The organism is Streptomyces sp. NPDC039430 (assembly GCF_055639435.1).
Genome location: NZ_JBVKAK010000003.1, coordinates 79405 through 137075, shown reverse-complemented (window position 1 = coordinate 137075; position 57671 = coordinate 79405). Strand labels below are relative to the sequence as shown.

47 protein-coding genes and 3 pseudogenes (2 of these 50 only partly in view) are annotated in these 57671 nt (G+C 70.4%); 14 read left to right on the top strand and 36 right to left on the bottom strand.

Annotated features, from left to right (window positions below):
• On the bottom strand, positions 1-157 hold the beginning of the coding sequence (acnA, locus tag ACZ7LS_RS09835) for an aconitate hydratase AcnA (protein ID WP_382526392.1). The gene continues 2558 nt to the left of window position 1, outside the view; only the first 157 of its 2715 coding nucleotides appear in the window; the start codon lies at positions 155-157; the stop codon falls past the left edge of the window.
• A 420-nt stretch (positions 158-577) separates the two neighbouring features.
• Here acnA and ACZ7LS_RS09830 point away from each other — a divergent pair, with 420 nt between their 5' ends.
• The gene (locus ACZ7LS_RS09830) at positions 578-1648 is read left to right on the top strand and encodes a hypothetical protein (RefSeq protein WP_385134263.1); all 1071 of its coding nucleotides are present in this window, start codon (positions 578-580) and stop codon (positions 1646-1648) included.
• Between the two features lie 149 nt (positions 1649-1797).
• Here ACZ7LS_RS09830 and ACZ7LS_RS09825 read toward each other — a convergent pair whose 3' ends face one another.
• From ACZ7LS_RS09825 to ACZ7LS_RS09785, 9 genes are all read right to left on the bottom strand, one after another.
• The gene (locus ACZ7LS_RS09825) at positions 1798-2502 is read right to left on the bottom strand and encodes a TniQ family protein (protein WP_385134266.1); all 705 of its coding nucleotides are present in this window, start codon (positions 2500-2502) and stop codon (positions 1798-1800) included.
• Entirely contained in the window at positions 2499-3542 is a 1044-nt protein-coding gene (locus ACZ7LS_RS09820) for a TniB family NTP-binding protein (RefSeq protein WP_385134269.1), read from the bottom strand. The genes ACZ7LS_RS09825 and ACZ7LS_RS09820 overlap by 4 nt, the downstream gene beginning before the upstream one ends.
• Complete coding sequence (locus ACZ7LS_RS09815; protein ID WP_385134272.1) at positions 3539-4090, bottom strand: Mu transposase C-terminal domain-containing protein; 552 nt, start codon at positions 4088-4090, stop codon at positions 3539-3541. The genes ACZ7LS_RS09820 and ACZ7LS_RS09815 overlap by 4 nt, the downstream gene beginning before the upstream one ends.
• Positions 4017-5126 carry a hypothetical protein gene (locus ACZ7LS_RS09810; protein WP_385134275.1) on the bottom strand — a complete coding sequence of 370 codons (1110 nt, stop codon included), beginning with the start codon at positions 5124-5126 and terminating at the stop codon, positions 4017-4019. Before ACZ7LS_RS09810 ends, ACZ7LS_RS09815 begins: the two co-directional genes overlap by 74 nt.
• Positions 5123-5266, bottom strand: a complete 144-nt coding sequence (locus ACZ7LS_RS09805; protein WP_385134278.1) for a hypothetical protein — start codon at positions 5264-5266, stop codon at positions 5123-5125. Before ACZ7LS_RS09805 ends, ACZ7LS_RS09810 begins: the two co-directional genes overlap by 4 nt.
• Positions 5267-5353: 87 nt before the next feature.
• Positions 5354-5779 (bottom strand): TnsA-like heteromeric transposase endonuclease subunit, encoded by a 426-nt coding sequence (locus ACZ7LS_RS09800; protein ID WP_385134281.1) that lies wholly within the window; start codon positions 5777-5779, stop codon positions 5354-5356.
• A gap of 442 nt (positions 5780-6221) precedes the next feature.
• On the bottom strand, positions 6222-6770 hold the full coding sequence (locus ACZ7LS_RS09795) for a GNAT family N-acetyltransferase (protein WP_385134284.1): 549 nt from the start codon (positions 6768-6770) through the stop codon (positions 6222-6224).
• Positions 6767-7408 carry a histidine phosphatase family protein gene (locus ACZ7LS_RS09790; protein WP_382526371.1) on the bottom strand — a complete coding sequence of 214 codons (642 nt, stop codon included), beginning with the start codon at positions 7406-7408 and terminating at the stop codon, positions 6767-6769. Before ACZ7LS_RS09790 ends, ACZ7LS_RS09795 begins: the two co-directional genes overlap by 4 nt.
• Positions 7405-8970 (bottom strand): FGGY-family carbohydrate kinase, encoded by a 1566-nt coding sequence (locus ACZ7LS_RS09785; RefSeq protein WP_385134288.1) that lies wholly within the window; start codon positions 8968-8970, stop codon positions 7405-7407. Before ACZ7LS_RS09785 ends, ACZ7LS_RS09790 begins: the two co-directional genes overlap by 4 nt.
• Before the next feature lie 285 nt (positions 8971-9255).
• Here ACZ7LS_RS09785 and ACZ7LS_RS09780 point away from each other — a divergent pair, with 285 nt between their 5' ends.
• From ACZ7LS_RS09780 to ACZ7LS_RS09770, 3 genes are all read left to right on the top strand, one after another.
• Positions 9256-10041 (top strand): DeoR/GlpR family DNA-binding transcription regulator, encoded by a 786-nt coding sequence (locus ACZ7LS_RS09780; protein ID WP_382526368.1) that lies wholly within the window; start codon positions 9256-9258, stop codon positions 10039-10041.
• Positions 10042-10194: 153 nt separating this feature from the next.
• Entirely contained in the window at positions 10195-11211 is a 1017-nt protein-coding gene (locus ACZ7LS_RS09775) for a 2-hydroxyacid dehydrogenase (RefSeq protein WP_382665947.1), read from the top strand.
• Between the two features lie 111 nt (positions 11212-11322).
• Positions 11323-12774: an FGGY family carbohydrate kinase gene (locus ACZ7LS_RS09770; protein ID WP_385134292.1), complete on the top strand. Its 1452-nt coding sequence runs from the start codon at positions 11323-11325 to the stop codon at positions 12772-12774.
• 77 nt (positions 12775-12851) lie between these two features.
• On the opposite strand, the gene ACZ7LS_RS09765 is transcribed toward ACZ7LS_RS09770, so the two are convergent.
• From ACZ7LS_RS09765 to ACZ7LS_RS09745, 5 genes are all read right to left on the bottom strand, one after another.
• A complete protein-coding gene (locus ACZ7LS_RS09765) occupies positions 12852-17039 on the bottom strand; it encodes a glycosyl hydrolase (protein ID WP_385134295.1) in 4188 nt (1395 codons plus the stop codon).
• Positions 17040-17134: 95 nt separating this feature from the next.
• The gene (locus ACZ7LS_RS09760) at positions 17135-18007 is read right to left on the bottom strand and encodes a carbohydrate ABC transporter permease (protein WP_385134298.1); all 873 of its coding nucleotides are present in this window, start codon (positions 18005-18007) and stop codon (positions 17135-17137) included.
• Positions 18004-18990 (bottom strand): carbohydrate ABC transporter permease, encoded by a 987-nt coding sequence (locus tag ACZ7LS_RS09755; protein WP_385134301.1) that lies wholly within the window; start codon positions 18988-18990, stop codon positions 18004-18006. The genes ACZ7LS_RS09760 and ACZ7LS_RS09755 overlap by 4 nt, the downstream gene beginning before the upstream one ends.
• Complete coding sequence (locus ACZ7LS_RS09750) at positions 18987-20297, bottom strand: extracellular solute-binding protein (protein ID WP_385134304.1); 1311 nt, start codon at positions 20295-20297, stop codon at positions 18987-18989. The genes ACZ7LS_RS09755 and ACZ7LS_RS09750 overlap by 4 nt, the downstream gene beginning before the upstream one ends.
• The gene (locus ACZ7LS_RS09745; protein WP_385134306.1) at positions 20294-23374 is read right to left on the bottom strand and encodes a family 78 glycoside hydrolase catalytic domain; all 3081 of its coding nucleotides are present in this window, start codon (positions 23372-23374) and stop codon (positions 20294-20296) included. The genes ACZ7LS_RS09750 and ACZ7LS_RS09745 overlap by 4 nt, the downstream gene beginning before the upstream one ends.
• 398 nt (positions 23375-23772) lie before the next feature.
• On the opposite strand from ACZ7LS_RS09745, the gene ACZ7LS_RS09740 reads away from it, so the two are divergent.
• Together ACZ7LS_RS09740 and ACZ7LS_RS09735 are read left to right on the top strand one after the other, a co-directional pair.
• Complete coding sequence (locus ACZ7LS_RS09740) at positions 23773-25383, top strand: alkaline phosphatase D family protein (RefSeq protein ID WP_382526345.1); 1611 nt, start codon at positions 23773-23775, stop codon at positions 25381-25383.
• A gap of 182 nt (positions 25384-25565) precedes the next feature.
• Positions 25566-27095, top strand: coding sequence for a helix-turn-helix domain-containing protein (locus ACZ7LS_RS09735; RefSeq protein WP_129768815.1), 1530 nt, complete (start codon positions 25566-25568; stop codon positions 27093-27095).
• A gap of 97 nt (positions 27096-27192) precedes the next feature.
• Here ACZ7LS_RS09735 and ACZ7LS_RS09730 read toward each other — a convergent pair whose 3' ends face one another.
• Positions 27193-27393, bottom strand: coding sequence for a hypothetical protein (locus tag ACZ7LS_RS09730; protein WP_382526342.1), 201 nt, complete (start codon positions 27391-27393; stop codon positions 27193-27195).
• A gap of 404 nt (positions 27394-27797) precedes the next feature.
• On the bottom strand, positions 27798-31160 hold the full coding sequence (locus ACZ7LS_RS09725; protein WP_385134310.1) for a S8 family peptidase: 3363 nt from the start codon (positions 31158-31160) through the stop codon (positions 27798-27800).
• Between the two features lie 303 nt (positions 31161-31463).
• Between ACZ7LS_RS09725 and ACZ7LS_RS09720 the strand changes: the two genes are divergently transcribed.
• Complete coding sequence (locus ACZ7LS_RS09720; RefSeq protein ID WP_382526336.1) at positions 31464-33149, top strand: hypothetical protein; 1686 nt, start codon at positions 31464-31466, stop codon at positions 33147-33149.
• Positions 33150-33451: 302 nt separating this feature from the next.
• Here ACZ7LS_RS09720 and ACZ7LS_RS09715 read toward each other — a convergent pair whose 3' ends face one another.
• Together ACZ7LS_RS09715 and ACZ7LS_RS09710 are read right to left on the bottom strand one after the other, a co-directional pair.
• Positions 33452-33850, bottom strand: a complete 399-nt coding sequence (locus ACZ7LS_RS09715; protein WP_382665963.1) for a RidA family protein — start codon at positions 33848-33850, stop codon at positions 33452-33454.
• Complete coding sequence (locus ACZ7LS_RS09710) at positions 33847-35004, bottom strand: acyl-CoA dehydrogenase family protein (RefSeq protein ID WP_382526330.1); 1158 nt, start codon at positions 35002-35004, stop codon at positions 33847-33849. Before ACZ7LS_RS09710 ends, ACZ7LS_RS09715 begins: the two co-directional genes overlap by 4 nt.
• A gap of 142 nt (positions 35005-35146) precedes the next feature.
• Here ACZ7LS_RS09710 and ACZ7LS_RS09705 point away from each other — a divergent pair, with 142 nt between their 5' ends.
• Positions 35147-36856 (top strand): AMP-binding protein, encoded by a 1710-nt coding sequence (locus tag ACZ7LS_RS09705; protein ID WP_385134315.1) that lies wholly within the window; start codon positions 35147-35149, stop codon positions 36854-36856.
• Positions 36857-36865: 9 nt separating this feature from the next.
• A complete protein-coding gene (locus ACZ7LS_RS09700) occupies positions 36866-37771 on the top strand; it encodes a PaaX family transcriptional regulator (RefSeq protein ID WP_385134318.1) in 906 nt (301 codons plus the stop codon).
• Here ACZ7LS_RS09700 and ACZ7LS_RS09695 read toward each other — a convergent pair.
• On the bottom strand, positions 37758-40049 hold the full coding sequence (locus ACZ7LS_RS09695; RefSeq protein WP_385134377.1) for a bifunctional salicylyl-CoA 5-hydroxylase/oxidoreductase: 2292 nt from the start codon (positions 40047-40049) through the stop codon (positions 37758-37760). The two genes, ACZ7LS_RS09700 and ACZ7LS_RS09695, sit on opposite strands and share 14 nt — an antisense overlap.
• Entirely contained in the window at positions 40049-40882 is an 834-nt protein-coding gene (locus ACZ7LS_RS09690; protein ID WP_382665970.1) for an enoyl-CoA hydratase family protein, read from the bottom strand. The genes ACZ7LS_RS09695 and ACZ7LS_RS09690 overlap by 1 nt, the downstream gene beginning before the upstream one ends.
• A gap of 299 nt (positions 40883-41181) precedes the next feature.
• On the opposite strand from ACZ7LS_RS09690, the gene ACZ7LS_RS09685 reads away from it, so the two are divergent.
• Complete coding sequence (locus ACZ7LS_RS09685; protein ID WP_382526318.1) at positions 41182-41589, top strand: ATP-binding protein; 408 nt, start codon at positions 41182-41184, stop codon at positions 41587-41589.
• 85 nt (positions 41590-41674) lie between these two features.
• On the opposite strand, the gene argF is transcribed toward ACZ7LS_RS09685, so the two are convergent.
• The 5 genes and pseudogenes from argF to ACZ7LS_RS09660 form a co-directional block, all read right to left on the bottom strand.
• Positions 41675-42691, bottom strand: a complete 1017-nt coding sequence (gene argF / locus ACZ7LS_RS09680; RefSeq protein WP_385134323.1) for an ornithine carbamoyltransferase — start codon at positions 42689-42691, stop codon at positions 41675-41677.
• 225 nt (positions 42692-42916) lie between these two features.
• Positions 42917-44149, bottom strand: coding sequence for an arginine deiminase (locus ACZ7LS_RS09675; RefSeq protein WP_382526312.1), 1233 nt, complete (start codon positions 44147-44149; stop codon positions 42917-42919).
• 118 nt (positions 44150-44267) lie between these two features.
• Positions 44268-45191, bottom strand: a pseudogene (locus tag ACZ7LS_RS09670) (polynucleotide kinase-phosphatase); the annotation flags it as partial.
• 394 nt (positions 45192-45585) lie between these two features.
• Complete coding sequence (locus ACZ7LS_RS09665) at positions 45586-46401, bottom strand: bifunctional DNA primase/polymerase (protein ID WP_385134326.1); 816 nt, start codon at positions 46399-46401, stop codon at positions 45586-45588.
• A gap of 112 nt (positions 46402-46513) precedes the next feature.
• Positions 46514-46744, bottom strand: coding sequence for a helix-turn-helix domain-containing protein (locus ACZ7LS_RS09660; protein ID WP_385134328.1), 231 nt, complete (start codon positions 46742-46744; stop codon positions 46514-46516).
• 499 nt (positions 46745-47243) lie between these two features.
• On the opposite strand from ACZ7LS_RS09660, the gene ACZ7LS_RS09655 reads away from it, so the two are divergent.
• Complete coding sequence (locus ACZ7LS_RS09655; RefSeq protein WP_385134331.1) at positions 47244-47822, top strand: hypothetical protein; 579 nt, start codon at positions 47244-47246, stop codon at positions 47820-47822.
• 1 nt (position 47823) lies between these two features.
• Here the strand turns inward: ACZ7LS_RS09655 and ACZ7LS_RS09650 are convergent, their stop codons facing one another.
• Both ACZ7LS_RS09650 and ACZ7LS_RS09645 read right to left on the bottom strand, forming a co-directional pair.
• Entirely contained in the window at positions 47824-48675 is an 852-nt protein-coding gene (locus tag ACZ7LS_RS09650; RefSeq protein WP_385134334.1) for a helix-turn-helix domain-containing protein, read from the bottom strand.
• Positions 48676-48685: 10 nt separating this feature from the next.
• Complete coding sequence (locus ACZ7LS_RS09645; RefSeq protein WP_385134336.1) at positions 48686-49420, bottom strand: DUF6879 family protein; 735 nt, start codon at positions 49418-49420, stop codon at positions 48686-48688.
• 171 nt (positions 49421-49591) lie between these two features.
• Here ACZ7LS_RS09645 and ACZ7LS_RS09640 point away from each other — a divergent pair, with 171 nt between their 5' ends.
• The 3 genes from ACZ7LS_RS09640 (at position 49592) to ACZ7LS_RS09630 (ending at position 50595) form a co-directional block, all read left to right on the top strand.
• Positions 49592-49792, top strand: coding sequence for a hypothetical protein (locus ACZ7LS_RS09640; protein ID WP_385134339.1), 201 nt, complete (start codon positions 49592-49594; stop codon positions 49790-49792).
• On the top strand, positions 49789-50022 hold the full coding sequence (locus ACZ7LS_RS09635) for a hypothetical protein (RefSeq protein WP_385134342.1): 234 nt from the start codon (positions 49789-49791) through the stop codon (positions 50020-50022). Before ACZ7LS_RS09640 ends, ACZ7LS_RS09635 begins: the two co-directional genes overlap by 4 nt.
• Before the next feature lie 375 nt (positions 50023-50397).
• Positions 50398-50595 (top strand): hypothetical protein, encoded by a 198-nt coding sequence (locus ACZ7LS_RS09630; protein ID WP_385134345.1) that lies wholly within the window; start codon positions 50398-50400, stop codon positions 50593-50595.
• 117 nt (positions 50596-50712) lie between these two features.
• Here the strand turns inward: ACZ7LS_RS09630 and ACZ7LS_RS09625 are convergent.
• From ACZ7LS_RS09625 to ACZ7LS_RS09590, 8 genes and pseudogenes are all read right to left on the bottom strand, one after another.
• Positions 50713-51501 (bottom strand): annotated as a pseudogene (locus tag ACZ7LS_RS09625) (AAA family ATPase); the annotation flags it as partial.
• The gene (locus tag ACZ7LS_RS09620) at positions 51498-53096 is read right to left on the bottom strand and encodes a 3' terminal RNA ribose 2'-O-methyltransferase Hen1 (protein WP_385134347.1); all 1599 of its coding nucleotides are present in this window, start codon (positions 53094-53096) and stop codon (positions 51498-51500) included. The gene ACZ7LS_RS09620 and the pseudogene ACZ7LS_RS09625, both read right to left, overlap by 4 nt.
• Positions 53097-53202: 106 nt before the next feature.
• Complete coding sequence (gene mmuM, locus ACZ7LS_RS09615) at positions 53203-54105, bottom strand: homocysteine S-methyltransferase (protein WP_385134350.1); 903 nt, start codon at positions 54103-54105, stop codon at positions 53203-53205.
• A gap of 147 nt (positions 54106-54252) precedes the next feature.
• Positions 54253-55176 carry an LLM class F420-dependent oxidoreductase gene (locus ACZ7LS_RS09610; RefSeq protein WP_382665990.1) on the bottom strand — a complete coding sequence of 308 codons (924 nt, stop codon included), beginning with the start codon at positions 55174-55176 and terminating at the stop codon, positions 54253-54255.
• A gap of 154 nt (positions 55177-55330) precedes the next feature.
• Positions 55331-55921 (bottom strand): annotated as a pseudogene (locus tag ACZ7LS_RS09605) (DUF6099 family protein); the annotation flags it as partial.
• 145 nt (positions 55922-56066) lie between these two features.
• Positions 56067-56393, bottom strand: coding sequence for a nucleotide pyrophosphohydrolase (locus tag ACZ7LS_RS09600; protein ID WP_382526453.1), 327 nt, complete (start codon positions 56391-56393; stop codon positions 56067-56069).
• A 20-nt stretch (positions 56394-56413) separates the two neighbouring features.
• Positions 56414-57559, bottom strand: a complete 1146-nt coding sequence (locus tag ACZ7LS_RS09595) for an AAA family ATPase (protein WP_382665992.1) — start codon at positions 57557-57559, stop codon at positions 56414-56416.
• A 55-nt stretch (positions 57560-57614) separates the two neighbouring features.
• Positions 57615-57671, bottom strand: the 3' portion of a protein-coding gene (locus ACZ7LS_RS09590) for a cell division protein SepF (protein WP_382526283.1). It continues 348 nt past the right edge of the window; 57 of the gene's 405 nt are visible here — the last part of the coding sequence; its start codon lies off the right edge, out of view; the stop codon is at positions 57615-57617.

Below are 57671 nucleotides of genomic sequence, written 5' to 3'. Positions count from 1 at the left end.
TGTTCGCGCCGTCCTCGGTGCGGAGCAGATTCTCCAGCAGCACCTTCAGGCTGTAAGGGAGGCGTGCGGAGCCCTCGACCTTGTCCAGCCTGAAGATCTCGTACGACTCGTCGCCCACCTGCAGTGTGCTGCGGGCGTCGAAGCTGTTCGCCGACACGACAGTCTCCTTCATCAATGTGCGCGTACTACCGTCATGCTGCCGCCACGACTCCTCGCCGATCCGCTAAGGTAAGGCTTAGTTAGGTCACCCTTACCGGCTGGCGGCCGCGGTACGCCTTCGGCAGATATCTCGATGTCGAGATAACTCTAGTACATGACCGCCGCGCGGTCATGCGCGGGTACGGTGTCCTGTCTCACCGAAGGCTGAGTGGATCTCATTGAAGTCTGAGCGCTCACGTCAGGCAGCTGAGCCGAGACACGCTAGCTGGAACCTGGTCTTGATTGTTGGCACCGAGTCTTGATGGCCGATGCCGAGACCTCGCCTTGTGAGCCGCTAGGTGGGCGTTACAGCCAGTTGAGCGCTGACGCAGGTTGAGGCGGCAAGAGACTGTCGGTAGCTGGTGGCAAGATCGCCGATATGAGTTTCGTACGAACTACTCCACCGCGGCCTGTCGAGGTGACAGCGGTCTTCCCCGAGCTGGCTCCGTTGGCACGTACTGCGGTGCGGCTGCATCCGCGTCCGGGGGCGCCTTCGGTCAGAGACAGCTCGGTCGGTGGGCCGTTGCTGTGGTCGGCAGGGGAGCCGTGGCCGCACTGTGAAGACGCGCATTTGCACGTGGACAGTGGATTCCGCCAGTCGCCGACCGAAGTGCGGCTCGAGAGGCTCTTGCAGTTCCGGTGGCGCCCTGACGTCCAGCCCACGCTCACGCCCGAGGAGGAAGTACTCAAGGAGAGCAATGCCGCGTGGCTCGCCAAACGGCTCGACGCCGGCCCTCCCGGGCCCGCCGAATGCCCGGTCCCGATGTTGCCCGTGGCCCAGCTGTTCCTGCGTGACATACCCCTGTTGCGGCCGCCCGGGCAGGCCGATCTGCTCCAGATTCTCTGGTGCCCGTACGAGCACGATCCGTATTACAAGCCGTCGACCGCACTGTTCTGGCGGTCGGCTGCGGAGGTCGGCGATGTCCTAGCCACACCACCGGAACCGTACGAGGCGGACTATCCGGGTTATGTACCGGAGCCGTGCGTGCTGGCGCCGGAAGCGATCACTGAGTACCCCAACAGCCTGGATCTGAGCTCGGATCTGCAGCTGGCGCTGGATGACTGGAGCAGGTGGCAGGCAGCCGGTGCCGGAGTGGACAGCTCCTACGCGGAGTATCCGCGGGAGTTCTATTCCATTCATCTGGGCAACGCACCCGGCTGGAAGGTCGGTGGTTGGCCGCCGTGGGGCCGCACCGACCCGAGCCCCCGGTACTGCGCTGTGTGCGAGGTACAGATGGTCCCGCTGCTGACGATCGCTTCCTGGGAGTGGGACGGCGATGAAGGCCGCACCTGGGTGCCGCAGGAAGACCAGACCGTCGCCCTCGCCTCTCACTACGCGGGCCAGAACCCCTCGCAGCCGACGAGGGTAGAAGTAGGCAGCACGGACAACATGCAGATCTACGTCTGCCCGGCCTCCCCCGAGCATCCGCACACCGACCTGATCCAATGAGCTGTCCAGCTTGCTGCACACCCTCACGTAGCCGGTGACAGAAGGGCTGCCGAGTCGGAACTGGTTCCAACATGAATGGCAGTCCACTGCAGGTTGCAAGAAGCGTGACCCGATGGTTCCAACAAGCGTGTCCCGCAAGGTCAGGATCTTCAGGCCACGACACAACGTTGGTTCCAACTATCTTGTCCGGGCTCAGCAGCGGAGGGCGCGGGGGACCGTTTGGGCCGCCGACGACGTGCCTTGCGGCGCTTGGAGGCCATGATCTGCAGGTTGGCGACGGACACTGACACGTTGTGGGTGTCCATGAGCTCGACCCAGATCTCCTTGGCACTCATCCCCTTGTCGATCATTGAGGTGATGAGGGCCTGGTCCTGTGCTTCGAGGGCGGTGCGCCGTCGGCGTGTGCTGCGAGCTGGGAAGATCGCGTAGTTCAGGACGCGGCGGACCAGCCAGCGTGGGACTGCCCAGGTCTCCGAGAGGGCCCGGATCGACATGGTTCCGTCCAGCGCGTCGTGCTGGATCAGCACCGTCATGTCGACGCCATGCCGACGGAGTGCCTTGTGCTGGTGGAGATGGAGAGCGCGGGCAGTCGGCTTGGAACGGCCTCGGGGCGAGCTGGCATCGGAGAGGGCATGCTGCAGAGCCTCGGCTGAGCGTCCTGACACTGCCGAGAGCCGTTCGATCTGGGGCTTCCCGGCCCAGAACGGTGGTCCGCAGACGAATCCATGCAGGTAGCTGGGCTTGAGATGGTTGGCTCGCGCCAGTCGACGAATGTAGGAGTCGGTGGTCTCGCCAACGCGAGGCCGGGCATTGACGGGCAGCTGTGCGATGCGCTCGGAAAGTTCAGAGGTCATCGGCCGCGCTTCGACGATGGGGTGAACCCACTCTGGGCGGAGTGGTCCAGCGGGACCGCTTCCAGCGACTTCTTCGTGATCTTCTCGGTGCCTGTGAGGATCGCGTCGATGGCTGCGCCGCGGATGGCGTGCGACAGTGCCCCGATCATGCCGCCCGTGCGGTCGTGCAGGTAGCGGTCGAGCTCGACCAGTGCTCCCGGCCGGTGACGGCGGAGGCGGAGGGTGCTCTCCAGCGTCGCGACCAGGCCCTGCCATTCGGCTCCGTAGGGGAACGCGTGGGTGGGCACCAGTGTGAACCGTCCGGCGATCTGTGCCCCACGCGTTCCGGACAGAAGGTTGCTGTGCTCGATGTTGATGCCTGCATAGACGAAGGTCGCGGGGATGCGTTCGGAGAAGTACTTGAGGGTGTCGGAGACCTCGGCGCCGATGCGACTGGTCAGCGAGATGTTGTGCAGTTCATCGACCAGGATCAGGCCGGTGTGGCTGTCGGTGCAGACGCCGACGACGGCCTCGATCAGGTCGGTGATGTTCGAGCGGCGGTGGACGGGAAGACCGAGGAAGCGGGCGAACTCAACTGCGACCATGCGAGCGGTCGCGGCTGGCGGGACGGTGATGTAGACGACCGGGATGCGGCCCGTGGCATGTGGATGTCGTGCTCGGTCCAGGAGCTCGTGGGCTCGCCCGAGTTGAGTGATCGCAATCGTCTTGCCGGTGCCGGCGGGCCCGGAGACGATCAGTCCGCGTCGAGCGCTGATCGCGTGCCGGTTCAGCAGCACCAGGCGCCGCCCGCAGGTCACCGTGCGGCGGACCACTGAGGTGGCGACGACGAGCAACCGCGCATGGTGATCAATCCGGACCTCATGGTCAAGGCTTCGCTCATGATCCGAGAGCCCGGCGTACCCATCCGCGGCCAACAGCTCTGGAGGAGCGGGAGGTTCGGCCGTGAAGCGATGCCAGCCCTCACGGGTGGTCAGGTGGAGGCCCGCCTCATCGTCCGTGGTCTCCAGGGCGGTGCCGGCGGTGGCATTGAAGTTGGTCACTTTCGCCTCCAAGGGTCTTCCAGGGGTTCGAACAAGCCCAGGGGGATCACTTCGGCGAGCGACTCGTCCTCCGTGGGCGGGGGAACCGACTCGGCGGATGACGGCTGTGCTCGGGTGACGTCGGAGGAGGAACCCGCAGCCCGGGTTCGGGCCGTGACCCGCTTGTCCCGAGCGGTGCGTCTGGGCTTGGCCGTCGCTCCAGGGCCGGCGTGTGCCCTGGCCAAGAGGTCGGAGACAGCGTCTGCAATCTCAGCTTCGGTGCCCTCGGGCAGTCCGCGCGCGGCGTGATCCCAAGCCATCTCCCCGAACGGAACGGGGACGCGGCGCAGATGTTTCCAGGCTGCTTGCATCCACTCGCCGTCTCCGAAGTGGTTGCGTACCCAGATCCGAGACACGTCGTAGGGGTCGTGGTGGATCTCCCAAAGACCCTTCTTCGCCCGCACTCCGGAGTCCTGCCGCCGAAACGGTGTCAGCTCAGGGCCGTCGTAGGTGCGGCGCTTGATCTTGATGCCGTAGTCGTTGACCGCGCGCCAGACGGCTGGCAGCAACTCGCTGTAGTCGTCGCCGCTGAGCGCGACCGGGACGTAGCCGCAGGCCTCGACGAGAGCCGCGTATCTCTCGTTCGGTGTGAACGACCTCCCTGGATGGGAGGGGTCCCGAAGCCCATCGTGGCGGCGATTTTGCCACCGGGCGACGAGCCCCGTCCAGCAGCTCCTGCAGTTCCAGCAGTGACCACAGCGGTTGCCGGTCCAGCCGCCGCCCACGACGATCCGTGTTGCGGCCGGTGAACCCTGACAGGAACTGAACGAACAGGGTGCCCACCGAGCTCAGCATCTTCTCGATGTGCCCCTTTTCGAAGGGCGAGCCCTTGTGAGCAGGCTGAACGTCGATCTCCAGGAACCGGCAGGAGGCAAGGAAGTTGTGGCGTGAGGGCAGCTCGACCGCTTGCGCTTCTTCGCGGGACTTGAGGATCTCGCCGGTCCGCCAGAGCAGGAACGCGCCGTTGCGAGTGGAGGCGTCCACGGCCTCGCTGATCGCTTGCTGCATCGCCGCGACCACCTCGGCGTCCACAGTCCCGTACTTGGGTGTCTTCCGTGCCGCCCGCCGGTCTGCCAGCCCGAGGACACCGCCGGTCTCGTAACTGCGACGCTGACTGCCGACCGTGCTCGCGCTCACCTTGTGCCCGGCTGCGGACAGCTCGGCAGCCTTGGCTCGCTCCCGAGCAGTGAGCGAGAGGGCCAGCGCGTACTCCGGTTTCGGTTCCGTGCCCGGTGCTGCGTCGGGCGGCAGCCCATGCAGGACCTCCAGGACGTGGGCCTCCCACCACAAGGCCTTCTCCAAGACCGCCGACGGCAACGTCTCCAGCAGCGACGCCGAGGGCAGCGGCATCCGGCCAGGACCACCGGACACCTCGAAGTCGTCGGCTGCGAACAGATCAGCAGGGGGAACCGCTCGCGGCTCTTTGCCGAGGTCCGAGACGGTGATCGAGCGGGCGGAGACAGCCAGGATGACCCGTACCTGTCCGTCGAAGCGGATCCGTTCGCCCACCACGAGGGCTCGGGGGCGGACCAGGCGACCCATCATCGTCCCTTCGCGATGTGCACGGTGCTGTCCGGGCCCAGCAGCTGGGATACGACATCCGCCTCCAGCACCTGGGACCACAACAGGTGGAACACGACGGGCAGAACCCTGAGCGGATCACCAGCCTCAATGGCCCCTGCCATCAGTCCAGTTGGCTCACTGAAGACACGGACCAGCTCATCGACGACGTCCTGCCGGCGGCAGCGGGGCCTTCGATATCGGGCCAGCCATCACATGTTCGCCATCAGTACTGGGTCCGGAACCCCAACGCGTACGAACTCCCACCCCACCGCCTGGCAGGCCCGCTCCGTTGCCTCGAAGGCCGTGGCGGCAGCCTCATCCACCTGGTCATCGGCACGGACGTCAACGACCCGACATCGGCCATCCGCCAGGCGCACGAAGTAGTCCGGAGCGTGCCGACGCTTCCGTGAATCGGCGTGCCAGTGGAGCCAGAAGGGCTGAGAGGCGATCCCCGTCACATCCGTGCTGGCGTCGAGGAGGATCAGCTGATCCCGCTCCAGCCACGACTCGTACCCGACGTGGCCACCGGTTGTTGCTGTCCAGTGCCATCCCGCGAAACTTCTCCCACCCTTGAACCAGTGGAACGGGCGCACCGGCTCGACGTGCTCGAAGCACGTGTTCCAACTGGCTCGCAACGGTCGCCGAACCTCCCCGCCGCCCTCGTAAAAGCGCAGGTCAAAGGTGTCAAGCGCCGACTGTACGTACTGTGTTCGCGATCTCTGCCGTCATGTGCCCCTGCCGCCCCTGGCTGCCTCGTGAAGATCAGACTCTCCAGGGCTGACGGAAAAGCTGCAGGTCAGACGGTGAAATCCCCCGCGCGTATGAATGACCACTCAAACTTGGGTGAGACGAACCCGTGAGTCACCAGGCTTCGGTGAGATCGCTCAGCCTTCGGTGAGACAGGACATACGGCGCGGCTCCGCTCCCGTGGCTGGGGCCCGTGTCCGCTCTCCTCCGATCAGCGGCGTTTGACGGCGACCCCGGTCGTTCCGGCTTCCGGCCGGCGAACCCGGGGGGTGTCGCAGGGGCAGGGCGAGCGCGTCGGACACCACATGCGCCACCACCTCGGGCATCAGCTCAGCCGGACGGCGTGACCGGGGACCACACGCCGAACCACTGTTCCGCGCCCCACTCCTCGAACCGTTGCGCCTCGGTGAACCCCAGCTTCGCCGCGAGGCGCGTCGAGCGGGCGTTGGCGGTCTGGGTGCAGAGCACCAGCGGCTCGCCTGGAAACGCGGCGGCGAACCAGTCGAGTGCCGCCGCGCACGCCTCGGCGGCGTATCCGCGCCCCCATGCCTCCGGCAGGAACATGTAGCCGAGCTCGGCCTCTCCGGCGTCCGGACGGACGTGACCCGGGCGGTCCGCGTCGCGCCGGTCGAGCGTGATCGTGCCGATCATCGCTCCGTCGAGATCGATCACGAAAAGGCCGGGGCGCCGCCCGGGCACCTCGGGCACCGCGCGTTCCAGCTCATCACGCGGTCGGGGGCCGCCGAGGTGGACGCGCACCTCCGGCGAGGCGAACAGCTCGATGAACGCCGCGCGGTCCCGGGCCTCGGACTCGCGGAGCACGAGCCGTTCGGTCCGTATCGGGGCGGGTGGCCAGACGACGGGGCGGAGTTCGGTCATGCCGGGGAACCCACCGGCACGTTGTACGACATCAGGGCGGCCTGCCGCGGCCGGCCGGCCGGGGCCGCGGGTACGCGCAGTTCGGTGATCGCGCAGTTGCGCATCGCCGGGAACACGCGCCGGTACTCGCTCCCGGGGATGCCCAGCAGCCGGCACAGGACCAGCCGGAACAGCGTGTTGTGCGCGACCGTCAGCACGCGCTCCCCCCGGCGGGTGTCCGCGAGGCGGAGCAGGGCCTCGGCGCCGCGGGCCGCCGCGGCCGTCGGGTCCTCCCCGTCCGGCAGGGGGTGGGCGGCCGGGTCACGGCGGAACGCCGCCACCTCGCGGGGATGGGTCGCTTCGAGTTCGGCGATGGTCCGGCCCTCGGCGATCCCGAAGTCGACTTCGAGCAGGTCCGGTTCGACGACGGCCTCCAGCCCCGTCATCCGGGCCGCGGGCTCCGCCGTGCGCCGGGCGCGGGAGAGGGGAGAGGTCACGATCGCGTCGAGTCCGGCGCCCGCGGCCCACACACCGAGCGCCTCGGCCTGCACCAGGCCGCGCGGGGTCAGATCGATGTCGCTGATTCCGGTGTAGCGGTTCTCGTCATGCCAGACGGTCTCGCCGTGGCGGGCGAGGAAAAGAGTGGTGCTGGTCGTCATCCGTGCTCCCGTGCGTAGGCGGCCGCGTCCGGGGGCAGCCAGCCGCGCTCTTCGAGGGCGTCGACCAGGGTCACGAAGGGCCCGTCGAACCGCCGGCCGGCCTCCGGTCGCGGTTCCAGAATCGTACGGATGCGCACCATGCGGCGGGCCGCGTCGTCGCCCGTCACCGCGTGGGCGGCGAGCACCGCCATGCCGAGGGCGGAGTCGGCCTGTTCGGGGAGGGCGGCGGGCCGGCCCAGGACGTCCGCGCGCAGCTGGTTCCAGTAGCCGCTGCGGGTGGCGCCGCCGGTGAAGGTGACCGGTCCGTCGATCGGGGCGCCCAGGAAGCGTACGTACGCCAGACAGAGCCGCTCGGCGAGCGCGACGCCCTGGAGCAGCGCCGCGTAGTGATCGGCGTCGTCGGAGGGGCGGCCGAGCGTGAACGCCTCGGCGTCCGCGGCCAGGAACGGGAAGCGTTCGCCGCGGGAGACCAGGGGGTACGCGACGACGCTCGCCGGCTCCCGGTCCGCGGCGAGGCGGTCGAGGCGTGCGAGATCGGCTCCGGGGAACGCGTGGGTCAGGGCGCCCGCCCCGACGCTGGAGGCCCCGCCGGGGAGCCAGTGCCCGTCCGGGGAGCGGTGGTTGTAGAGGACACCGGCGGGGTCGCGGAGCGGGGTGGCGGTGACGCCCTTGAGGACGAGTGTGGTGCCCAGGACTGTGTTCCACCGGCCCACCTCCCAGGCGCCCGAGCCGAGTTGGGCCGCGCAGCCGTCCGTCATGCCCGCGATGACCGGGGTGCCCTCGGCCAGGCCCGTGTCGGCCGCCGCCTCGGCGCACACCGTACCGAGCTGGGTGCCGGGGGCCACCACGGCGGGGAAGTCGAGTCCTGACAGGCCGAGCCGGTCGTGGACGGCGGTGGGCCAGGAGCGGGTGTGGAGGTCGTAGCCGGTCTTGAGGGCGTGGCTGGAGTCGGTCGCCACGGGCCGCCCGACCAGGCGTGCGGTGATGAAGTCCGGCTGGTGGCAGACGCGGGCGCCCCGGAGGGTGCCGCTGTCGCCGGAACCCTTCGCGCCGCCGCCCGCGCGCGCGCCCGGGCCGGCGCCGGTGAGCCAGAGCAGTTTGGCCAGCGCCCAGCTCGGCTGGATACGGAGCCCGAGCGCGTCCCACACCTCGGCGCCGGTCTCCTGCGCGTACCGCGCCTCCGCTCCGGCCCGGCCGTCGTCGTACATCAGCGCGGGGGTCAGGGGCACCCCGCGCGCGTCGGTCAGCAGGACGGTGCCCGACGTACCGCACACCGCGACCCCCCGTACGCGCGCACGCCCTCGCGTGGAAGCGGTGGAAGCGGAAGTGGACGCGGACAGGGCGGTCAGCGTCCGGCGGATGGCGTCACCCGCGGCCCGCCACCAGTCGGCGGGCAGTTGTTCATGGCGGTCCCCCTCGCGGTGACCGGTGAGCGGGGCGGCGCCGCGGCCGAGTACCCGCCCGTCGTCGGTGACAGCCAGAGCGCGTACGCTCTGCGTCCCCAGGTCGACTCCCAGCCACACGTCCTGGTGGCGTACGCCCTGGTGGCGTGGGTCCGTCACAGGTTCCCGCCTTCTCGTCTTCTCGTCTTCTCGTCGTCGTCCGGAGTTCCCGCGGATGTTGATCTCACGATGCATTTCACACCCTGGATGCGGATTTCATGGAGGGCTTCGGCGCGGCTTCACGGACCCGGACTCCGCGTCCCACCTGGTAAGGAACGGACTGACGCGGCGTCGGACGGGTTGACCAGGCCATCGACCGTGGTGAAGACTGCCGAACGGTACCTCAACAATCTATGTTATAACCTCAGGGCTTCATGTTATTCATGAGGTGAACAGGACCGAGGAATGTCACAGGACAAGAGCCAGCGGGGTCCCATAGAGCGCCGCCGGGAGATTTCCGATCATGTGCTGACCGAGGGCTCGGCATCGGCGTCGGACCTGGCGGAGCGGTTCGGCGTGAGCGTGATGACGATCTACCGCGATATCGACGAGCTGGAGAGCGAGGGCGTCCTGCGGAAATTCCGCGGGGGTGTCACCGCGCAGCCCTCCGGGGTGTTCGAGAGCAATGTCGCCTACCGCAAGAAGTCCATGCGGCCGGAGAAGGAAGCGCTCGCCGCGAAGGCCGCGACGCTGATCGACCCCGGTATGTCGGTGATGATCGACGACTCGACCACCGTGCTGGAACTGGCCCGGCTCCTGCCCCGTATCGAACCGCTGACCGTCGTCACCAACTTCCGCGAAGCGCTGAATCTGCTCGCCGGTGAACGCGGCATCCATCTGATGGCCCTGGGCGGCGACTACGACCCCCTGCACGACTCCTTCCTCGGGGTGCCCTGTGTGGAGGCCGTCGAGGCGCTGCGTGTCGACATGTGCTTCGTCTCCACCTCGTCCGTCTTCGGCGACTTCGCCTTCCATCAGGAACAGCGCATCGTGGCCGTCAAGCGCGCGATGCTCAAGGCCGCGGGCCGCAATGTGCTGATGATCGACCACTCCAAACTCGGCCGCACCGCGCTGCACCGGCTGACCCCGCTCTCGACGTTCGACCTGATACTGGTCGACGACCGCACCCCGCCCGAGGTGCTGCGCTCCCTCGACGAGAGCGGTGTCCACTACGAGGTCGCCGAGACCTGACCCTGTTCCCCTCTCCGTCCTGCCCAGGCCCCTCCCCGTGTTGCCCCGGCCCCCTCGTCCCGTCCCCGCCCCCTCGTCCCGCCCCGGGCCCCGGGGACCGGCCCCCGGTCCTCCGGCCCCCGTCCAGCCCCGATCGTCAAGGAGACCTCAACGATGAGAATCCTCGCCGCCGGCGACCACTTCGTCGCCCCCGATCTGTTCACCCGGGAGCTGACGGCCGAGATCGGCACGGACCACACCATCGGCCAACTGCGCCTCCCCTGGCCGCTGACGCCATTCGGGCCGGTCTCCGAGGTCGACGAGGCGTCCGGTGACGAGGACACCCTCCTCACCGCGCTGCGCGGGGCGCGGGTGTGCGTCACGCAGATGGCTCCGGTGACCCGCAAGGTGCTCGACGGCTCGCCCGATCTGCGGCTGGTCGTCGTCGGCAGGGGCGGTCCGGTCAACGTCAACCTCGACGCGGCGAAGGAGCGCGGCGTCCAGGTGTGCAACACCCCCGGCCGCAACGCGGCGGCCACGGCCGAGTACACCGTCGGGCTGCTGCTGGCCGCGATGCGCCGGATCCCGGAGACCTCGGCGGCGCTCGCGGCGGGCCGCTGGGCGGGCGAGTTCTACACGTACGACAACTGCGGTCCCGGTCTGGACGGGGCGACCGTCGGGCTGATCGGCTGCGGCGCGGTCGGCAGCCGGGTGGCCCGCGCGCTGACCGCCCTCGGCGCGCGGGTCTGTCTCTACGATCCCTACGCCGACCCGGACACGCTGCGCGCGTTCGGCACGCCCGTCACCGACCTGGACGAACTGCTGCGCCGCTCCGATGTCGTGTCGCTTCACGCGCGGCTCACGCCCGAGACGCGCGGGCTGCTCGGCGCCCGCGAACTCGCCCTGCTGCCCGAGGGCGCGGTGGTGGTCAACTGCGCGCGTGGCGCGCTCCTGGACGAGGACGCGCTCTGCGACGCCCTGGAGTCGGGCCGGCTCGCGGCGGCGGGGCTGGATGTGTTCGCCGTGGAGCCGCCGCCCGCGGACTCCCGGCTGCGTACCGCTCCCCGTCTGGTCATGACGCCCCATCTGGCCGGGGCCAACGTCTCCGTGGCGCACAACGCGGCGCGTATCGCCGCGGCGGAAGTGGGCCGGTTCCTGCGCGGCGAACCGCTCGCCCATCGTGTGATCTGACCTCGCGCCATGTGGCGGTACGCCACCTGGCGTCACCTGAACGTACACATGCCGTGGTGTGACGCCTTGTGAACGCTCGTCACGCTCGCCGTATCGACCGGAGGAGACAGGGTGTTCGTCGGACTGGACATGGGAACCTCGATCGTCAAAGCCGCGGCCTTCGCCGAGGACGGCACGGCACTGCGGGTGGAATCGAAGCCGATCTCGCTCGGCGGCCGGGGGGACGGTGTCGAGCAGGACGTCGAAGAGGTGGTCCTCGCCGCCACCGACGTCCTCGGCGCGGTGACCGGCGGACACGCGCCCGCCCTGGTCGCGATCACCGGTCAGGGCGACGGCCTGTGGCTGGTCGACGCCGAGGGGCGCGCCGTACGCCCCGCGCTGTCGTGGATGGACGGCAGGGCCGGTGGTCTCGTCGCCGGGTGGATGGACGACGGCACCGCGGAACAGATGTACCGGCGAACGGGGAACGTGCTCTTCCCCGGCTCCCCCGGGCCTCTGCTGGCGTGGCTCGACCGTAACGAGCCGGCGTCCCTGGACGCCGCCACAACCGCCGCGTGCTGCAAGGACGTCGTCCATCTGCGTCTCACCGGCGAGCGCGCCACCGATCTCTCGGACGCGTCCGTTCCGTTCCTCGATCCGCGCACCAGGACCTACTCGTCCGAGGCGCTCGCGGCCCTCGGGGTGGAGCACCGCGCGGGGCTGCTGCCGCCCATCGCGGAGACCCTGCCGTACGGGGAGGCCCATGGCCGCAGCACGGGCCTGTCGCGCGGTACCCCCGTCACCTCCGGTCCCTATGACCTTCCCGCGAGCGCGATCGGCGCGGGTGTGACCGAGCCCGGCGACGGGCTCCTGATCGTCGGTACCACCCTCGCGTGCCAAGTCGTGGTCGAGCGGGTCGCGTTCGACGACGACCCCGTCGGCTTCCATCTCGCGCTGGCCCGGCCCGACCGCCATATGCGGGCGCTGCCCGCGATGACCGGTACGGTCGCGCTCGACTGGGTGCTCGATCTCACCGGCACCACCCACGACCAGGTCTCCGGCATCCTGGACGCGACCCCGCGCGGCGCCCGGGGGGTCGCCGCGCTGCCTTATCTGTCACCGTCGGGCGAACGCGCGCCGTTCGTCGACCCCACCGCGCGCGCGGAGTTCACCGGTCTCGATCTGCGGGTCTCGCGCGAGGATCTGGTGCGGGGCATGTGCGAGGCGATCGCGTTCGCGGCCCGGCACTGCCTGGAGGCCGCGGGGCTCACCGGGGAGCTGGCCGTGTGCGGGGGCGGTACGCGCAGCCTCGCCTGGCTGCGGCTGTTCGCGGATGTCCTCGGCCGCCCGCTGCGGGTCGCGCGGGGGCCGGAACCAGGTGCGCGCGGCGCCGTGCTGGCCGCGGTCGAAGCCCGGGGAGCGGAGCTGGGACAGCACCTGGACATCGCGGCGTGGACCGCGCCCGACGCCGTCGTGGACCCGGATCCTGCGGGCGTCGCGTTCTACGAACAGGCCTATACCGACTATCTGTTCAGGGTCGGAAGCGCGCGTACCCGGTGGCGTGGGCCGGTCGCCGCCCGCTGAAGCGGCGGCCGGCCCACGCGGTCGTTCACGGGGGCGACGGGGGGATGGGACAGACGTTCACGGGGTGGGGCGGTCGTTCACGGGGTGGGTCCCGGTGGGCCGGTGATCAGCCGGACGGGGCCCATCAGGCCGGTGACACGCTGCCCGGGGAAGACGAAGTGGGTCGGGCTCGTGGCGTCCAGGTACGGGGCGAGCGTGCCGAACACGGTGATCTCGACCGTACGGTCCCCTGGGCCGGCCAGTCCCGTCAGATCGAAGACGTACGGAGAGCACACCCGCACCCCGGCGGTGACGCCGTCGACCCGGACCTCCGCCGTGCCGCGCACCCGCCCCAGATCGAGCGAGACCTGACCGGTACGGGTACGGGTACGGGTACCCGTACCGGCGTCGGCATCGGCATCGGCGGGCAGGGTCATCACGCGGCTGTAGCGGACACCGCCGCTGTACTCGGCGAGGCCGCGTGCCTCCCAGTCCCCGGTACGGATCCGCCCGGGGCCGACCTCGCACCGTACCGGGCCCGCCAGCGCGGCGCCGCCCTGGTGGCCGGGGCGGGTCTCCACCCGGAGCGTGGCCGTCCGGGTCCCCGAGGGGCCGTCGGCCGATAGATCGACGGTCACGGTATGGGCGCCGGCCACACCGCCGCTGTCAGGTCCGGTGCCTGCCAGGGAGGTCACGGTGTGTTCGCGACCGTCGATGAACACGGTCGTGGCGCCCTGCGTGTCGACCGTCAACCGGCGTGTTCCCGGCGGCAGTTCACACCGGAACCACTCCACCTCCGGCCGTGCTCCGGGAACGGCGAAGCCGACCGGTACGACCGTGCCGTCGTCGGCGTCCGGGTCCAGCCAGGCGGCGCCGGGGAGCGGATGCGGCCGACGGCGCAGATACAGCGCGGCCGGATCCCCCACCTGCTCCCGGCGCACCACGACCGGCAGGTGTTCGCCGGCGCGCTCGGCCCGCCATGTGCCGTCGCTGTGCACGGTCGTCACACACCGGCCATGGGGGTCGTAGAGGGCCGCGTCCACCAAGACGGCGGGGTCCGCACCGTCATCCGTCTCCACCACGAGCTGGTTGACGCCGATCCGCAGGGCCGACGCGATGTCATGCCGTCGTACGCGCGGCACGGTGTGTTCGGCGTACGGGTCGAACCCGCCCTGTATGCCGACCACATGACCGTTGACGCGCAGTACGCAGCGCCCCCGGGCCGCGATCTGGACGATCGCCCGGCCGGGAAGGTCCGTCACGGTCAGGCTCGTCGCCACCGAGGCACGGCCACCGGGAGCGAGGATCCACTCGGGCCGGCGGTAGCGTTCCGGGTCGCGTACGAGCGCCACGTGTGCGCGCAGATCGACGTCCTGGTCGGGTGTCAGATCCAGTTCGAGGAGATGGCTGCCGGGCGCGAGCCGTACCGGCCCCATGGCGAGATGGCCGCCGTCGTCCAGCGCGACGGGGACGCCGCCGAGCCGTACCGTCTTCGCCGCCGCGGCACCGATCGCCAGCTGTCCGTCAAAGGGGGCGTCCAGGAGCAGTTCGGTCCGGACGCGTGCCACCGTCCCCGCGTGGGTCGGGCCGATCCGTACGAACTCCTCGGGCACATGCCCCTTGGGTCCGAGGACGTCACGGTGGACCGGGTCCTTGTGGATGCCCCGGGTGTCGGACCATTCGAGCACCGACCCGCCGTCGCCACTGCCGTCGCCGTCTCTGTCACTGTCACTGTCACTGTCACTGTCGAGCAGGAGCGCGTGGGGCCCGAAGGTGGCGTGTGCCCGCGGCCGGGCCGGATCGCCCGCGCGTCCCCGCCGGAACGTACGGCACTCGACGACCACGGGACCGCCGACTCCTCCGGACGGGCCCGTCGCGGGCCGCGCGAAGTCGCCCCAGGTGTTGTCCATGGTCGGGACCAGCGTCATGTCCCACTCCGCGTCCGGCGGGACCTCGACCGCCGTCCGTGCCGCACCCGCCGCCCGTGCCGCCGCACCCGCCGTACGGGCCGCGCCCGCCGCGCGCGCCGCCGTCCGCGCCGGAAAGACCAGGACCACCGCGGGCCCTCGGTCGAACGGCACCTCGGCCTCCACGGCCCGTTCATCGTCCTCGACGGCCCGAACGGGTACGGTACGCGGCTCACCACCGAAGGGATCGAGCAGTACGGCCGGCCCCTCCACATCCCGGACCCGCACCTGTGCGTGGCGCACATAGCGCTCGGGGTCGAAGTCGTAACGGGCGTCGATCCAGCCCTGCGCGGCGCCCCGTTCGTCAGGAGCGGCGACCGCCGCGCGGGTCGCACGAGGCGCGTCGAACGAGGCGGCGGTCAGGAACACCACCGTCGCGTCGTCCACCCGGCGCGCGAGCGCGGGAACCGACGCCCGTACGACCGGTTCCGTCCCGGCCCGCACCGGGCCCTGTCCCGGGTCCCGTTCCCGCCGCAGCGCCTCGCCCAGCTCCTCCGCCGTGGGGACGAGGACGGCTCGGCCGTCGGCGAAGCACGCGCGCAACTCGTCCCGTACCTTGTCGGGCCCCTCGGCCCCGTCCCGGCCGATGACCTGCTCGGGGAGCACGCCGATCGCGATCAGCTCCCCTCCCCCCGAGGCGAATTCGATGAGCCGCAGCGCGGTGTCCTCTTCGAGCGCCGTGCACGCGGGCAGCACGACCGTCGCGTAGCTCTCGCCCGCCACGCACAGCCGCGCCCCCTCTCCCCCGTCCCTGACCAGGGCGCGGACGAGGGAGTCGTCGTCGATCACATCGGCGTCCAGACCCAGCCGGTCGGCCACCCCCGGCCGGGTCCTGAACCAGGTCATGTCCCCGACGAGTTCGAGATAGACCGCCTGGGCCCGGCGCGCGTCGGCGGAGACGCCGTCGAGTGCGGCGCCGGTCTGGGCGGTGGTCGTGGGCAGCAGGATCGCGGTGTCGCACAGATGGCTGCCGAGGCTGAGGATCGCGCACAGCCGGGTGACGGCGTCGGCGAAGACGCGATGGTGCGTCCAGTACGGCTGACGCCAGTCGGTGCCCGGCGGCGCCCACTCCCACCAGCCGCCCTTGGTCGTGTAGTAGACGGCGTGCGGGTTGTAGAGGGTCGCGCCGGCGCGCAGCCACGGCAGGAGCCAGTCGTAGGTCTCCTCCAGCGTGCCGCCCCAGCCGGTGGAGTGGAATGCCTCGATCCAGGTACGGGGCCTGCCGTACAGATGGGCGAGGGAGGAGTGGATCCGGGCGTCCCCGTGGTGGTCGGAGCCGGGCGCGGAGAACCAGCGGTGGGTACGGGCGTAGTCGGCGTACAGCTCGACACCGGCGACGGGGTGCCCGGCGCGGGCCGGGTCCTGCTGGTCGCAGCCGACGACCAGCCCGTGCCGTTCGTGCCAGGCGGCGAGCGGGCGGAAGAAGGCCGCTTCGGCGAGTTCGGCGCGGGTCAGATGGTAGTCGTGGCGGACCCGGTGGACGTCGGGGCGGTGCGCGCCGTCCTCGTACAGGGCGTCCAGGTGCGGTACGAGGTCGTAGCCGCGCAGCCGCCGGAAGGTGTCGGCGAACTCCGCCGACCAGGTGGGCAGGGAGGGCAGTTCGTCCTGGAACGAGCCGACGACGACGGTCCCGAGGCGGTCGCCGAGCCGCCGCTCGAACTCGCCGTGCACCCCGGCCAGCAGCGCCGCGCAGGCGTCCGTGCCGAGGTAGTCGAAGCCGAGGGCGGTGTGGTGATGGAGCGTCAGCCGCCACCGCCCGGGGCCGGGCGCCCGTACGATCGCGGACCGACCGTCCGCGACGAGCGGGAGAGGGATCGCGGGACCGGTGGGAGATCCGTCGCCGTCGACCGGTTCCGCGTGGCCGGCCAGCGGCAGCGCGTGGCGGGGGCAGCGCAGTTCGCCGGGGCCGTCGACCATCGCGCGTACGCGGTCGAGCCGGCGGCCCGCGTACCCGGGCCGCTCATCGACCAGACGTGCCTGGAGGTCGGCTCCGGAGAATCCGAGCTGATCGTAGAACCAGAGTCCGATGCCCAGGTCGCGCGCGTCGTCGCAGACGCCTTCGAGCAGCGCCCACCAGGCGTCGGAGAGGAACGGCGGGTCGTCGGCGTCGGCGCCGAACAGCGGTCCTGACGGGGCGAGGTTGAGCAGGACGAGGTTGAACACCCCGCCCTCCGCGAAGCGTTCGAGCTGGTCGCGCAGGCGCGCGCGGTCGAGCCGTTCCCCGCTCCACCACCAGATGGCGGTGGGCGAGAACGCGCGCGGCGGTTCGGTCAGGACCTCCGCGATGCTCGTGGGGAGGGAGGGTCCTACGTACGTCATGAAGTGTTCCTCAGCCTTGGTTCTCGGCCTTTGTACTCAGCCTTGGTTCTCAGCCTTGGTTCTCGGCCTTGGTTCTCGGCCTTTGTTCTCGGCCTTCAGCCCTTGAGCCCGCCCTCGAAGCCCTTGATCACATATCTCTGGAGCAGCAGGAAGACCACGAGGATGGGCAGGGCGGCCAGCGCCAGACCGGCGAAGACGAGGCCGTAGTCGGAGACGTACTGGCCCACGAACGAGAACACGCCCACGGGCACGGTCTCCTTGCCGGATCCGCCGAGGTACAGCAGCGGGGTGAAGAAGTCGTTCCAGATGAAGACCGCGTTCAGGATGATCACGGTGCCGGTGATCGGCCGCAGCAGGGGGAAGACGATACGGGTGAACGCCTGGCGGTGGTCGCAGCCGTCGATGAGCGCGGCCTGCGCGTAGTCCTGGGGCAGGGCGCGGATGAACCCCGTGTAGAGGAAGACCGTGAACGGCAGCTGGATGCCCGTGTAGAAGAGGACCATGCCGTGGTACGTGCCGAGCCAGCCGAGGTCGTCGACGAGTTTGTACAGCGGGATCATGCCGAGCTGGAAGGGCAGCACGATGCCCAGCAGGAAGAGGACGTACAGCCCGTAGCCGAGTCCGCGAGCGCACCGCGCGAGGTAGTAGGCGCCGGTGGAGCCGAGGACGATCAGCAACAGCAGGCTGCTGACGGTGATGATCGTGCTGTTGAGCAGGGCGGGTCCGAGGGAGGCGGAGGACCACGCGTTGCCGAAGTTGGCGAAGGTGGGCGGCGCGGGTGGGGACAGGGGCGAGTCCGCGATCTGCGCCGGGTCCTTCATCGCCAGCGTGACGAGCGCGTACACCGGGAACAGGAACACCACCGCGACGGCGGCCATGACCAGTTCCAGGATGTAACCGCCGTACCGGGGGCGGCGCTTGCCGGATGTGCTGCGGGCGGTCGTGGTGGCGGTGGCGGTGGCGCTCACGCGGTGACCTCCCGGGCGCGCAGATAGCGGAGCTGGACGAGGGAGACGGCGGCGACGAACAGCGCGAGGACGAGCGCGACGGCGGTGCTGTAGCCGAACTTCCCGAAGACGAAGGCCTCTTTGTACAGCACGGTCGAGAGCGTCTCGCTCGATGTGCCGGGGCCGCCGTTGGTGGCCGCGTAGACCTGGTCGAAGAGCTTGAGCCCGCCGATGGTCGACAGCATGAGGTTGATGGTCAGCGCCGGGGCCAGCAGCGGCCAGGTGACATAGCGGAAACGCTGCCAGGTGCCCGCGCCGTCGATGCGGGCGGCCTCGTGGAGTTCGGCGGGCACACCCTGGAGGCCGGCGAGGAAGATGACCATCGAGTATCCGGCGTACTGCCAGACGACCATGGCGGCGACGGACCAGAGGGCGAGCGAGGGGTTGCCGAGCCAGTCCTGACGCAGCCCGCCGAGGCCGAGGGCGCCGAGGATGCCGTTCAGCCCGGCGCCGTTGTCCGGGTTGTAGACGTATTTCCACAGGAAGGCGACCATGACGGGGCTGACGACGGCGGGGGCGAAGAAGATCACCCGTAGCAGCGAGCGGGACCTGATGTTGGCGTTCACACCGAGCGCGAGCAGCAGGCCGATGCCGTTCTGGACGATGACCACCGCGAGGGTGAGCAGCAGGGTGTTGCTGACGGATTCCAGGGCGCGGTCGTCGTCCAGCAGGGCACGGAAGTTGTCCAGGCCGACGAAGGCGAAGTCGCCGATGCCGGACCAGTCGGTGAAGGCGTACACCACTCCGGCGAGGCTCGGGTAGAGGACGACGACGGCGTACACGAGGAGTGCGGGGACGACGAAGGCCCAGGGCGGGACGGTGGCGTCGCGATGGCGCCCGGTCCGTCCCGCCGGCGCGGGCGCGCCGCTCTTCTCGGGCACCGCTCCGGCCGCCGCGCTCGGCTTCTCGGGGCCGGACGTGGCCGTGTCGGGAAGGGAGTTCACGATTTCTTCCCGTACGCCTGGTCCATCTTCCTCAGCGCGCCGGCGACGTCCGTCTTTCCGGCGAGGAGTTCCTGTACGGCGGCGAAGTGGGCGGGCTGGACCTCGGCGTTGGGCCAGCTCTGGTCCATGAAGGGAACGGCGCGGTTGGCGTCGATGATGGGGAGGAAGTCGGCCAGGGCGGGGTCGATCTCGGTGGTGGCGTCGCGGGTGAAGGGGATCGCGGAGACGGCGGTCGCCCAGCGGTTGATGTTCTGCTGCTCTCCGAGGAATTCGATGAACGCCTTGGCCTCGGCCGGGTTCTTGGCGTGGGCGGCGACACCGAGGCCGACGACGATGCCCGCCGGGATCCACAGCTCGGCGGCGTTGTCCCCGCCGGGGAAGGGGAACATGCCCAGGTCGTCGGGGGTGGGCGTGGCCTGCCGGAAGTTGGCGAGCACCGCCGAGACCTGGACGGCCATGGCCGCCTTCCCGCTTGCGACCATCGAGGTCTGCTGTTCGTAGGTGGTGCCGTTGGGGTTGTCGTTGAAGAAGCCCTTGCGCTGGAGTTCCTGGTACTTGCCCAGCGCGTCGGTCCATCCCGAGCCGGCGAAGGTGGCGCGGCCGGCCGCCATGTCGGTGTTGAAGCCGGGGGTCTTGGCGTAGACGGCGTTGGGGACCAGCGCGTAGCTGATCAGCTGGGTGACCCACGGCGTCTGGGCGCCGAGCGCGATCGGCACTATCCCCTTCGCCTTGAGTCCGGCGCAGGCGTCGAGCAGTTCGCTCCAGGTCTTCGGCGGCTGGACGCCCGCCGTGGCGAAGGCCTTCTTGTTGTAGATGGCGCCGATGACGCTGCTGCCCGCCGAGTAGAGATAGGTCTTGCCGTCGTGGCGGTAGGCGGGGTCGAAGTTCTTGGGGATGCTCCGGGTCCACTTCTGGCCGCCGAGGTCGGTGAGCAGTCCGGCCTTGGCCAGTTCGACCATGGACATCGCGCTGCCGCTGCCCGGGTACAGCACGTGCACGTCGGGGGCGTTGCCGCCGGCGAGCTGGGTGCGTACGACCGTCTGCACCTGGTCGGTGGGGGCGAAGGAGGTGGAGAAGGCGGTGTCGGGGTGGCTCTTGCGGTAGAGCGCGAGCAGTTCCTCGATGGGCTTTTGCTGGTCGGCGACGCCGACGACACGCACCTTGTCCGAGCCGCCGGAGCCGGAGCACGCGGTCAGCAGCGGGGGGAGCGCGGCCAGGGCGGCGACCCCGCCGCCGGCGCGGAGGAACCCCCGGCGGCTGACCGTGCCCGGGACAGGCGCTGGCAGGCTGCGGGAACCCGTGGTCATGGTGTGTCCTCCTCGTGGGATCCGGCGACCGACGCCGCCGGGCTTGGAGCACGTCGGGGCGCGGTGCTCGCGACGGGAGCCGTGGGGTACCCGCCCGTGGGGCGCGAGGGGTACGGGGGACGCGAGGGGTACGACGCGGTGAAGCGGTAGACGCCCGAGCCGACGCGGTAGACGGAGTGTCCGGAGGCGGAGGCGGGGCTGGCGCCGTCGGAGACGCTGGCGGGGAGGGTCGCGAGGAGTGTGAGGTGTTCGCCGTCCACCGGGACCGCGCCCGATTCACGGACGGAGCCGTGGTCGTCGGTCGGTACGTGCACCTCGGCGCTCGCGCCCGGCGGGACCTGGACACGCAGACCGATGGTGTCGTCGTGGCGTTCCCAGCGCACCGCGACGGTGCCCCTGGCCGATTCGTAGCCGGCGCTCGCGTGGCTCAGTTCGCCGGGCCGTGGCCGGATCAGCAGCCGCCGGTACCCGGTGGAGTCCGGGCTCTGGTCGAGTCCGGCGACGCCCCGGTAGAGCCACTCACCGATCGAGCCGAGCGCGTAGTGGTTGAAGGAGTTCATCGAGGGGGCGCGGAACCCCGTATCGGGTGTCCAGCCGTCCCAGCGTTCCCAGATGGTGGTGGCGCCATGGCGCAGCGGGAACAGCCACGAGGGCACGTCGGTACGGCGCAGCAGGGCGTGTGCCAGGTCGGCGCGCCCGTACGCGTCCAGGACGGGGGCGGCGAGCGCGACACCGAGGAAGCCGGTCTGGAGCGCGGGCCCGGCCGTCTCGATGAGTTCGGCGAGCCGCTGGGCGGCGGGGCCGGTCGCGTCCTCGGGCAGCAGGCCGAAGGCGAGGGCGACCAGATAGCCGGTCTGGGTGTCGCCCGCGATCCGTACGGTGGTGTCGCCTTCCGCGTTCTTGTCGGTCGTCACGAACCGTTCGGTGAAGGCGGTACGGATGTCCTGGGCCAGCCGGTGGTGGTCGCGCGCCACCTCCGGGAGTCCCAGTACCCCGGCGGCGCTCGCGGTGAGGTGGGTGCTGTGCGCGAAGTAGGCGGTGGCGATGACCTCGCGCGGGGTCGGAACTCCGGGGGCGAGCCAGTCGGAGAAGTGCGGCCCGACATGCCGGCGCCAGATCAGGTCCGGGTTGTGCCGGTGGATCAGGTCGATCCAGGCGCGCATGGCGGGCAGCGCGCGGGACAGGAAGCGCGGATCGTCGTAGGTGCGGTACAGATGCCAGGGGATGATCACCCCGGCGTCGCCCCAGCCGGGGGCGCCCTCGTCGGCGACGCCGGTGAGGCGCGGCGCCACATTGGTGAAGCCGCCCTCGGGGGTGCGCGCGTCCTCGATGTCGCGCAGCCACTTGGTGAAGAACGCGGCGACATCGGCGTTGAGCGCGGCGGTCGGCAGGAAGACCTGTGCGTCGGCGAGCCAGCCGAGCCGTTCGTCGCGCTGCGGGCAGTCCGTGGGCACACTGACGAAGTTCGAGCGCTGTCCCCAGACCACACAGTCGTGAAGCCGGCGGATTTCGGGGTCGGAGCAGTCGAACGCGCCGGACCATGGTGTGTCGCTGTGCAGCGCCACGGCGACGACATCGGAGTCGTACAGCCGGGGGACACCGCTGATCTCCACGAAACGGAACCCGTGGTACGTGAAGCGCGGTTCGAAGACGAGGTGTTCACGGCCGTCACCGATCAGTACGTCGGTGGCGGCGGCGGTGCGCAGGTTCGCGGTGTAGAGGCGGCCCGTCTCGTCCAGCGCCTCGGCGTGGCGTAAGACCACCCGCGCGCCGGGGGCGAGTCCGGCGACGCGGAGGCGTACCCGGCCGGCGAGGTTCTGGCCGAAGTCGACGATATGGGTGTCGTGATGACTGCCGTGAGGAGTGTCGTGATGGCCGTCGCGGGGGGTGTCGTCGTGTCCGCCGTCGCCCATGACGCCGTCGTCGTGGGCGAGGCGGGAGATGGAGCGGGGGCGCAGGGCGGTGGTGGCCCGTACCGGTTCGTCGACGGACGCGACGAGCAGGCCGCTGTCGGTGTCCGTGATCAGCGCCGGTGACCACTCCGTGTCGTCGAAGCCGGGCAGATCCCAGCCGTCGGCCGCGTGCCGCAGATCGTGGCACTCGCCCATGAGCAGGTCGGCGTGGCGGATCTCGCCGGTGCGGGTACGCCAGGTGTCGTCGGTGACGACCGTGGTGGTACGGCCGTCGGCGTGGTCGATATGAAGCTCCGCCAGGAACTGCGGGAACGCGCCGTAGTGGGCGCCCGCCCTGCGGGGCTCGAAGCCGACGAAGCCGCTCCACCAGCCGTCGGCGACGGTCGCGGCGAGGACGTTCTCGCCGTCGCGGACCAGGTCGGTCACGTCGTACGTCTGGTACTGGACGCGGCGGGTGTAGTCGGTCCAGCCGGGCGCGAGTTCCGCGTCGCCGACCCGGGTGCCGTTGAGGCGGACCTCGTACAGGCCGCGTGCGCTGACATAGAGCCGGGCGCGGAGGGCGGCGGGGCCGGTGAAGGCGCGCCGGAGCAGGGGGCAGGGGGCCAGACCGTGGTCGTCCAGGGCGCGTTCGCCCTCGGTCGGCGCGTCCATGACCGGGATCGGGCGGGGATCATGGCCGATCCATGAGGCGCGCCACTCGTCCGCGCCGCGGAACGCGGTCTCGAACCACGACGTCTCCTCGACGGGAGCGCCCGGCCCCCTCCCGTCCGGCCCCCTTCTGCCCGGACCGCCGGCTGCCGGACCGCCGGCTGCCGGACCGGTCGCAGCCGGACCGGTCGCGGCCGGACCGGTCGCGTCCGGACCAGTCGCGGCCGGCCAGACGGCGACCCGCCAGTGGTAGCGCGTACGGGACTTCAGCGCGGGTCCGGTGTAGACGGCCCCGATCGCGTCCGGGTCCTCGACCCGGCCGGTGTCCCACAGGGGCTGACCGCCCTCGTCCAAGTCCTCGGCCCGGTCGGCGACCCGCACGCGGTACGCGAGGGGCGCGTCGCCCCGGTGCGCGGAGGCGAGCCGCCAGGAGAGCAGGGGCGCGGCCTCGTCGATGCCGAGCGGGGTGGCGCGGTGGTCGCATCGCAGGGCGTAGGGCCGCAGGGACACGAGCACGTCCTTCCTTCGCGCCGGGGGCGGCGCGTCGACGTCGACTGTTCGTCAGTTCGTCCGCTCGTCGTCACGTGTACGGCGTGAAGACGACCATCTTCGAATGTGAAATCTAACGTGAATTCTGTGGCGTGGAGACTATGAGCCCCTCGCAAGAGGTGTCAAGAGTGTTACCGAGGTGCGCATTAGCCATCTCATGCCGCAATCGATCTTCGCTCGGGAGGCCCTTACAGTCGCCTACGACAAGCGCTGTAGCCCTACAGCGGGGGCTCTTGTACCCCGTTATTCTCATGTGATATTCACCGTGTGATTACAACATGAACGGACGTTAAATCAAGCGTCGATACCCCTTCGAGTACCTCGGCTCGGGCGGGGATCCCGCACGACGGAACGGACCAGCATCCATGCCACTGAACAGTGGGATCGACAGATCCAGAGGGTTGGGGCGACGCGCGATGCTCGGCGCCTCGGGAACGCTCGCGTTGGCGTTCGCCGCCGGCACCCTGTCGGGCGGCCGGGCCGGAGCCGCCGAGCGGTTCACTGAGGACCCCTTCACCCTGGGGGTCGCGTCCGGCGACCCCTGGCCGGACGGATTCGTCCTGTGGACCCGCCTCGCGCCTCACCCCCTCGCCCCCGATGGCAACGGCGGCATGCCGCCCCACGCGGTCACGGTCCTCTGGGAGGTCGCCGAGGACGAACGCTTCCGGCGTGTCGTACGCCGGGGCAGGACCAAGGCGGTGGCGGAGCTCGCCCACTCGGTCCATGTCGAACTGACGGGCCTTCAGTCCGGCCGGCAGTACTACTACCGCTTCAGCGCCGGCGGTGTGATCAGCCCCGTCGGCCGCACCCGTACCGCGCCCTCGCCGCACAGCCGGCCCAAGGAGCTGAACTTCGCCTTCGTCTCCTGCCAGGCGTGGTTCGAGGGCTTCTACACCGCCTATCGCCATCTCGCGCAGGAGGACGTCGACCTCATCCTGCATCTCGGCGACTACATCTACGAGAACCCCATCGACGCGATGGGCGGCGTACGCCAGGTCCCCGTCGCCGCCGAGCTGCGCCCCGAGCCGATGGACCTCGCCCAGTACCGGAACCGGCACGCGCTGCACCGCTTCGACCAGGACCTGATCGCCGCTCACCAGGCCCACCCGTTCGCCGTCGTCTGGGACGACCACGAGGTGGAGGACAACTGGGCGGGCGACATCTCCAAGCTCGACAACGAGCCGGACCAGGACCCGGCGGTGTTCCGGCAGCGCGCCGCCGCCGCGTTCCAGGCGTACTACGAGCATCTGCCGCTGCGCCTGCCCAACAAGCCGAGGGGCTTCGAGGCCCGGCTGTACCGCAAGCTGGGCTACGGGCGGATGGCCTCGTTCCATATCCTTGACACCCGGCTGTTCCGCGATGACCAGCCCTGCGGTGACGGCACGAAGAGCGGCTGCGACGAGCGCCTCGAACCCGACCGCAGCATTCTCGGCGCCGAGCAGGAGAGCTGGCTCTACAACAGCCTCGGCCGCTCGGGAACGACCTGGAACTTCATCCCCCAGCAGATCCCCATGAACCAGGTCGACACCGATCCCGGCGCCGGCCAGGCGTTCGTGATGGACTTCTGGGACGGATACGCGGCCTCGCGGCAGCGGCTGTTCGACGAGATCGCCGCGCGCCGGGTGAGCAACCCCGTGGTGCTCACCGGCGATATGCACCGCCATCTCGCCGCCAACCTCAAGCGGGACTTCGACGACCCGGACTCCCCCACGGTCGGCGTCGAATTCGTCGGCACCTCCATCTCCACCAAGATGGACGGCATGGACCTGGACCCCTCGGGGGCGAGCCTGCTCGCGGCCAACTCGCACATCGAGTTCACCAACTACCAGCGCGGCTATGTCCGCTGCACGGCCACGCGGGAGTCGTGCCGCGCCGACTTCAAGGTGCTCCCCTACGTCACCCGGCCCGGCGCGCCCGTGTCGACCCGGATCTCCTATCTCACCGAGGCCGGGCGGCCGGGGCTCCAGCGCGCCTGACGGTACGTCAGCCGTCTGACCCGTACGGCGGCGCTGCGGTTGCCGGGGCGGCCCCCGGCTCCCACGATCGGAGCGTGGGTGGCCGCCCTCGGCCCGTCCCGCGGAGATCCGCCCGGGTGGTCGTCACCCGGGCAGCTCACCCCCGCAGAGCGCTTATCTCACACCTGAGATAATCTGCCTCTATGGCAGACGACTACCTCGTACGCATCGGCAAGCTCATCCGTGACGCACGTCAGCATCGTGGCTGGACACAGAGTCAGCTCGCCGAGGCCCTGGCCACCAGCCAGAGCGCCGTGAACCGCATCGAGCGCGGTAACCAGAACATCAGCCTTGAGATGATCGCGCGCATCGGTGAGGCGCTCGACAGTGAGATCGTGTCCCTCGGCTACGCCGGGCCCATGCATCTGCGGGTGGTCGGCGGACGCCGGCTCTCCGGCTCCATCGACGTCAAGACGAGCAAGAACGCGTGCGTGGCACTGCTCTGCGGTTCGCTGCTCAACAAGGGGCGCACGGTGCTGCGCCGGGTCGCGCGCATCGAGGAGGTCTTCCGGCTCCTGGAGGTGCTCAACTCCATCGGCGTACGCACCCGCTGGATCAACGACGGCGTGGACCTGGAGATCTCGCCCCCCGCCGAGCTGGACATGGAGGCGATCGACGCGGAGGCGGCCCGCCGTACCCGCTCCATCATCATGTTCCTCGGCCCGCTGCTGCACCGGATGGACACCTTCCGGCTGCCGTACGCGGGCGGCTGCGACCTCGGGACGCGCACGATCGAGCCGCACATGATCGCGCTGCGCCGGTTCGGTCTGGACATCGCCGCGACCGAGGGCCTCTACCACGCCCAGGTGGACCACTCGATCTCGCCGGACCGCCCGATCGTCCTGACCGAGCGCGGGGACACCGTCACCGAGAACGCGCTGCTGGCCGCCGCACGCCACGACGGCACGACCGTCATCCGCAACGCCTCGTCCAACTACATGGTCCAGGACCTGTGCTTCTTCCTCGAAGCGCTGGGCGTCCGGGTCGACGGCATCGGCTCGACCACCCTGACCGTGCACGGTGTGCCGTCCATCGACGTGGACGTCGACTACTCCCCCTCCGAGGACCCGGTCGAGGCGATGAGCCTGATCGCCGCCGCCGTGGTCACCGAGTCCAAGCTGACGATCCGCCGGGTCCCGATCGAGTTCCTGGAGATCGAGCTGGCGGTGCTGGAGGAGATGGGACTCGACCACGACCGCACCACCGAGTACTCCGCCGACAACGGGCGTACCCGGCTGGTGGACCTGACCGTACGGCCGTCCAAGCTGGAAGCGCCGATCGACAAGATCCACCCGATGCCGTTCCCGGGGCTGAACATCGACAATGTGCCGTTCTTCGCGGCCATCGCGGCGGTGGCCCAGGGCCAGACCCTGATCCACGACTGGGTCTACGACAACCGCGCCATCTACCTCACGGACCTCAACCGCCTCGGCGGCCGGCTCCAGCTCCTCGACCCCCACCGCGTCCTGGTCGAGGGCCCGACCCGCTGGCGCGCGGCCGAGATGATGTGCCCGCCGGCCCTGCGGCCCGCCGTGGTCGTCCTGCTGGCGATGATGGCGGCGGAGGGCACGTCCGTACTCCGCAATGTGTATGTCATCAACCGCGGTTATGAGGATCTGGCGGAGCGACTGAATTCCGTGGGCGCGCAGATCGAGATCTTCCGCGACATTTAATCGGAATGCGCGGACTCATGAGGACCCCGCCGGCCCCGGAATCATCTCCGGCCCGGCGGGGTTTCTCGCATTGGTGCGGAATCGCTGCCGCTATCCCTTATCGGACCAGGCCGGTGGGCTGAGCGGCACCCACGACCTTGCCGAGGGCGTAGGCACCCGTGACGAGAGCCGCGCCTCCGGCGAAGGCGAGGGCCGGCGTGGCCAGAATCGGCGACGCCTCGTGCGCCAGCCAGCCGGGGGTCTCCTCGGTGAGCCCGCCGAGGCTCTCCATCTGCGCGTTGAACTTGTCTTCGATCATGTGTCCCTCCCCATGAGGAATGTGCGGTGGACATGCGGAAGGCGGCCGGGGAAAGGGATGGATGCGCAGCCCTTTACGACCCGGACTCACCTGGGGAGAGATACAAGCATCTATTCGAACTGGGCGAGTATGACGCGGATCACACTGCAAATGGAGCGGGGAATTCCAACGCTATTCCAGCACCATGACATTTATCAGCTATATCCATGACATCCGTCAGACGATGCCATGAGAAACCTCATCGCCGTACCACCGGTCACACGGTGATGCCGTATACACGCATCCCCTTGCCAGTGTGACCGAGGTCACACCCCTGCGGGCGGGGCGGCACGCGCGACGCCGCGCCCGGGGAAGGACGTTCATCCCCCGGGCGCGGCCGACTACGGGTCACACAGCTGGGCGCACTACTTCAGCAGGTACGCCTTCACGATGGTCGTCTCGTAGGTGTTGCCGTTCTTGTCGGTGAGCTTCGCCTTGAAGGAGACCGACGTGGCCGTCTTCGGGTGGCTCAGCGACAGGCTCTTCGCGCCGTCCTTGCCGGTGGTCACCGGGGCCTTGGCCCACGTGGTCCCGCCGTCGTAGGAGACCTGCACGGACAGGGACTTGAAGCCCTTGCCCGTGGCCGGGCCCTGAAGAGTCAGCGGAACGGTCAGCTTCTTGCCCGCCGCCGCGGCGCTGCCCAGGTCCAGCTTCGGGGCGAAGCGGACGGTGGAGAGCGGAAGGTTGACGATGGTGTCATCGGCGGGCTTCTTCGAGGCGAACGTCCACGCCGCGGTGACACGGGTGCTGACACCGGCGACCTTGGTGGAGCGCGACGCGTCCGTGCTGATGCGGTACGCCGCCGACTTCGCGGGCAGACCGGCGATGAACTGGCAGAGACCGTCCTTCTCGTCGAGGACCTTCTTGCCGTCGACGGTGATCAGCGTGCGCTGCTTGGAGACCTCCGACAGGCCGAAGTGACCGGCTCCGTCGGTGAACTCCGGGATGCAGACGGCCAGTTCCTCACCCAGGCGCTGCGCGGTGTTGTTCGCGTCCACCTTCGGGCTGAAGACACCGACGTTGTACGTCTTGTCGTAGGTCTTCTTCGCCTGGTACGTGCGGGGCGGGTCGGACTGGAGATACACGCCGCCCTCCTCGCCCGTGCCGTCCTGGCCGATGTTGAACTCCCACTGGAAGCCCTGGGGGGCGGTGACGTACGTCTTCGCCGTGGCGGGGAGGGCGAACGGCTGGGTGACCGTGCCGACCCCGAACCAGCCGTCCTTGCTCCAGAACGGGTTGACCGTGCCCTTGCGGCCCTTGGCCGAGGCGCCGGTCTTGATGTTCACCAGGGCCAGTTCGCTCTTGGTCGCGGTGTGGGTGAAGCCGGTGAACAGCGAACCGGTGCGGTTGTAGAGCAGGTTGTAGCTGGTGGCGCCCTTCTGCCAGGTGCCGCCCAGCTGGTTGCTGAACTCCTTGGCGGGCAGCGCGGCGCCGAGCTGCGCGGTACGGAAGCCCTTGAACGAGGGCAGGAACCACGTGCTGCCGAAGGCGTTGTCCCCCGAGTCGAGGGCGTAGTTGAGATACGTGTCGAGCTGCTCGGCGGAGTCCGGCGCCGTGATCGAGACCGGCTTCGCCTTGCGGGCGTCGAAGGTGACCGTGGAGTTCTTGGTGACGGAGAACTTCGGCTGCACCATCAGCGCGATGTCCGGAGGCGTGTCGCCGCCCTTGGGGGTCTGCACCGGTGCGTCGAGCGCGTACACGCCCTTGGGAACCCGGATCCTGGCGATGCCGTCGCCGTCGGTGTCGTACGGGTTCTCCCAGAAGTCGCCGCCGAGGCCGTAGACGGTGGTCTCGGCCTGGGCGGGCTTGCCCTTGGTGTCGATGAACTTCATCGTCAGGTCGTACGACTCGACCTCGCGGGTCACGGCGAACGACGTACGGGCCTGCTGGCCGCCCTCGGCCGCCTTGGCGGTGAGCACGCCGGAGAACGTGCCGTCCAGCGTGCCGACGCGGGTGTCCGCGGTGAGCGCGACGTTCGCGGTGCCACCGGCGGGCACGGTGACCCGGTTCGCGCCGAGCGCGAAGAAGCCGGCCGGGGCGGGCTTGCCCTTGGGGCCGACCGTCTCCACCGACAGGTCGAGGGTGACCGGCTTCGTTCCGCTGTTGCGGTAGGTGACCGACTTGGTCACCGGCTTGTCGTCGGTGTGCGGCCACTGCTGGACACCGAAGCCCAGGGAGGTCTGCTCGCTCACCACCGTCTGGGTGATCGCCCTGGCCACATCGGCGCGCCCGGTGCCCTGCTGATGGACCGTCAGTCCGGTGCCGGGCTTGGCGGAGGCGGTCAGCGTCTGCTTGATCCGCTGACCGGTCCAGTCCGGGTGCTGCTGGGCGAGGAGCGCGGCGGCGCCCGCGACGTGCGGGGTCGCCATCGAGGTGCCCGACATCGACACATAGCCGTCGGCGGCCGGGTCACCGATCTGTCCCTGCGCCGCCTTCGCCGCGACGATGTCCACCCCGGGCGCGGTGATGTCCGGCTTCAGCGAGCCGTCGGCCGTCGGGCCCACGCTGGAGAAGTCGGCGATCTTGTCGGCGCGGTCGACCGCGCCGACGGTGAGCGCGGAGGCCGCGCTGCCGGGCGAACCGATCGTCTCGGCGCCGGGGCCGTCGTTGCCCGCCGCGATGACGAACAGGATGCCCTTCTCGGCGGAGAGCTTGTCGACCGCCGCCTCCAGCGGGTCGGTCTCCGCGGTGTCCCCGCCGCCGAGGCTGAGGTTGGCCACCTTCGCACCCTGGTCGGCGGCCCACTGCATGCCCGCGATGATGCCGGAGTCCTCGCCGAAGCCGGAATCGTCCAGCACCTTGCCGTCGAGGATTTTCGCGCCGGGGGCGACACCCTTGTACTTACCGCCGGACTTGGCACCGGAGCCCGCGGCGGTGGACGCGACATGCGTGCCGTGGCCGAAGTGGTCGACGGTGTTGCCCGAGCCGGAGAAGTCCTTCTGGGCCAGCTCCACGCCCTTGAGGTCGGCATGCGTCTCGTCCACGCCGGTGTCCAGGACGGCGATCTTCACGCCCTTGCCGTCGTACCCGGCCTTCCAGGCGGCCGGCGCGCCGATCTGCGGAACGCTCTTGTCCAGGCTCGCCCGGCGCTTGCCGTCCAGCCATACGCGCTCGATGCCCGGCGCGACCCCGCGCTCCGCGCTCCGCCGCTCGCCGGGCGCGGTGAGGGCCTGCCACACCTCGGCCGTACCGGTCTTGGGCGCGGTCACGGCCTCGCCCTTGACGGCGGGCAGGGCCCGGCGCACCGAGACGTCCGCGGCCGAGATGGCCGACTTCGCCCGCGCCTTGTCCCCGGCGGCAGCGGCGTACGACACGATCAGCGGGAGCGTCGCGCGGTGCGCGTCGTCGTAGCGGTCCTCGATCAGCCGGGTGACGTTGAACAGCCGCCGGTCCAGCTTGCCCTGGGCCACCAGCCGGGACGCGTCGGACGGCAGCACGTACGTGGCGCCCGCGATCCGGTTGACGGTTATTCGGACGTTTTCGCGGCCCTTGGCCGGCTCCACCCGCGCCACCCGGCCCTTGGCGTCCACATGGACGCGGTCACCGGTGATCAGCGTGACGACGGACGACTCGCCCTTCGCCTGCCGCGCCTTCGCGGCGAACGCCTCCGCGCCGTCGCCGGCCGGAGCGGCGCCGGGCGCGGCCCCCGTGGCGACGCCCGTCGTCAGGCCCGCGGTGAGCAGCGCCGCCACCATGGCCGCGCCCGCCCTGCTGCTGTTTCTGAGCAACTCTCCCCCAAAGGTGAGGTGTTGTGTCGAAGAACCCCCGAAGCGACGCGCACCGGGAGCGTGCTGATCAACCGGACCCGCGTCGGCACGGAAGACGGAAGTCCACGCCGTGGGGTTCATTCGCACCATGGTCGAATTGACGCCACTTTCGACGGCGGCGATCAGCCACGCCCGGTGTGGGTGGGCCCTCAACTGGGCCCGGGGGCCCTGCGCTTGGGCCCGGACCCATCCATAAGCTGCGGAGACTCCGGGGGAAACAGAAGACGACGTGGGCGAGGAGAACCGATGAAGGGTGCCGGAAGGTTGCGCAGATGGCATGCGCATGACCACATACTCGGCCCCCCGCCACGGCGCGACCGGGGGCAGAGCGGGGCCGAGTACGCCGCGATGGTCGGGGTCGTGTCCCTGGTCGTGGCGGCGATCGTCGGTCTGAGCGTGCCCACCGACGAGGCCACCGGGCTGAAGAGCGCGGTGTGCCGGATACTCCACCCGCTGAGCGGCGCCGAAGCCTGCTCCTCCGGCGACTACACGGGCGGCGGGGACGGTGACGGGGGCGACGGAGGCGGCGGCCCCGGCGATCCCTTCGTACCCAACGGCGACCCGTTCGAGCCGGCGAAGTGCCTGCTCTCCCAGGACCAGACCAAGACCACCGTCGTCATCCAGATCCTCTTCATCAAGATCAGCAGCTCGGAGACGGTCAAGCTCCAGCAGTGGTCGGACGGCACCGTCACCCTGGAGCGCGTGACCGAGAGCGGAGGCGGCGTCACCGCGAGCATCTCCGCCGGCATCCCCGGCCTGAAGGACTGGGGCGGCAGCGCCTCGCTGAGCGGCAGCTATGTGAAGGGCAGCGGCAGCGGCGGGCAGTGGCTCTTCAACGGGAACAAGAGCGGCGACCCCCAGGCCGACCTGGCGGCCAATCTTGAGGACGCCCAGCAGTTCACCGAGTACCTCAAGGCGCAGGGCGAGTGCAACAGCAGGCCCGCCGGTCCGCGCTCCTCCGAGCTGGGGATGATCTGCGGCTACCACGCGGGCAAGAAGAAGCCCGACCTCGAACCGGAGAAGGCGCCCGACGTCGACATCACCAAGACCTCCACCGAGGCATCCGGCGGTGTGAGCTTCGGCAAGACCTTCAAGAGCAACGGCAAGAGCGGCAAGGACACCAAGGGCGGTAAGGACGGCAAGGGCGCCGACGGCCCCAAGGACCTCGGCAACATCTCCTTCGAGGGACTCTCCGGCGCGATGACCGAGGACGTGGTCGTCATGCGCGCCAAGACCGGACCGGACGCCGGGAAGATCACCTTCGTCTACACCTTCTCCGTCAGCGGCACCGCGGGCGGCGTCGCCCAGGCCAAGGGCAGCAGGATGCAGCAGGTCGCCGTCACCTACGACGCCGCGGCCTACGACCAGGAGGAGAAGGACGGCAAACCGCACCACCCGCAGAAACTGACGATCACCACCAGCCAGGAATCCGGCGACGGCCCCGGCATCCAGACCGGAGCGGGCGCCAACGCCGGACCCGTGACCATCGACGTCGGAGGCGGCGGCGGAACCGTCAACTCACAGATCCACACCGAATCCGCCGAGGTCACCCTCGACAACGACACCGACAGCACCGCCGTCGAGGACTGGCTGCGCGGCCGCGGCGACGCGCCCGCCAGCAACCCACTGCCCACCCCCTCCGACGCCGCCGAAGCTCTGGACGACGACGCCGGCCCCATCGAACGACTCCTCCACGACAAGGGCAAGCTCACCCGGCTCGACTACAACGCCAACACCGACTGGTGGAACGCCTCCCTCGGCATCGGATTCGGCATCTCCGCCGGACAGGTCAGCCTCGGCTTCAAACTCTTCGGCATCGACATCACCCACGAGGAGAAGAACCAGACGATCACCGGCGATCCGACCTACGCCACCGGTCCGCAGAGCGGCGGCGCCCGGCCGTGGGTGGAGTGGAAGAACTGCACGCGGACCAAGCCGATCCCGACCTGACGGGTGAGTGGCCCGACGCGGTGAACGACCCGAGCGGTGAGTGCCCCGGTCGGTGAGTGACCCCGGTCGGTGAGTGACCCCGGTCGGCGAGTGACCCCGGTCGGCGAGTGACCCCGGTCGGCGAGTGACCCGAGAGGGCTGTTCGTGGGGAACCGTTAGTCCCACGGACAGCCCTTCGCGGGGCTCGCGAAGACCGGCCGGAGGGCCCGCGAGTGGCGGGGCGGCTCGCGCCAACGGCCGCGCCGGTCGGGGCAGTACACCGATTCCGTCCAGGTCGGGGCAGTACGGCGATACCGTCCAGGTCAGGGCAGTACGGCGATACCGTCCAGCTCGACCAGCGCCTGTTCGTCCCAGAGCCGTACGACCCCGATCACCGCCATCGCGGGATAGTCACGCCCGGCGAGCCGGCGCCAGATCAGGCCGAGTTCGGCCGCATGGGCCCGGTAGTCCGCGACATCGGTCGCGTACACGGTCACCCGCGCGAGATCCGCCGGGCCGCCGCCCGCCGCCGCGAGCGCGGTGAGGAGATTGCCGAGCGCGGTCTCGAACTGGGCGGGCAAGGTCTCCCCCACGACGGCGCCCGCCCCGTCGAGCGCGGTCTGTCCGGCCAGCAGGACCAGCCGCCCGCCGGTGGCGGTGACAGCGTGCGAGAAGCCGGTGGCGGGCGAGAGCCCGGCGGGGTTGAGGCGCTCCAGACTCATCGGACCCGCTCCTTCTCTCCGTGCGAGGAACCGTACAACTCCCTTGCGATGATGGTGCGCTGGACCTCCGTGGCGCCCTCGTAGATCCGCGGCGCCCGGACCTCGCGGTAGAGATGCTCCAGCGGATGGCCGCGCTGGAGGGCGCGGGCGCCGTGCAGCTGGACGGCGGCGTCGACGACATACTGCGCGGTCTCGGTGGCGAACAGCTTCGCCATGGCCGAGCGCCGCGGCACGTCGGGGGCGCCCGTGTCGTACGCCGTGGCCGCCGCGTACACCAGCAGCCGCGCCGCCTCGGTACGGGTCGCCATCTCGGCGATCTGGTGTGCCACCGACTGGAGCCGGCTGAGCGGGCCGCCGAACGCCCGGCGTTCCGCCGTGTGTTCCAGGGCCGCGTCCAGCGCGGCCTGGGCCATGCCGACGGCGAAGGCGCCGACGCTGGGGCGGAACAGGTTGAGGGTGGTCATGGCCACCCGGAAGCCGTGGTCCACCTCGCCGAGGACGTCGTCGCCGGTCACGGGTACGGAGTCGAAGGCGAGGGCGCCGATGGGGTGCGGCGAGAGCATCTCGATCGGCGTGCCGGTGAGCCCGGGACGGTCGGCGGGGACGAGGAAGGCCGTGACCCCGCGGGCGCCGGTGCCCCCACCGCTCCCGTCTCCCCCGTCCGTGCGGGCGAAGACGGTGTAGAAGTCGGCGTCGGGGGCGTTCGAGATCCAGCGTTTCTCGCCGGTCAGCAGCCAGCCGTCGCCGTCCGGCACGGCCCGCAGGGCGAGCGCGGCGGCATCGGATCCGGCACCCGGCTCACTGAGCGCGAAGGCCGCCACGGCGCGCCCCGCGCGCACTTCGGGCAGCCACCGCGCGCGCTGCCCGCCGGTACCCGCCAGGACGAGCGGGTACGCGCCGAGGCCCTGGAGCGCGAGCGCGGTCTCGGCTTCCGTACAGCCCTGGGCGAGGGACTCGCGCAGCAGACACAGGTCGAGCGCCCCGGCCCCGAACAGCCGCTCCAGCAGGCCGAGTTCGCCGAGGGCGGCGATCAACGGACGGTTCACCGCGCCGGGTTCGCCCCGGTCGGCGATCGGGCGCAGCCGTTCCACGGCGAGGGTGCGCAGCCGCGCGCACCAGTCGGTCTGTACCGGATCGAGCGAGAATACGGGCATCCGGGCCCCCACTTCCAGCGCGTCTATCGCGGACCGTTGACTGTCGTCATCTTCACGATACGCTCGATGGGCGAGCCCACCCCAGCACCCGACCCACCCCAGCACCCCGATGGACGACCCCACCACCGCAAGGGGGCGCACCATGGAGCTGACACCGTCGGCCCACCGGGACACCTTCGCGCGCGACCATCTGCCGCCCGCGGACCAGTGGCCCCGGCTCCTTCCCCTCCCGTACGCGCCGGACTCCCCCGGCGGTCCCGGCTCCCCCGACAACCCCGGCTCCCCCGGCAGCCCCGGCCGGCTGAACTGCGCGGCCGAGCTGCTGGACCGTACGGTCGAGCGCTTCGGCGCGGACCGGCCCGCCTTCCGGGGCCCCGGCGGAGAGGTCTGGACGTACGGCGAGTTACGCGGGCGCGTCGACCGGATCGCCCATGTCCTCACCACCGATCTGGGCGTGGTACCGGGAAACCGGGTGCTGTTGCGCGGACCGACCACGCCCTGGCTGGCGGCCTGCTGGCTGGCGGTGCTGAAGGCGGGCGCGGTGGCCGTCACCGTACTGGCCCAGCAGCGGGCGGCGGAGCTGGCCACCATGGGCGAGATCGCGCGGATCGGCCATGCCCTGTGCGACAGCAGGTCGGTAAACGAACTGGTCCGCGCGGGGATACCGGGGCTGCGGATCACGACCTATGGAGGGGACACACCAGACGATCTGCTGCGGCTGGCGGACGACAAGCCGACGCGATACACGGCCGTGGAGACGGCGGCGGACGATGTGGCGCTGATCGCCTTCACATCGGGGACCACGGGCCGGCCCAAGGGGTGCATGCACTTCCACCGTGACGTTCTCGCCATTGCCGACACCTTCTCGCGACAGGTGCTGCGCCCCGGGCCCGACGATCTCTTCGCGGGCAGCCCGCCGCTCGGGTTCACCTTCGGTCTCGGCGGTCTGGTGATCTTCCCGATGCGCGCCGGAGCCTGCGCGCTGCTGCTCGAACAGGCCCGGCCCGTCCAGCTGTTGGCAGCGGTCGCCCGGCACCGGGTGTCCGTCCTGTTCACCGCGCCGACCGCCTACCGCCTGATGCTGGACGAGCTGGCCGCGCGCCCGTACGACATCTCCTCCCTGCGCCGGTGTGTCTCGGCGGGTGAGAATCTGCCGGCCGCCACCTGGCAGGCATGGCGGGAGCGCACCGGGCTGCGGGTCATCAACGGCATCGGGGCGACCGAGCTGCTCCATATCTTCATCTCCGCGGCGGACGAGGAGATCCGGCCGGGCACCACCGGGGTTCCGGTGCCGGGGTGGGAGGCGCGCGTCGTGGACCGCTCGGGCGCGCCGGTGCCCGACGGGGAACCGGGACTGCTGGCCGTCCGCGGCCCGGTGGGCTGCCGGTATCTGGCGGATCCACGCCAGCGGGAGTATGTCCGGGGCGGCTGGAATCTGACCGGTGACACCTATGTACGGGAGCCCGACGGCTACTTCCGCTATGTGGCCCGCGCCGACGACATGATCATCTCGGCGGGGTACAACATCGCGGGCCCGCAGGTCGAGGACGCGCTGCTGGCCCATCCCGATGTGGTCGAGGCGGCGGTGGTGGGCCTGCCCGACGAGCTGCGCGGCCAGGTCGTCACCGCGTATGTCGTGGTACGGGACGGGGTGGAGCGCGGCGAGGGGACGGCGGCGGCGCTGCGGGAGTTCGTCCGGGCGCGGCTCGTGCCGTACAAATGCCCGCGCACGGTGGTGTTCCTGGACGCGCTCCCCCGTACCCCCACCGGCAAACTCCAGCGCTTCCGGCTGCGGGTTCCGGGCCCGGGACCGGCACCCGACGGAGCCGGGGCCCTCCCCGAGAGGCTCTAAAGTGATCAGGTGGCCGAGCAGCACACCCCCCGATCCCTGATCGTCACTCTGTACGGCGCGTACGGCCGCACACCGGACGACTCCCCCCTCGCCGTGGCGGAGCTGATCCGTCTGCTGGGCGCCCTCGGTGTGGACGCGCCGTCCGTGCGCTCCTCGGTCTCCCGGCTCAAACGCCGTGGCCTGCTGGTCCCCGAACGTACGGCGCGGGGCACGGCCGGCTACGCGCTGTCGGCCGAGGCGCGCCAGTTGCTCGACGACGGGGACCGCAGGATCTACGCCGGGCCCGCGCCCGAGTTCTCCGACGGCTGGGTCCTCGCCGTCTTCACCGTCCCGGAGTCCGAGCGCCACAAGCGCCATCTGCTGCGTTCCCGGCTGGCCCGGCTCGGCTTCGGAACGGCGGCGCCCGGCGTCTGGATCGCGCCCGGCCGGCTCTACGAGGAGACCCGGCACACGCTGCGGCGGCTGCGGCTGGACTCGTATGTCGATCTGTTCAGCGGGCAGCACCTCGGCTTCGAGGCGACGTCCGACGCGGTGGCCCGCTGGTGGGATCTGGACGCGATCGCCACCCAGCACGAGGAGTTCCTCGACGCGCATGAGCCGGTGCTGCACGCCTGGGAGGACCGGCTCCCGGGCGCGGGCTCCGGCACGAGCGGAAGCGCGGGCGGCTCCGGCGCGGGCACAGACGCGGGCGCGGGCTACGGCGCGGGCTACGGCGCGGCCGAGGACGCGTATCGCGACTATCTGCTGGCCCTGGACTCCTGGCGGCAGCTGCCGTACGCCGATCCCGGTCTGCCCGCGGGACTGCTCCCGGAGAACTGGCCGGGAGCGCGGTCCGCGGAGGTCTTCGCCCGCCTGCACCACCGGCTGCGGGACACGGGTCTGGCGTTCGTGGAGCGGCCCGTCACCGAAGAGTGAGACGCGGCTTCGGATCGTCGGTGCGGCCCGCGGGGGGCGTGCGGCTGCCCGCGCGGTACGGCAGCGGCCAGGGCGCGGCCGGGCCCTCGTACCCCTGGGCCGCGGCGGCGTGCAGCGTCCACTGCGGATCGTGGAGATGGGGCCGGGCCAGCGCGCACAGGTCGGTACGGCCCGCGAGCAGCAGGGAGTTGACATCGTCCCAGGAGGAGATGGCCCCCACTGCGATGACCGGCACGGACAGGGTGTTGCGGATCAGATCGGCGAACGGGGTCTGGTACGAGCGGCCGAACTCGGGCCGTTCGTCGGCGACGACCTGTCCGGTGGAGACATCGATCGCGTCGGCGCCGTGCGCGACGAAGGCACGGGCGATCTCGACGGCGTCCTCGGGGGTGGTACCGCCGGGCGCCCAGTCGGTGGCGGAGATCCGGACCGTCATGGGCCGGTCGTCGGGCCAGTCCGCGCGGACGGCGTCGAAGACTTCGAGCGGGAAGCGCAGCCGGGCGGTGAGCGAGCCGCCGTAGGCGTCGGTACGCCGGTTGGTCAGCGGGGAGAGGAAGCCGGAGAGCAAGTAGCCGTGGGCGCAGTGCAGTTCCAGCAGATCGAAGCCGCTGCGCTGGGCCCGCCGGGCGGCGGCCGTGAACTGTTCCCGGATCGTGTCGAGTTGACGGCGGTCGAGCTGGTGCGGGACCTCGCTGACACCGGGGCGGTAGGGCAGCGGTGAGGCGGCGACGAGCGGCCAGCCGCCCACGGGCAGCGGCTCGTCCATGCCCTCCCACATCACGCGGGTGGCGCCCTTGCGCCCCGCGTGTCCGAGCTGGACGCCGATGGCCGTGCCAGGTGACCGCGTGTGCACGAACTCGGTGACCCGGCGCCAGCCGTCGCCCTGTTCGCGGTTGTAGAGCCCGGCGCAGCCCGGGGTGATGCGCCCCTCCGGGCTGACACACACCATCTCGGTCATGACGAGGCCCGCGCCGCCCAGGGCGCGGGCGCCGAGATGGACGAGATGGAAGTCGCCGGGGACGCCGTCCACGGCGGAGTACATGTCCATCGGCGAGACGACGACGCGGTTGCGCAGGGTCAGCCCGCGCAGCCGGAAGGGCGTGAACATCGGCGGGGTGCCGGGCGGGCAGCCGAAGTCCCGCTCCACCGCCCGGGTGAAGCGAGCGTCGCGCAGCCGCAGATTGTCATGGGTGACCCGGCGGCTCCGGGTGAGCAGCCCGAAGGCGAACTGGCGCGGCGGCTGGTCCGTGTAGGTGGCCAGTCCCTCGAACCAGCGCAGGCTGGCGGCGGCGGCACGCTGGGTGGACTCGACGACCGGGCGGCGCTCGTTCTCGTACGCGGCGAGCGCGTCCGGCAGCTCCGCGCGCTCCTCGATACAGGCGGCGAGCGCGAGGGCGTCCTCGACGGCGAGCTTGGTGCCGGAGCCGATGGAGAAGTGCGCGGTGTGGGCCGCGTCGCCGATCAGGACCGTATTGCCGTGGCTCCAGCGGCCGTTGACCACGGTGCGGAACGCGCTCCATGACGAGGCGTTGGCGCGCAGCGGACGTCCGCCGAGCGCGTCGGCGAAGATCTTGGCGCAGCGTTCCGCCGACCGCCGCTCGTCGAGGCCCTCGAATCCGGCCGCCCGCCAGACCTCGTCACGCATCTCGACGATGACCGTGCTCCGCGCGCCGGCGGCGCCCTTCGCGTAGGGATAACCATGGAGCTGCATCACGCCGTGCTCGGTCTCGGCGATCTCGAACCGGAACGCGTCGAGGGCGAAGTCGGCGGCGAGCCAGATGTAGCGGCAGCGATGGGTGGTGATGGTGGGGGCGAAGACCTCGGCGTGTGTCCCGCGGGTGAGGCTGTGGACGCCGTCCGCCGCGATCACCAGGTCGTACGCGATGGCGAGTGCGGCGGCGGGCGGGGCCTCGGTGCGGAACCGCAGCCGTACGCCGAGGGACGCGCAGCGCTCGTGCAGGATCTCCAGCAGCCTGCGCCGGCCGAGCGCCGCGAAGCCGTGGCCGCCGGAGGTGAGCGTACGGCCCCGGTGCACGATGTCGATGGTGTCCCAGCGTACGAACTCGGCCTGGAGCGCCCGGTGGACGACGGGATCCGCGTGCTCGATACCGCCGAGTGTCTCGTCGGAGAGCACGACGCCGAAGCCGAAGGTGTCGTCGGCCGCGTTGCGTTCCCAGACGGTGATCTCACGGGCCGGGTCGAGCCGCTTGAGCAGGGCGGCGGCGTAGAGCCCGCCGGGTCCGCCGCCGATGACGGCGACGCGCGGGACGCGTGCCATCAGCTGCCCTGCCACTTCGGGGGCCGCTTCTCGGTGAAGGCGGCGTGGAACTCCCGGTAGTCGGCGCCGTTCATCAGCAACGCCTGGGTGGCGGCGTCCAGTTCCACGGCGGCGGCGAGCGGCATGTCCAGCTCGGCGGTGAGCAGGGCCTTGGTCTGCGCGTACGCGAGCGCCGGGCCTTCCGCGAGCCGTCGGGCCAGCGCGGCGGCGCGCGCGTCGGCCAGACCGTCGCCGGTGAGTTCGCTGATCAGCCCGATACGTTCGGCCTCGGCCGCGGCCACCGGCTCGCCGAGCATCAGCAGCCGGGTGGCGTGCCCGAGCCCGACCACGCGGGGCAGGAGATAGGCAGCGCCCATGTCGCCCCCGGACAGGCCGACCCGGGTGAAGAGGAAGGCGAAGCGCGCGGAGGGGTCGGCGATCCGGAAGTCCGCGGCGAGCGCGAGGACGGCGCCGGCGCCGGCGGCGACCCCGTGCACGGCGGCGATCACCGGGAAGGGGCACTCCCGGATCGCCCGGACCACCTGGCCGGTCATCCGGTTGAAGTCGAGGAGCCGGGCCGTGTCCAGGGCGAGGGTGGCGCCGATGATCTCGTCGACGTCGCCGCCGGAGCAGAAGCCGCGGCCCTCGCCCGCGAGCACGAGGGCGCGTACGGAGCGTTCCCGGGACAGTTCGGCGAGCAGATCGCGCAGATCGGCGTAGGCGCCGAAGGTGAGCGCGTTGAGTTTCGCGGGGCGGGCGAGGGTGACGGTCGCGACGCCGACGTCCCGGTCCCGGGTCAGTCGCAGATGGCGCCACTCCTCGGTGCGGGACGCGGAGCCGGTGAACGGGCTCATGGAGTACGGCCTCCTTCGGCGGCGTTCAGCGCACGAAGCAGTATCACTCGAATATGACCGCCGTCACAAGTACGCGATACGCCCGTGACAGGCTCGCGATGCGTCCGCGTCCCTTCCGTGACAATTCCGCGAGATACCGCCCGTAAGCCGCTAAAGGTCCCGGCGAGCAAGGGCCATTGGTCCCGTGCCCGGCGGGCAGGCGCCTCTTGTTAACCCGCTCACGCTCCGTATGGTTGAACGTGATAGCAATTACCCCCGCACCCCCCGGCCGTACTTGCGCGTTGATCGGACCGCCCGCCATGCCAGAAGCCGCAGACTCCCCCTGGAGAGTCACGCTGCCCCACAGTGTCGAAGCCGTGCCGATCGCGCGCGCCCTCGTCCGTGACGCTCTGGCACATCTGGAGGAGCGGACGCACAGCGACACGGCGGAGCTGCTCACCGCGGAGCTCGTCGCCAACGCCATCCAGCACACCCTGGGGAGCGAGCCCATCGAGCTGGTCGTGGCACTGCTGCCGACCGGCTGCCAGGTCGAGGTGCACGACTGCGACCCGGCCCCGCCGGGCAATCTGTCGCACCCGGGAACGATGCCGGACCCGTGGCAGGAGGGCGGCCGCGGGCTCCTGCTGATCAGTACGCTCAGCTCGGCCTGCGGCCACCGCACCACGGATCAGGGCAAGGCGGTCTGGTTCACGCTTCCGGCGGTCTGAGCCGCGCCCCGGGTCCTTGGCCGGGTCCTTGGTCCGCGCCGTGTCCCGGCCGCCCCGGGTCCTGACCGCCCGGGTCCCGGCCGCACTACAGAGCCGCGCCGCTCCCGGAGAGCGTCGCCACCAGCACGGCCTTGATGGTATGCATCCTGTTCTCGGCCTCGTCGAAGACGACCGAGTGCTTCGACTCGAAGACCTCGTCGGTGACTTCCAGCTCCGTCAGCCCGTGCCGCTCATGGATCTCCCGGCCCACCGCCGTGCCCAGGTCGTGGAAGGCCGGAAGGCAGTGCAGGAACCGCACGTCGGGATTGCCCGTCGCGCGCAGCACGTCCATCGTCACGGTGTACGGGCCGAGCGCCTCGATCCGTTCGTCCCAGACCTCCTTGGCCTCCCCCATCGACACCCAGACATCGGTGGCGACGAAGTCCGCGCCCGCCACACCCTCGGCGATCTCCTCGGTGAGGGTGAGCCGGGCGCCGCTGTCCGCTGCGGCCTCGCGGGCCAGGGCGAGGATGTCGTCCGACGGCCAGTAGGCGCGCGGCGCGACGATCCGTACGTCCATGCCGAGCAGGGCGCCGGTGACCAGATACGAGTTGCCCATGTTGAAGCGGGCGTCCCCGAGGTAGGCGAAGGCGATCTCCGTCAGCGGCTTGTCGGTGTGCTCGGTCATTGTCAGCACGTCGGCGAGCATCTGAGTGGGGTGCCACGCGTCGGTGAGGCCGTTGAAGACGGGCACGCCGGCGTACGCGGCCAGTTCCTCGACGGTCTCCTGCGCGTCCCCGCGGAACTCGATGCCGTCGAACATCCGCCCGAGCACCCGGGCGGTGTCCTTGGCCGACTCCTTCTTCCCGATATGGGAGCCGGCCGGGTCGATATAGGTCGTGGAGGCGCCCTGGTCCGCCGCCGCCACCTCGAAGGCGCAGCGGGTGCGGGTGGAGGACTTCTCGAAGATCAGGGCGATGTTCCTGCCGCGCAGCCGCTGGACCTCGGTGCCCGCCTTCTTCGCCGCCTTGAGTTCCGCGGCCAGATCGATCAGGCCGCGGAACTCCTCGGCCGTGAAGTCCAGCTCCTTGAGGAAGTGGCGGCCTTCGAGGTGTATCGCCATGATGGCTGCTCCTGGGGCGCGAGTCGCGAGGTGCGGGGAAGATACCGGACACTGAAACTATATACGACGACCTGCATCGCTATACAGGTCGCCCGCGCGCCACAGCCGCCTCCGCCCACATCCCCGTCCGCTCAGACCTGCGCCCGCCCCGCCCACATCCGCGCCCGCATCCGCGCCCCGCGCCCCGCACCCCGCACCCCGCACCCCGCACCCCGCACCCCGCACCTACACGGCGTCACGCTCCACCGGGCAGCTCATACAGCGCGGCCCGCCCCGGCCCCGGCCCAGCTCGCTGCCCGGGATCTCGATCACCTCGATGCCCTGTTTCCGCAGATGCGTGTTGGTGGTGACGTTGCGCTCGTAGGCGACGACGACGCCGGGCTCGACCGCGAGCACATTGCAGCCGTCGTCCCACTGCTCGCGCGCCGCCGAGTGCACGTCCTGGGTGGCGGTCAGCACCCGGATGTCCGCCAGGCCCAGAGCCGCCGCGATGGCACGGTGCATATGCTCCGGCGGATGGTCGGTGACCTTCAGCTCCCTGCCGTCGCCGCCCGGTTCGATGGTGTACGAGCGGAGCATGCCGAGGCCCGCGTACTGCGTGAAGGTATCGGCGTCGACCATCGTCATCACGGTGTCGAGGTGCATGAACGCCCGCCGCTTGGGCATGTCGAGCGCCACGATCGTGGTGGCGGAACCGGCCGCGAAGAGCCCGCGCGCCAGCATCTCGACCGCCTGCGGGGTGGTGCGCTCGCTCATCCCGATCAGCACGGCCCCCTTGCCGATGACCAGCACGTCCCCGCCCTCGATAGTGGACGGGTAGTCGTCCTGACCCTCCGACCAGTGGTGGAAGGCCCCGGCGGCGGGCCCGGTGAAGAGGGGATGGTGCTTGTAGATCGCCTCGAAGTGCACGGTCTCGCGCTGCCGGGCGGGCCAGCGCATCGCGTTGATGCTCACGCCGTCATAGATCCAGGCCGAGGTGTCCCTGGTGAAGAGATGGTTCGGCAGCGGGTCGAGCAGGAAGTCGTCCAGCTCCATCGCGTGGAAGCGGACGGACACCGGCTCCGCGTGCCGCTCCAGGTACTCCCGCTTGGTCATCCCGCCGACCAGCGCCTCGACCAGCCGGTCCGTGGGCAGTCCGTCGAAGACCGCCCGCAGACGGCCGGTGGCGAGCGGACCGTACTCCTTCTCGTCGAAGACCCGGTCCAGGACGAGCCGCCGGGCCGCCGGGAGGTCCAGGGACTCCCGCAGCAGATCACCGAAGAGATGCACTTGGACGCCCCGGTCGCGCAGGAGCGCGGCGAACGCGTCGTGCTCCTCCTGGGCGCGGCGTACCCAGAGCACATCGTCGAAGAGCAGTGTGTCCTTGTTGCCGGGCGTGAGGCGTTTGAGCTCCAGATCCGGGCGGTGCAGTATGACGCGGCGCAGCCGCCCGGTCTCGGAGTCGACATGGAATCCCATGTCTCCCATCCTCACCGTGTGGAGCACGGTTCACGCGGCGAACGGTCGAGGTCCTGTCCTTGTCCTGTCCCGGGGAGACGGGAAGAGGGAGCGAGGGTGGCCGGGACCCGGTCCGCCGTCAGAGCCGGGGGTCGACCGGTTCCGACTCCAGGGCCAGGACCGCGAAGACCGCCTCGTGGACCCGCCACAGCGGTTCGCCGTCCGCCAGCCGGTCCAGGGCCTCCAGGCCGAGGGCGTACTCCCGCAGCGCCAGCGAACGCTTGTGGCCGAGGGAGCGGTCGCGCAGCCGCCGCAGATTGTCCGGACGGGTGTACTCGGGCCCGTAGACGATCCGCAGATACTCCCGGCCGCGTACCTTCACGCCCGGCTGCACCAGCCGGTCCTTGCCGTCCCGTACGAGCGCCTGGAGCGGCTTGACGACCATGCCCTCGCCGCCGCGCTCCGTCATCTCCAGCCACCAGTCGACACCACCGCGCACCGATTCCTCGTCGCCCGTGTCCACGATCAGCCGCCGGGTGACCTGGAGCAGCCCGGTCGGGTCGTGCTCGACCAGCCGGTCCAGCCAGGCCAGCTGCTGGTCGTGCGGGACGCCGGCGAGGCCCCGGCCCTGGACGGCGAGCAGCTGGAACGGCGCCAGGCGCACGCCTTCCAGTCCCTCCGTCGGCCAGCAGTAGCGCCGGTACGCCTCGGTGAATGCGGCCGCGTCCGTCGCGCGTTCACGCTGTGTGGCCAGCAGTCCCGCGACCTCGACGCCCCGGGACGCGGCGGCTTCGAGCGCTTTCGTGACGGCGGGGAAGGCCGCCCCGGCGGCGGCGCCCACCGCGGCGTACTGGGTGCGCAGCAGGCCGGTGGCCTTCAGCGACCAGGGCATCAGCTCGGCGTCCAGCAGCACCCACTCGGTGTCGAGTTCCCGCCACAGCCCGGCGGCGGTGACGGCGGCGCGCAGCCGGTCGAGGATCTCCTCGGTGACGGCCTCGTCGTCGAAGAAGGGCCTGCCGGTACGGGTGTGCAGCGCGCCGGTCGGCCCGGCCACGCCGAAGCGTTCGAGTCATCGGTCTTGCCCGCAATGACATCGTCGGCCTTCTTGTCGGCCAACTTCCGGATCAGGGTTTCCCGGGATCGGGTCTTGAATTCGCCGCCCTGCCGCAGGTTGGCCAGGATCTCCGCCGGGTCTCCCCCGGCCTCGATGTCGGCAACGGCCTGGTCAATGTCCTGGTCATGCTTGGCTTCTTCCTTCTTCCAAAGCCGCTTGACCAGACTGCCGATTACCTCGGGGTCCTGCTTGTCCTCCGACACCATCTCTGTCAGCAGCGCCAACCGCATCGCAACGTGGATGCCCTGGCCAGAGTTGAAGGTGTCCCGGACGATCCCGCCAACGAACGATGCCGACGCGTTGTTGCCCCGACCAGGGTCGTCGCCCGACTTGGCCGCCGAGTTCAGCCACGATTCCGCGTGGCCCATGAGCTGAGGTCGAGCACGGGGCCGCTGGTGCCCTCGGCCTTGATGGGCTTGTCGGCCGCCGACCGCTTCCGGTTGACCAGGCTGCCCAGGTTCAGCGCAAGGTCGTGCGCCCAGCCATCGAGCGGTTCCCGCTTGAGCAGGTCGCCGGACTCCACGCGGTACACGTCGATGGTCTTCGACCCGGGCACCATCACGTAGTGACCGGCTCCGCGCTTGAAGTCCACGAACGGCCCAAGCTCGTCGGCGTAGGCCGACGTGTCGTCGATCTCCTCGGGCAGCTCGTAGACGTGCTGGAGGCCGCCGCGTCCGGTCCGGATCGTCAGCGACGCCGACAGCTCGCTGTGCGCTGCCTCCAGTTCGGCCACGGTGTCGGCACCGGTCTTGCCGTCGTTGGTGTCGACGTCCACGACGCCGAGGCCGTCAAGCCGCCACCCGAAGTTGATCCGGCCGCCGGTCTTGTCGAACCACTCCACCAGCGTGGCCGGGTCCGTGGTCGCGTTCATCAGCCCGTTCGGAGCCAGGTCATAGATCGGGTGCTTGCCGGGGCTCAGGCAATCCGCCTTGCGGCAAGTGCACAGGTTGCCGCCGTTCACAACATGGCAAGGCAAGGTCGGGTGTCCGGCCATGGCCAGCTTGATGGCGTTCGCCAGCACGCCCCGGGTGTCGTCGTAGGTACCGCTGGACGGTACTTGCGGGGCGTCCAAGTCCTGGGATTTCCTGGAGGTGAGACGGGAAATCTCGTGACGACCCTCGGCCTGGTCCGCCGGGGGTCGCTCCATGTCGGTGGTCATTCAGCCTCACCGCCGGTGCCCTGGTCCTTTGGCTGGCGGGAACCGAAGAGCAACCTCAAGAGCCGCTTACGCTCCGCTTCGGTCATCTTGCGGGCGTCCTTAGCGATGTCCATCAGGCCGACACCGCCTCGGAGTCGGTGCGGGTCATGAAATCGTCCATGGACGCGCCGAGGGCGTCAGCGATGGCGGCCAGCGTGACGAGCGACGGGGAGAAGTGGCCGTTCTCGTAGCCGCTGACGTTGGTGTTGGTCCGGCCGATCTCACGGGCGAGCCGCCGTTGGCCGATGCCCCGCTCAGTGCGGATGCGTCGCAACGCGGCAGGGTTGAACTCGAAGGCAGACACGGGGGTTCCTCCTCAGGAACGGTTCGCACCTCGGTGGGCGACAGGTAAGGCCCCGCCCTGTCGGCGGTCCGAACCCCGCAAGCTGCCGCGTCTGTCGCGACCTTGCCCCGGCTGTCCCCCCGCTCCCCGGTGTCAATCACCCGCTGAAGCGGGGGCCGGACGGCTACGAGCCTGCTGTGGTACCAGGACACCATGCAGTTTCTGCCGCGCACAAGCACTGTCGGGCTTGCGGTCGTGACAAGCCCCCCGATGCTGTCGGCGGCCTCCCGGGCACTAACGACCGGTGATCGATCTCAACACGGGAGGTGACGGCCGGCGCATACCTGGGGTCTCAACATGACGCCCGGCGTCCGGCGGCCTGGCCTGCGAGGGCGGGCACACCTAGCGGCGGCCTCCCGTGGGGTCTCCGGCGGCCTCTCGTACCCGCCCGGGGCGTCCGGCCGTGGATCCCAGCACGAGGCCCCCGGAGATACCGTCCCGGACCGTATGCTCTTCGACCATGGAAATCACGCCCGTGATAGCCACGCTCACCGCAGCGGGCTTCGGGTCTCTCATGACGTTGCTGGTCGCCGTGGTGGTTCAGAAGAAGACCCTGAAGCGCGAACGGGAACACAAGCTGTGGGAACGTCAGGTCGCGGTCATTGAGGAGTCCCTCAAGTACGAGAGGGGGATAGTCCAGAAGCGGCGGGGGGCGATGAGCAACCCGGAGGGTGACCTGTTCCTGGCCTTGAACGACGTGTTCAAGGAGACGGACATGTCGAAGATCAGCGCCAACCTTGAGCTTTACGGGTCCCCGGAGATGAGGGCAGCGCATGACGCAACGTTCGTGGCCTTTCGGGATTGGTTCGGGGCGTTCATCCAGTGGCAGCAACACAACAAGCGAACGGGACCTCCCCACGAGGAGGCAGTGCGCGCCGAGGCCGTCCGCGAGACGACCAAGCGTTGGCCGGAGGTCGAGAAGCTCTCGGCTAAGGCCGACGAGGCGTACGACGAATTGGTGAAGGTCATGCAGGGGACAGCGCTCTTTAAGCCGATCGTCAGCCGCGTGACCCCGCCGAACCCGGAACTCCCCCGGTAGGTCAACGGGGGTTCAGCTCGCGCCGCGCCGCGTTGATGATGTTCTGGGCGTCGGCGCCGTACACGGCCGACTCGCGCAGGGTGGCCCAGACCTTCGAGTACAAGGCGATGTTGTCGGCGTCATCCAACCACATCTCGGCGTGCCAGTCCTCGGCGACCACCAGGCGGTCATCAAGGACCCAGAAGCCGTTGGCGGGCACGATCTTGACGGAGGACGTGAACGGAATGACGCCCAGCTCGACCGTGTCCATCCCGATCATTCCGGTGAGACGGTCGAGCTGGGCGACCAGAACCGAGGGCGGGCAGATCAGCGACCGCAACGCGGCTTCCCACATCAGGACGTGCAGCTTGCGGCGGGGTCGATACAGCCACTCTTGCCGCTGCGCCCGGGAACGCACGGCGGCCTCAACGTCGCTGGCTCCGCCCAGCAGCTCGGAATAGCGCTGGACGACGTGGCGCGCGTACTCGGGGGTCTGCAACAGACCCGGGATCACGGACTCTTCCCAGATCCACATTTCCGAGGTGCGGTCGATCTCCGCGCTCAAGCCCTCGTGCAGCGGCTTGAAGCCGTTCGCCAGCGCGCGACGCCATGACCTGATCTGGGACTCGAACCCCGCCAGCCGGGCGGCAAGCTCGGCGTACACGCCCGGCTGGCCGGTCGCGTCGGCCCACGCCCTCAGGTCCTCGGGGGTGGCGGTCTGTCTGCCGTTTTCCAGCTTGCTGACCTTGGAGCCCTGCCAGCCGAGCCGCTGGGCGAGCTGCTGACCGGTGAGCCGACCACCCGGGCAGGTGAACCGAAGTTCGCGCAGTCGCGCGCCCAGGGCCACCCTGGCTTGCTGATAGTCGGTGCTCACCGGTCACGCGTCATTCGGTCGCGGCGAACTGGTCGAACGGCACAGCGTGGTGCATCGCCGCGTCACGCACGATGGCGTACCGCACGACCTCGGCCGGTTCGGTGATCAGCTCAATGCTCGTGATGTTGTCGGCGTCGTCGAAGTGGAGCACGGCGACGATCCGAGAGTCGAAGATCCAGAAGTCTTCGGCGGGCAGGTCGGTAGCGTCCTCGCGCCACAGGTAACGGATGTCCTCGCCGACCGCCGCGTTGTGCCGTGCGTAGTCGAGCAAGAACCGCTGCTCGGTGGTCATGGGTCGGTCGGCGACTCGCACCCGGCCGACGCGCTTGCCTGCCTCGGTCTGGGCCTTGATGTTGACGAACCAGGGCTCGTTGGGATCGCAGGGCGCGGAGCCGGTGGCCAAGAACTCCTGAAAGTCGGGGTCCTCGCGGTCGGACGCGTAACCGCGTCGGGTCTCCAGCCGCCAGGCGGTGTGCTTGAAGGTCTCGAAGAGACGCCGGAAGGTGGCCCGGTCAACAAGCTCCGGCACCCGCTCCATCTCCTTCGGCCCCCAGTTCACGAGCAGTTCGCGCGGCACGACCACCGCCGCGTCGTCCGGCCCGAAGTGCTGGAGCTGCGCGAGGTCTTCGGGATCGGTGACGGGCGTGCCTTGAACGATGACCTCGCCAGTTCCCTCGTCCGTGTGCAGGGCGGGGCAGCCGTCGACCTTGCTGTCTGTGCCGGTGAAGCGAAGCTGACGAGCCATGGACGCTCTCCCTCCAAGTGGTTGATCCACTCAGCATGGACGGGGCTCCACCTCGGCACTACGGGATGAGGCAGGGCACAGGAGAAAACACCAGCAATCTCGGTGAGACGTCGAGCAAACACGAGAAAACAGCGTACCGCCCACCAAACGCCCACTTCTAGCGTCCCGTTCATGGCAACGAAGAAACCGGACGTCGACCCGTACGCGGCTGCCGAGTCCCTGAGAGCAGCACTGACCGAGGTCGGGATCGTCCTGCCCTCTCTGCGGGTCGACCCCGCATCTCCGCAACTGCGGCTTGTTGAGCTGGGACGGGTGCATGCCGATGTGGCCGATCGCCTGGCACGAGCGCTTCAGCGAGGGGGTCCCGAGTGACGACACACGAGAAGCCGCCGACGATGCTCGCGCACGGCGAGCTGCCGTACCCGGCGGGAACGCTCGTCGAGGACACGATCTCTGAGCGAACCGGCCACCTGGTCGGCGTGATTGAGGAGCGGCTCAAGGAGTCGGGCAGGCTCGTCAGCCAACAGGCGTTCATGCGGCCGGAGGGTGGCGGCATCGAGTGGGACGCGCCCCTGGACCGAGTCCGCCCTGTCGACAACTAGAGCGCAGCCAATCGCCTGAGCCCCACCCCAACTCGACGGGGGTGGGGCTCAGTTGTGTTTCCCGACTTCGCTTTAAGGCCGTGATATCTTGCTTGGTGAGTAGTAGTCGCACGCAATGTGCGGCGAAGCACACTCAGGAAGAAGCTGACTGGTACACCTCACGGCAACCGTGACGTGTAACCCGCACGGCGTGAGTCAGTTACCTAGGGCTTGTCGGCCCAGAAGTCTTGAATGTTCACTCTGGTGGGCAACTGCCTGCCAGCACCGAGAACATTTGCGCACACGTCGGCGCGGGTGTCTCGGTCCGAACCGTAGGGTTCGGATCGAGGCTGCCTGCGCACCCGATCCGACCCATGACAGGGAAGGTCAGGATCGGTGGACGGCGCAGCCATCCTCTTCATTCTCGCCATCGCTGGCGTGGCTTCGATCTGCCTCTTCGCCATGAAGGGGCTGCTCGACCAGCTTCCGGACGTGATCGACTCCGCCGGGAAAGCACGCGACGCGTGGCACCGCTTCAAGAAGCCCGAAGTGCCGCCCCGGGCGGACGACGAGGAGCCGCCTGCCGCCGCGTAGGCCCGTCGTGGGGTCTCCGTCGCTCTCCCTGGACATAGAGACGCCCCGCCGGTACTCGCGTCTCTGTGCGGCGGGCGGGCCGTCCGTGGGCTTCTATGCGGGAACCATGCTCCGGAACGGAATGATGCCCCGGGAAACGGCTGTGACCATGCCCATCACCCGGCGCAGCACGCCGGGGCTGTCGGGGCCGCGGTCGACGAGGTCCCCGACGAAGACAGCCGTGCGTCCCCCGGGGTGCGCGCCGTCCTCGTAGCCGAGCTTGCCGAGCAGGGTCTCCAGCTCGGAGCGGCAGCCGTGGATGTCTCCGATGATGTCGAAGGGGCCGGTGAGATGGGCGAGGTCGTTGTAGCGGCGTTCGCGAACGATCTCGGCGCTCTCCACTTCCCGCTCGCCGCGCAGGACATGCACCGTGCGGAACCCCTCGCGCTCCAGACCGCGCAGCGAGCGGCGCAGTTCGCCGCGGTGCCGCTTGATCACATGGCGCGGCATCCCGGCCCGGTCGGGGCGGCCGGCGTTGCGCGCGGCACACACCTCCTCGGGCAGGTCGAGGACGATCGCGACGGGCAGTACGTCATGCTCGCGGGCGAGCCGCACCAGCCCCTTGCGGCTCTCCGGCCGGACGTTGGTGGCGTCCACGACGGTGAGCCGGCCGGCCGCGAGGCGCTTGCCGACGATGTAGTGGAGTACGTCGAAGGCGTCGCCGGAGGCGCGCTGGTCGTTCTCGTCGTCCGCGACCAGACCGCGGCAGAAGTCGGAGGAGACGACCTCCGTGGGCTTGAACCGGCTCCGGGCGAAGGTGGACTTGCCGGAGCCGGTGGCGCCGATCAGCACCACGAGGGAGAGATCGGGCACCGGCAGGGGACGCCGCGCGGCGTCGGTGGCGCTGGGAGCGGTGGTGCTGGTCATGCGGCCTTCTCCTCCTTCCGCGCTGTCCGCGTGGCCTGCGTGGTCACCGGGGCCCGCGCTGTCCGCGTGGTCTGCGCTGTCTGCGCGTTTCGCGGGTCGGTGACGGTGAACACCGCCATCTGCGTGGGCGGGCCCACCTCGGGGTCGTCCGGGCCGACGGGTCGGTACGTCACCTCGTATCCATGGCGCCGCCCCACCTCCTCGGCCCACTCGCGGAACTCCGCGCGGGTCCACTCGAAGCGGTGGTCGCCGTGGCGTACGTGACCGGCGGGAAGCGTCTCCCAGCGCACGTTGTACTCGACGTTCGGTGTGGTCACGACGACGGTCCCGGGCCGGGCCGAGCCGAAGACCGCGTACTCCAGGGCGGGCAGCCGGGGCGGATCGAGATGCTCGATGACCTCGCTCAGCACGGCGGCGTCGTATCCCTTCAGCCGCTTGTCGGTGTATGTGAGCGCGCCCTGTGTGAGCGTGACGCGCTCGGCCTGGCGCTCGCTCATCCGGTCCAGCTTGAGCCGGCGCGAGGCGATGGTGAGCGCCCGTACGGACACGTCGACGCCGACGACCCGCCCGAAGCGCGTGTCCTTCAGCAGCGCCTGCATCAACTGGCCCTGGCCACAGCCCAGGTCGAGCACCGAACTGGCGCCCGCGTCGCGCAGCGCGGTGAGGATCGCCTCGCGCCTCTGCGATGCGAGCGAGACCTCCTCCGGCAGCGCGCCCTCGGTGCCTCCGCCGTTCCCGGTGCCTTCGCCGACCTCGGCACTGTCAGCGTCCTCGGCGGGGGTCTCCTCCACCGCGTTGTCGATCGCCTCGACCTCGATGTCATCGGCCTCCGCGAGCCTGACCAGCTCAAGGCGGGCCATGGCCTGCCGGGTCAGCCCCCAGCGGCGGGCCAGATAGCGGCTGGTGATCAGCCGCTGTTCGGGGTGTTCGGCCAGCCAGCCCTCGCCCGCCCGCAGCAGCTTGTCCACCTCGTCGGGCGCGACCCAGTAGTGCTTGGCGTCGTCGAGCACCGGCAGCAGGACGTAGAGCTGGCGCAGCGCGTCGGCAAGGCGCGGCTCGCCCTCCAGCACGAGCCGCACGTAACGCGAGTCGCCCCACTGCGGGAAGCGCTCGTCCAGCGGCACCGGCTCCGCCCGTACCGAGGCCCAGCCCAGCGGTTCGAAGAGCGCCCGTACCAGCTCGGCGCCGCCGCGCGCGGGCACCGCCGGTATCTCGATCCGCAGCGGCAGCGGGCTCGCGGCCCGCTCGGGGAGCGCCGCGCAGACGCCACGCAGGGCGCTCTTGAAGACGGTGCTCAGCGCGACCGCGAGCAGCGAGGACGCGGCGTAGGGGCGGTCGTTGACATACTGCGCGAGGGCCGCGTCGGGGGCGCCGCCCCGGCCCTTCCCCTTGCCCCGTCGCACCAGCGCCACCGGATCGATCTCCAGCAGCACGGCCGCCGTGCAGCGTTCGGTGGACGCCTCGGGATAGAGCACATGGGCGGTGCCATGCGACGTGGAGAACGTCCGCGCGCGGTCGGGATGCTTGTGCAGCAGGAATCCGAGATCGGTCGCGGGACGCTCCGGGGTGCCGGTCGTACTGATCGTCAGGAACACCCGTACGAGTATTGCCCGCCGGGTCCGCCACGACCAGGGGTTTTCCCGATGGCTCCGTCGGCTCCGCGCCCGCCGACGTCATCGGCCGCACGCCGTCGAGGGCCGTTCAGCGGCCGGTCAGCGCGGCCAGCTCCGCGATCCGCTCCGGCCCGACCCGGCAGCAGCCGCCGACCAGTCGCGCCCCCGCCTCCTGCCAGGACCGCACCCTGGACGGATCGAAGGTGGCGTCCCCGCGCCAGCTCCGCGTCCTCGCGTCCCAGCCCTCCCCGCTGTTCGGATAGACGACGACCGGCTTGCCCGTCACCGAGGCGGCCAGCTCGACCGCGCGATCGGTGTCCCCCGGCTCGCAGCAGTTGATCCCCACGGCGATCACCTGGTCGTCGCCCGCCGCCAGGGCGAAGGCGTCGGCGAGCGGCTGTCCTGCCCGGGTGTGCCCGCCCTCGATCGAGTACGAGAGCCAGACCGGCACCCCGCAGCCGGCGGCGGCCCGCAGCAGCGCCTCCGCCTCGTCGGTGTCCGGGACGGTCTCCAGCGCGAGCACGTCGGGACCGGCCGAGGCGAGAGTCTCGATCCTCGGCCGGTGGAACCGCTCCAGCTCCCGCACCGACAGTCCGTACCGGCCCCGGTACTCACTGCCGTCGGCGAGCATCGCGCCGTACGGGCCGACCGAGGCCGCCACCCACACCTCGTCCGGTCCCGCCGCGCCCGCCCGGCGCGCCAGCTCCACACTGCGGACCAGCAGCGCGCGGGCCGTGCCGGGCGCCACCCCGCGCCGCGCGAACCCCTCGTACGTCGCCTGATAGCTGGAGGTGATCAGCACCCGCGCGCCCGCCCGCACATACGCCGCGTGGGCCGCCTCGATCTGCTCGGGGCTGTCGACGAGAAGCCGCGCCGACCAGAGGTCGTCGGACAGATCGCAGCCCTGCGCGGCGAGCTGGTTGGAGAGGCCGCCGTCGAGAACGACGGTCCCTCCGGCGAGGGCGGCGGCGAGTGTGCGGGTGGGTTTCACGATCGCTCCAGTACGCGGTACGGCGGGAACGAGCCCCCGCTACGGCGAGGACGAGCCCCGGTCCGGCTCGGCCCCGGCCCAGTCCGGCCCAGTCCGGCCCAGCTCGGGTCGGGCCCGGCCCGGCCAGGGCGGGTTTCGCGACATGCCCTAGCTCAGCTGCGACTGGACCTGTGAGGAGATCAGCTCCAGATGGTCCAGATCGTCCAGATCCATCACCTGGAGATAGATCCGCGACGAGCCGACGGCGCCATAACGGCCGATCTTGTCGACCACCTCGTCGGGCGAGCCCGCGAGCCCGTTCACCTTCAGCTCCGCCACCTCCCGTCCGAGGGAAGCGGCCCGGCGGGCCACCTCCGCGTCGTCCTTGCCGACGCACACGATCAGCGCGTTCGAGTACACCAGATCGTCCGCGTCGCGGCCCACGGCCTCGGCGGCGGCCCGCACCCGGGCGAACTGCCGCTCGGTGTCCTCGATGGAGGCGAACGGGAGGTTGAACTCGTCCGCGTACTGGGCGGTCAGCCGCGGTGTGCGCTTCGCGCCGTGGCCGCCGATCAGGATCGGTACCTTGCTCTGCGCCGGCTTGGGCAGCGCGGGCGAGTCGGTCAGCTGGTAGTGCGCGCCGTCATAGGAGAAGGTCCGGCCGGTCTCCGTGGCCCAGAGACCGGTCACGATCGCCAGCTGCTCCTCCAGCCGGGCGAACTTCTCCTTGGGGAACGGAATCCCGTACGCCTTGTGCTCCTCCTCGAACCAGCCCGCGCCCAGGCCCAGCTCGACCCGGCCGCCGGACATCTGGTCCACCTGCGCGACCTGGATGGCCAGCACGCCCGGCAGCCGGAATGTACCGGCCGTCATCAGCGTGCCGAGACGGATCCGCTTGGTCTCCCTGGCCAGCCCCGCCAGGGTGATCCACGCGTCCGTCGGCCCGGGGAGCCCGTCGGCGGACCCCATCTTCAAATAGTGGTCGGACCGGAAGAAGGCGTCAAAGCCCAGGTCCTCGGCGGCCCTGGCCACGGTCAGCAGTGTCTCGTAGCTCGCCCCTTGCTGGGGCTCGGTGAAGATTCGAAGATCCATGCCCTCCATCCTGCACCTTCGGGCAGGGCTCCCCTCGGCCGTCCCCGCCGATCCTGCTCTCCCGTTCCCGATCTCTCTCCCGCTCGCGACCCTTCTCCCGCTCCCGCTCCCGCTCCCTCTGCCGCTGCCACTCCAGCCCCAGCTGCCGCTCCTCGCGCTGGCGCGCCCACTCCCGCTCCCGCGCGCGGTCCCGCGCCACGAGCAGGCGCAGCATCACGCCCACCCGGTCGTTGGACTCGTCGGCCGCGTCGATCGCGTCGATGCACTGCCAGTACAGCCCCTCCTCGTCCGTGGCACACGCCACCGCCACCAGCGCGATCCCGACCTCCCCCAGCAGCGCGCCGAGTCCGGTCAGGGCCGCCCGGATGTCGGCCACCCCGGAGAGCTGTCCGGCCCGTATCCGGCCGACGCGCGGCCTCGGACGGTCCGGTAAACCGTCCGGCGGCCAGTCGACCGGTCCGTACGGCCCCGCCAGTCCCTTCGGTCCGTACGGTCCCCCTGGCCCGTCCGGCCCATCCGGCATATCCGATACATCTGGTACGTCCGCGAATCCGCAGTCGGGCCCGCCCCCTTCGGCCAGCTCCCGCGCCTCGCTCTTCAGCTCCTTCGGTCCGTTCAGCGCCAACTGGACGCCGATCGCGCGGGCGAGGCTCTGCGCCTGCCACGCCTCGGCGATGACATCCCACTCGTCCGTGCTCCCGGCCAGGGCATGCCGGCTCACTCCGATGAGCCGTTCCGCATCCATCCGCAGCCCCCGTTCGTACGACAATCCTGCCCACGCAACTCCACTACCCAGAGTGAGGGATTGGCGACGGAAAGGCCAGAGCAATGGGGAAATCTCTGGACAGCAGGCTCGTTGTGCATAACTTGCCCACTCCGTAGAGTGACGATCAGGGCGAATCGCGGGCATCTGTCGGTCGCTTGGGCGGGAAGCGGACCTCATTCCGGTCCATCTTGTCGGCGAGTGCCACGAGCGGGTCGATCCCCAGCACCTCGCAGAACTGGAGCAGATAGGCGAGCACATCCGCGACCTCGTCCGAGACCCGGTGGGCCGCTTCCGGGTCCTCCATCACCCGCGCCGACTGCTCGGGCGTCAACCACTGGAAGATCTCCAGCAGTTCCGACGCCTCGACGCTCAGCGCCGCCACCAGATTCTTGGGGGTGTGGTACTGCTCCCAGTCGCGCGCCGCCGCGAACCGCGCCAGTCTGCGCTGCATCCCCGCTACATCGAGTTCCGTCACGGGTCCAGGTCTACCACCGTCACCCCGGCGGCCCCCCGCGCGCAGGAGGCGTCACCGACCGCCCCGACCAGGCCGATCCGCCCCTCCGCGCAGACCGCCGAGGCCAGCGAGAGCAGTTCGCCCGCCTGCCGCCGGTCCAGGCTCCGGTCGAATCCGTCCGCGAGGACGGTGAGCGACCGCAGCGCCAGGGGCACTTCGGAGGCCTGGTCCACGGCCAGCACGCCCGGACCGGTGAGCAGCACGAGCGCGAGTGCCAGATATCTCAGCTCGCCCTCGCCGAGCCGGCCGACGGGAGTGGCCGCCCTGGCACCGGAGGCGTCCCGGGCGAGCAGCGCCCGTACCGTACCGTCGGCGAGCCGCTCGACGGCGAGTTCGGTCACCGGCCCCGCGCAGCCGGCCCGCGCCGCCGCGGCCAGCCGGGCGCGCCTGCGGGCGCAGCCGTCGCGCGAGCGGTCCAGCGTCCGGTCGAGGACCGCAGCCAGATTCTCGCAGCCACGGCGCAGCCGCCCCATTCCGGCGGCCACCGGATGCCGCATGAGCTGGGGCTGCGGGTCGCAGACGAAGACGGACCGCAGGGCCAGCACGGTCTGTTCCGCGGCGGCGAGCACCAGCGACTCGCCCGCCGTGCGGCCTCCCACCCGCAACGGGAGCAGCGCCGTGCCCAGCCGGTCGTCGGGCAGCGGGGCCCGGGTCACCGGCACGGCGCCGGCCGTGTGCCAGGCCGCCTGGACCGTGGGCCGCCCCGGGTCGCGCAGCGCCGTGGTGAGCAGGGTCTGTCCGCGGCCGGTCAGCCGTTCGCCGACGATACGGAGTTCGGGCTCGGCCTGGACGGCAAGATCGAGCCGTACGGGACCGACCGGGCCGTCGACGGTGCAGCCGATCCGGAAGCCGCGCCGCCCCTGGGCGTCGGGCGCGGCCCGTTCCGGAACGCAGGCGACCGGATCCGGGAAGACCTCGGCGAGGGGGACACCGGCGCCGAGCCTGGCGAGCGCCTCGTAGGCCCGCAGGGCCGTGGACTTCCCGCTGCCGCTCGCTCCGGCGAACAGCGTCATGGGGCCCAGGGGAAAAGCCGCTCCGCGGTGCGAGGTGAAGGCGGAGAGCCGCAGTTCGGTGATGGTGGGACGCGCGCGGGTTGCTTCCATGGCCGGACCGTATGCGGCCCAAAACCTGCCGAACCGTTACGCCTCGGCCACCTTCCTACGATCGGGGGACGACGTCCGCCGCGATCCCCTCGACCTCCGTGCCGACGGGGGC

What these genes read in the sequence shown, in the direction of transcription:
- ACZ7LS_RS09685 (WP_382526318.1), top strand. Translation starts at nt 41,182, where the DNA reads ATGCCAGAAGCCGCAGACTCCCCCTGGAGAGTCACGCTGCCCCACAGT.
- ACZ7LS_RS09780 (WP_382526368.1), top strand. Translation starts at nt 9,256, where the DNA reads ATGTCACAGGACAAGAGCCAGCGGGGTCCCATAGAGCGCCGCCGGGAG.
- ACZ7LS_RS09790 (WP_382526371.1), bottom strand. Translation starts at nt 7,408, where the DNA reads ATGACGACCAGCACCACTCTTTTCCTCGCCCGCCACGGCGAGACCGTC.
- ACZ7LS_RS09740 (WP_382526345.1), top strand. Translation starts at nt 23,773, where the DNA reads ATGCCACTGAACAGTGGGATCGACAGATCCAGAGGGTTGGGGCGACGC.
- ACZ7LS_RS09690 (WP_382665970.1), bottom strand. Translation starts at nt 40,882, where the DNA reads ATGAGCCCGTTCACCGGCTCCGCGTCCCGCACCGAGGAGTGGCGCCAT.
- ACZ7LS_RS09710 (WP_382526330.1), bottom strand. Translation starts at nt 35,004, where the DNA reads ATGCCCGTATTCTCGCTCGATCCGGTACAGACCGACTGGTGCGCGCGG.
- ACZ7LS_RS09675 (WP_382526312.1), bottom strand. Translation starts at nt 44,149, where the DNA reads ATGGGATTCCATGTCGACTCCGAGACCGGGCGGCTGCGCCGCGTCATA.
- ACZ7LS_RS09665 (WP_385134326.1), bottom strand. Translation starts at nt 46,401, where the DNA reads ATGACCACCGACATGGAGCGACCCCCGGCGGACCAGGCCGAGGGTCGT.
- argF (WP_385134323.1), bottom strand. Translation starts at nt 42,691, where the DNA reads ATGGCGATACACCTCGAAGGCCGCCACTTCCTCAAGGAGCTGGACTTC.
- ACZ7LS_RS09830 (WP_385134263.1), top strand. Translation starts at nt 578, where the DNA reads ATGAGTTTCGTACGAACTACTCCACCGCGGCCTGTCGAGGTGACAGCG.
- ACZ7LS_RS09645 (WP_385134336.1), bottom strand. Translation starts at nt 49,420, where the DNA reads ATGGCTCGTCAGCTTCGCTTCACCGGCACAGACAGCAAGGTCGACGGC.
- ACZ7LS_RS09765 (WP_385134295.1), bottom strand. Translation starts at nt 17,039, where the DNA reads ATGACGTACGTAGGACCCTCCCTCCCCACGAGCATCGCGGAGGTCCTG.
- ACZ7LS_RS09705 (WP_385134315.1), top strand. Translation starts at nt 35,147, where the DNA reads ATGGAGCTGACACCGTCGGCCCACCGGGACACCTTCGCGCGCGACCAT.
- ACZ7LS_RS09600 (WP_382526453.1), bottom strand. Translation starts at nt 56,393, where the DNA reads ATGCAGCGCAGACTGGCGCGGTTCGCGGCGGCGCGCGACTGGGAGCAG.
- ACZ7LS_RS09805 (WP_385134278.1), bottom strand. Translation starts at nt 5,266, where the DNA reads ATGGCAGGGGCCATTGAGGCTGGTGATCCGCTCAGGGTTCTGCCCGTC.
- ACZ7LS_RS09715 (WP_382665963.1), bottom strand. Translation starts at nt 33,850, where the DNA reads ATGAGTCTGGAGCGCCTCAACCCCGCCGGGCTCTCGCCCGCCACCGGC.
- ACZ7LS_RS09810 (WP_385134275.1), bottom strand. Translation starts at nt 5,126, where the DNA reads ATGATGGGTCGCCTGGTCCGCCCCCGAGCCCTCGTGGTGGGCGAACGG.
- ACZ7LS_RS09735 (WP_129768815.1), top strand. Translation starts at nt 25,566, where the DNA reads ATGGCAGACGACTACCTCGTACGCATCGGCAAGCTCATCCGTGACGCA.
- ACZ7LS_RS09595 (WP_382665992.1), bottom strand. Translation starts at nt 57,559, where the DNA reads ATGGAAGCAACCCGCGCGCGTCCCACCATCACCGAACTGCGGCTCTCC.
- ACZ7LS_RS09640 (WP_385134339.1), top strand. Translation starts at nt 49,592, where the DNA reads ATGGCAACGAAGAAACCGGACGTCGACCCGTACGCGGCTGCCGAGTCC.
- ACZ7LS_RS09775 (WP_382665947.1), top strand. Translation starts at nt 10,195, where the DNA reads ATGAGAATCCTCGCCGCCGGCGACCACTTCGTCGCCCCCGATCTGTTC.
- ACZ7LS_RS09655 (WP_385134331.1), top strand. Translation starts at nt 47,244, where the DNA reads ATGGAAATCACGCCCGTGATAGCCACGCTCACCGCAGCGGGCTTCGGG.
- ACZ7LS_RS09730 (WP_382526342.1), bottom strand. Translation starts at nt 27,393, where the DNA reads ATGATCGAAGACAAGTTCAACGCGCAGATGGAGAGCCTCGGCGGGCTC.
- ACZ7LS_RS09695 (WP_385134377.1), bottom strand. Translation starts at nt 40,049, where the DNA reads ATGGCACGCGTCCCGCGCGTCGCCGTCATCGGCGGCGGACCCGGCGGG.
- ACZ7LS_RS09750 (WP_385134304.1), bottom strand. Translation starts at nt 20,297, where the DNA reads ATGACCACGGGTTCCCGCAGCCTGCCAGCGCCTGTCCCGGGCACGGTC.
- ACZ7LS_RS09795 (WP_385134284.1), bottom strand. Translation starts at nt 6,770, where the DNA reads ATGACCGAACTCCGCCCCGTCGTCTGGCCACCCGCCCCGATACGGACC.
- ACZ7LS_RS09610 (WP_382665990.1), bottom strand. Translation starts at nt 55,176, where the DNA reads ATGGATCTTCGAATCTTCACCGAGCCCCAGCAAGGGGCGAGCTACGAG.
- ACZ7LS_RS09825 (WP_385134266.1), bottom strand. Translation starts at nt 2,502, where the DNA reads ATGACCTCTGAACTTTCCGAGCGCATCGCACAGCTGCCCGTCAATGCC.